Raw genomic sequence first — 51,972 nt, forward strand, 5'->3', positions numbered from 1 at the left:
CGAACCGTGGCCGGATCCTCACGCCGCGCCGTCCATGGTGGCAGCCCGGACGTTTTCCGTCCGCTCCCGCCGCGTGCCGGCCTGGGTCGGCCTCCTGGCGCTCCTCGAGGACTTCGTCCTCACCTGGGACCCGCCGCACCGTATCGCCCGCGCCCCGGCCGGCGCCTCGACAGACGAGCCGACACGCGCTCGGGCCGGCGCCCGGGCCCGAGTGTCGACCGGCGCCCCGAAGCGCCGCGGCGACCCGGTCTATTCCCGCGCTGGTTGGCGCTGCAGCGCCCCCGGCTGCACCTCGCGGAAGAACCTGGACGACCATCACGTCCTCTACCGCTCCCGGCGCGGCGGCAACGGGCTCGACAACCGAGTCTGCGCGTGCCGTTTCCACCACTACCTGGGAGAGCACGGCGAGCTGGCGTCCTGCTGCGGCAAGGCGCCGCTCGGCATCCTGTGGAGGCTCGGGAAGAAGGACCTCGGGGTCTGGTACCGTAACGAGCGGAGGGTTGACGCGCCAACGCCCGGGACTGAGGCCGGATCGCGCTCCGACGCAACGCGATCCTGATCGACGCCGGTGACAGGTCCGGGCCAGGTGGCCGGCCCGGGTGGCCGCCGGCCTGTCACCCTTGAATCGACCGGGGCATCCTGCTATCATCGCCCGCTGTCGAACGAAGACCAACTTCACCGGCTGGGTTCCATCCCCGAGTCGTTCCCCCAACAAACCAAGAGGATGACGCCGAGACGAGGGTATTGAAATTGATGAAAGTGGTGGTCAACGAGCTGGAAGGCTGCAAGCGCGGTCTCGAGGTCGAGATCCCGGGCGAGCAGGTCTCCGAGGAGCTCGAGAAATCGATCCGGGAGTACTCCCGGCACGCGCGGGTCCCCGGCTTCCGCCAGGGGAAGATCCCGCTCGATGTCGTGCGGCAGCGATTCGGGAAGGACGTCCGGGACGAGGTGGTCGGGCGGATGGTGCGCGAGTACTCGGCCCGGGCCCTCGAGGAGAAGAAGCTCCTGCCGGTGGACGCTCCGGTCCTCAACGAGGTCCACTACGAGGCGGGGCGGCCCCTGACGTTCAAGGCGACCTTCGAGGTCCGGCCGGTCGTGACCGTGGCGGATTATCGCGGCATGGCGATCTCGGTCGCGCGGCGCCAGGTCACCCCCGAGATGGTCGCGGCGTCGCTGGCCGAGCTGGCCGATCGCGCCGCCAAGCTGGAGGAGATCACCGGCCGCCCGGTGCAGAAGGGCGACTTCGTGGTCGGAACGCTGTCGTGCCGGTTCCTCAAGGGGAAGGGGAAGAACCTGGTCGACGAGCCGCTCTTCCTCGAGGCGGGCGCCGAGAACAACCATCCCGACTTCAACGCCGCGATCCTGGGGGCGCAGGCCGGGGATGCGCGCTCGTTCGAGACGACCTACCCCGACGAGGAACGGGCCGGCGCGCTGCGCGGATGCAGCGTCTCCTACACCATAAAAATCAAGGAATTAAAGAAGAAAGTGCTGCCGAATATCGACGACAATCTGGCCAAGGAACTGGGCGATTTTCAGAGTCTCGCCGAGCTCGAAAAGAAGGTGAAAAGCGAGCTGGAAAGACGGGCCAAAGCGTCGGAGGAGGCGGAGGCCAAGGACAAGATCCTGTCCTACCTGGTGGAACGGCACCCGATCGAGGTGCCGGTGGCCATGATCGATTCGGAAGTCGATCGGCGCCTGGAATCGATTGTCCGCGAGATGATCGCGGAGGGAAAGGATCCGTCCAGGGCGCAGGTGGATTGGAACGAGGAGCGGGCGAAGCTGGTCCCGGGGGCCACCAAGATGGTCCGGGCGATGCTGATCCTGGAAGCCATTGCCGAGCAGGAGGGGCTCCAGGCGACCGAAGACGACGTAAACGCCTGGCTGAAGGAGGAGGCGCGGCGGCGTCAGACGACCGTCGGTGCGCTGAAGGATCAACTGTCGCAAAGTGAGCGTCTGTCGGGGCTTAGGCGGCAGATCGTCAGGGAAAAGTCGCTTGACTTTGCGTTCAATGGTGCTAATATTACGCACGAGGTGAAGTAACCCATCATGCCACTCGTACCGATGGTGGTCGAACAGACCAACCGGGGTGAGCGTGCGTATGATATCTACTCCCGGCTTCTCAAAGACAACATTGTATTCATCGGGAGCGGGATCGACGACACGCTCAGCAATCTAGTCATTGCGCAGTTGCTGTACCTTGAGGCCGAAGACCCCGAGAAAGACATTTCCGTCTATATCAACAGCCCGGGTGGTTCCGTTACGGCGGGACTCGCCATCTACGACACGATGCAGTTCATACGCCCCGATGTCTCCACGATCTGCATCGGGCAGGCCGCCAGCATGGCCGCGGTGCTGCTCGCGGCGGGCTCACCGAAAAAGCGTTTTGCCCTTCCGAATTCTCGAGTCATTCTGCACCAGCCGATGGGCGATTTTTCCGGACAGGCGACGGACGTCGACATCCACGCCAAGGAGATTCTGAGGATTCGCGAGCGCCTGAACAGCATTCTGTCCCACCACACGGGGCAGCCGATGGAGAGGATGCAGCGCGACACGGACCGGGACTTCATCATGACGGCGATCGCTTCCAAGGAATACGGCATCATCGATCAGGTCATTTCCAAGCGCGAGTAGCAGCGGATCCCAGGCAACATCAGAAGTTCTTTCCAGGAGATAGGTCATGGCCGGCAAGCGTGGTGACGGCGAATCATTGAGATGCAGTTTCTGCAATAAGGACCAGCGGGACGTCAAGAAGCTGATCGCCGGCCCCACGGTATACATCTGCGACGAGTGCGTCGACATCTGCCTGGACATCATCGCCGAGGAGCGCGAGCCGGACGAGCCCAAGGCCAAGGTGAAGCTGCCCAAGCCGGTCGAGATCCGCGAGTTCCTCGACGAATACGTGATCGGCCAGGAAAAGGCCAAGAAGAAGCTCGCGGTCGCGGTGTACAACCACTACAAGCGCAACGAGCTGTCGAAGCGCCGCTCCGAGGTCGAGGTCCAGAAGAGCAACATCCTGCTCATCGGGCCGACCGGCACCGGCAAGACGCTCCTGGCCCAGACGCTGGCGAAGCTCCTGAGCGTGCCGTTCGCGATCGTCGACGCCACGACGCTCACCGAGGCGGGATACGTCGGGGAGGACGTCGAGAACATCCTCCTGAGGCTCCTGCAGGCCGCCGGGAACGACCTGGAGAAGGCCAAGCGGGGGATCATCTACATCGACGAGGTCGACAAGATCAGCCGCAAGAGCGACTCGCCGTCCATCACCCGCGACGTCTCCGGCGAGGGGGTGCAGCAGGCGCTCCTCAAGATTCTCGAAGGGACGGTCGCGAACGTGCCGCCGCAGGGCGGGCGCAAGCACCCGCACCAGGACTTCATCCCGATGGACACCACGAACATCCTGTTCCTGTGCGGCGGGGCGTTCGTCGGGCTCGACGGCATCATCGAGCAGCGCATCGGCAAGAAGGCGATGGGGTTCAAGGCGGAGGTCAAGACCAAGTCGCAGCGCAACATGCAGGAGATCCTCGACCAGGTGCAGCCCGGCGACCTGATCAAGTACGGCCTGATTCCCGAGTTCGTCGGCCGGCTCCCGGTGATCGGCGTCCTGGGCGACCTGGACAAGGACGCGCTGGTCAAGATCCTGACCGAGCCGCGCAACGCCCTGATCAAGCAGTACCAGAAGATTTTCGAGTACGAGAACGTCACGCTGACCTTCACCAAGGACGCGCTCGAAGCGATCGCCGAGCAGAGCCTGCAGCGCAAGATCGGGGCGCGGGGCCTGAGGCTGATCCTCGAAGACCTCATGCTGGACCTCATGTACCAGTTGCCGTCGCGCTCGGACATCACCGAGTGCGTGATCACCCGTGAGGTCGTGGAGAACAAGACGGCCCCCATCATCCTGATGGAGAAAGCAGGGTAAATGATCAACGCCTTCGAGGATCGGGGCCGGAAAATCGACACGCTGCCGCTCGTTCCGCTTCGGGACGTGGTGGTCTTCCCCTACACGATGATCCCGTTCGTGGTGGGGCGCAAGCCGTCGCTCGTGGCCGTCGAGAAGGCCCTGGCGTCGGACAAGCGGATTTTCCTGGCGACGCAGCGCGACGCCAAGACCGACGACCCTAAGGCCGACGAGATCAACTACATCGGCACCATCGCCAACATCGTCCAGAGCCTGAAGCTCCCGAACGGCAACATCAAGCTGCTGGTGGAGGGCGTGTCGCGCGGCAAGGTGTTCGAGATCCGCGAAGAGGAAGGCTACCTGGTCGCGCTGCTCGAGCCGATCGAAGGGAAGGTCGACCTGACTCCCGAGATCGAAGGCGAGATGGGCAAGGTCGTCTCGCTGTTCGAGAAGTACGTGAAGCTCTCGCCGAACCTGCCCTACGAGACGATGATCTCGACCATCCGCGTCTCCGAGCCGGGCCGCCTGACCGATACCATCGCGGCCCACGTGCAGGTCGGGATCGAAGAGAAGCAGAACCTGCTGGAGACCTTCGGCCCCGGCGAGCGGCTGACGATCCTGGCGAACCTGCTGGACGCCGAGATCGAGAAGCTGCGTGTCGATCGGCGCATCCATCAGCGCGTCAAGAAGCAGATGGAGAAGGCCCAGAAGGAGTACTACCTCAACGAGAAGATGAAGGCGATCCAGCAGGAGCTGGGGCGCAAGGACGACAAGCTCAACGAGATCGAGGAGCTGAAGGAGAAGATCGCGGCCGCCCGGATGTCGAAGGAGGGGCTCGAGAAGGCGATGCAGGAGCTGAAGCGCCTCGAGGTCATGCCCCCCGTGAGCGCCGAGGCGACGGTGTCGCGCAACTATCTCGACTGGCTGATCTCCGTTCCCTGGCACAAGCGGACCAAGGAGATCCGGGACCTCGACTTCGCCGAGAAGGTCCTGAACGAGGACCACTACGGCCTCGAGAAGATCAAAGAGCGCATCGTCGAGTTCCTGGCGGTGCGCCGCCTGGTGAACAACAAGAGCATGAAGGGGACGATCCTGTGCTTCGTCGGGCCGCCGGGCGTCGGCAAGACGTCGCTGGCGCAGTCGATCGCCAAGGCGACGGGGCGCAAGTTCGTGCGCGTCTCCCTGGGCGGCGTGCGCGACGAGGCGGAGATCCGCGGGCACCGCCGCACCTACATCGGCGCCTTCCCGGGACAGGTCATCCAGATGATGAAGAAGGCCGGGACGAAGAACCCGGTCTTCCTGCTCGACGAAGTGGACAAGATGAGCATGGATTTCCGGGGCGACCCGTCCTCGGCGCTCCTGGAGGTGCTCGACCCCGAGCAGAACTCCACGTTCCTGGACCACTATCTCGACACCGAGTTCGACCTGTCGCAGGTGATGTTCATCTGCACGGCGAACATCACCCACCCGATTCCGCCGGCGCTGCGCGATCGGATGGAGATCCTGCGGCTGGCGGGCTACACGATGTTCGAGAAGCTGAACATCGCGCAGCGCTTCCTGCTCCCGAAGCAGCTGAAGAACCATGGGCTCGACCCGAAGAAGTTCCCGTTCGAGGAGGCGACGATCCAGGAGATCATCGAGCGCTACACCCGTGAAGCGGGGGTGAGGAACCTGGAGCGCGAGATCGCCTCCATCTGCCGCAAGCTGGCCCGCCGGGTCGTGAGAGAGGGGAAGGACTACCAGTACACCGTGAAGCAGGAGCACCTCACCGACCTTCTCGGCGTGCCCCGCTACCGTCCCGCCACCAGCGACAAGAAGAGCGAGATCGGCATCGCTACCGGACTGGCCTGGACCGAGACCGGCGGCGAGATCCTGGTGACCGAGGCCACCCTGATGAAGGGGCGCGGCAAGCTGACGCTGACCGGCAAGCTGGGCGACGTCATGCAGGAATCGGCGCAGGCCGCGCTGTCGTGGATCCGCTCGCGCGGCCAGATGCTCGGCCTGGACGAGGATTTCTACCGCAAGTTCGACATCCACATCCACGTCCCCGAGGGGGCCATCCCCAAGGACGGGCCGTCCGCGGGCATCACCATGGCCACCGCCCTGGCGTCGCTCCTGACCAAGACCCCGGCGCGCGGCGACGTGGCGATGACCGGCGAGATCACCCTGCGCGGGAAGGTCCTGCCGATCGGCGGCGTCAAGGAGAAGGTCCTGGCGGCCCACCGGCTGGGAATCCGGACCATCATCCTGCCGCGCGATAACGAGAAGGACCTGGCGGATGTCCCGGAAGACATCCAGAAGACCCTCGAGTTCCGTCTGGTGGACACCATGGACGAGGTCCTCCAGATTGCCCTGGACCGGGGAGAACCGCACGGAGAGGTCGACAAGGAGTATAATAAGGACCTCGGCAAGGAAACCCCCGGTCCCATCGCTCATTAGCACGTCCTGAACGAAGGCCCGCGGGAAGGACCGGTCCCGCGGAGTTTCCCCGGCATCCCGGCTTGTTCGCGCCGCAGGCCGTTTCCGAAGCGATTTGGCCCAAGACCGCTTGGCCCATCCGGACATGAACATCATCGCCCGCCGCTTCCACATCAGCGCCACCCGGCCCGAGGACTTTCCCCGGGGGCCGCAGCCGCACATCGCCTTCATGGGGCGCTCGAACGTCGGCAAGTCGAGCCTCCTGAACCAGCTCCTGGGGGCGAAGGGGCTGGCCCGCACCAGCAAGGACCCGGGGCGCACGCGGGCGCTGAACTTCTTTCTCGTGAACGACCGGTTCTTCTTCGTGGATCTGCCGGGTTTCGGCTATGCCCGGGTCTCCGCCCGCGTGCGCGAGCAGTGGAAGGGACTCGTGGAGGCGTACCTGGTCCGGTCCGGGGGTCCGGACCTGGCCCTGCACCTGGTGGACGCGCGGCACGATCCGACCGACATGGACGACGAGCTGCGCGAGTGGCTGCAGGAGGCGGGTGTCCGGCACGAAGTGGTTCTCACCAAGATCGACAAGCTGTCCGGGAGAGACCGGGCGCGATCGCTGCAGCGCGCCGCCCGGTGGCTCGGCCTGCCGGAGGGCACGGGCCCCCTCGCCGTGTCCTCCACGACCGGCCAGGGCATCCCGGCGCTGTGGCGCGTGATCGGCGACGTCCTTACGAAGCAACAGACATTCCGTCCGGAGCGGGCCGACGGGCCCGCCTCCAGGGCGGCAACCCAAGGAGGAAGGTCCACCCCGTGAATGGAGACAAAATGGATCGCGAAGTGAAACCCTCGAGAGAGTCCAGGCCCCCGCGTCAGGGAGGCCGTGAAGGCGGCCGGCCGCCGCGCCGCCCGCCGGCAGAGGAGGCCGTGCAAGCGCCGGTCGCCACCGACGGCGGAGCGGCGGGCGGCGTCACCACCGCGGTCGAGGAAGAAGTCGACCGCCAGGACGTGCCGCGCGCCGAGCTGTCGGGCGAGAAGCTCGACATCCGGACGCTCAAGGAAAAGTCGATCGCCGAGCTGACCGGCATCGCCAAGGCGCTCGACGTGCCGAATGCCACCGCCCTGCGCAAGCAGGAGCTGATCTTCGAGATCCTGCGGGCCCAGACGGAGAAGAGCGGGCTGATCTTCGCCGAAGGCGTCCTCGAGACCCTGCCGGACGGCTTCGGGTTCCTGCGGGCGCCCGAGTACAACTACCTCCCCGGCCCGGACGACATCTACGTCTCGCCGTCGCAGATCCGCAAGTTCGATCTGCACACCGGCGACACGATCTCCGGGCAGGTGCGGCCGCCGAAGGAGGGGGAGCGCTATTTCGCCCTGATCAAGGTCGAGGCGGTCAACTTCGAGCATCCCGACCAGGCGCGCGAGAAGATCTTCTTCGACAACCTCACGCCCCTCTACCCGAACCAGAGGATCAAGCTCGAGACCACGCGCGACAGCGTGTCCTCGCGCGTCCTCGACATCCTCTGCCCGATCGGCAAGGGCCAGCGCGGCCTCATCGTCGCGGCGCCGCGCACCGGCAAGACCATGCTGCTGCAGGCCATCGCCAACAGCATCACCCAGAACCATCCGGAGATCGTCCTGATCGTCCTGCTGATCGACGAGCGCCCGGAAGAGGTGACCGACATGCAGCGCTCGGTCAACGGCGAGGTCATCTCCTCGACCTTCGACGAGCCGGCCACCCGCCACGTGCAGGTCGCCGAGATGGTCATCGAGAAGGCCAAGCGGCTGGTCGAGCACCGCAAGGACGTCGTCATCCTGCTCGACTCGATCACGCGCCTGGCCCGCGCCTACAACACCATCGTGCCGCCGTCGGGCAAGGTGCTGTCGGGCGGCGTGGACGCCAACGCGCTGCAGCGCCCCAAGCGCTTCTTCGGTGCCGCCCGCAACGTCGAGGAGGGGGGATCCCTGACCATCATCGCCACGGCCCTCATCGAGACGGGGAGCCGCATGGACGACGTGATCTTCGAGGAGTTCAAGGGCACCGGCAACATGGAGATCCACCTGGATCGCAAGCTGGCGGATCGCCGCATCTACCCGTCGATCGAGATCACCCGCTCCGGAACGCGCAAGGAGGAGCTGCTCCTCGCCAAGCTGGAGCTGGATCGCTCCTGGGTGCTCCGCAAGGTCCTCAACTCCCTGTCCCCCGTCGAGGCCATGGAGCTTTTGATCGAGCGGATGCAGAAGACCAAGAACAACGACGAATTCCTGTCCTCCATGAGCAACATGGGGTAGGCCCGGTGCGGGGGCCGGGCCGGCGGGGGCCGCGCCATCACCGCACTCGTCCCGGCCGTGGAACGGTGCTAGAATCCATGCCAGGTGCGGTGACTATGAAGGCGCGGTCGGTTGCATTTCTGCTCTGCGCGGGGCTGGTTCTGGGCGCCGCGGTGTTCGAGGTCGCGGCCGACCCGCGCGGCTCGCACGAACGCGGCTCACGCCCGCACGGCTCGCGCGTGGATCGACGGTACGCGGGGCGGCTCTACGCAGGGCGGCCTCACCCGGGCCGCCCGGGCTCGGGCCGCTCGCAGCTCCGCTTCGGTTTCTCCTACGGCTTCCCGATCTACGGCTATTCCTACTATGGCTTCTATCCGGCGTACGCGTATCCGTACTCTCCCTACTACTACGGCTATTATCCCTACGGCCCCGGGTATTACAACGACTATGTCCCTGACGCCGGGTTCGTCGATCTCGACGTATGGCCCGAGGAAGCCGAGGTCTGGGTGGGCGACCGGCTTCTCGGCACCGCGGACGACTTCGACGGCTATCCCGACCTGCTGCCCCTCCGCCCCGGAAGGCGCACCGTCACGCTGCGAAGTCCCGGCTACGAAGATCTGAGGCTCAGGCTGGAGATCGTGGCGGGCACCAGGATCCGCATCCGCCGCGACATGGTGCCCCTGGAATCCGAGTAGCGATCGACGGCCTCGGTCCTTCTTCGCGCCATCGACCCCGGTGCATCAGTCCACGCTCCCCCGGAAGACCACGGCGGCGACACGCGTCGACAGGCCCGGACTAACGCGAGCCCGCATATCATGGTCTTCGTTCCGGAACGTCCATTTCCCCGAGGCATGGCTTCATGCAGCGCTATGGCATCCCGCTTGTCGCGATCCTGGCCTCCTGGGGCACCTGCGCCGGGGCGGAGCCGACACCCGCTGAAGCGTCCGGCGGTCCGATCGCCAGGGCCGTCCGGTGCGAATCGGCCATCCGCGTCGACGGGGTGCTGGACGAACCGTGCTGGCAGGCGGCGGAGCCGCTCAAGGACTTCGTCCAGCACCTGCCGGCGGAGGGGGCGCCCGCCACCCAGCCCACGGAGGTGCGCCTCCTGTTCGACGCCGAGAACCTCTATGTCGGAGCCGATCTCGCGGACGCCGAGCCCGGCCGCATCATCGCTCTCGAGATGAAGGAGGACGGTGACCTCAGGAACGACGACCTGTTCGGCATCATGCTCGACACGTTCCACGACCGGCGCAACGCCTTCTACTTCGAGGCCAACCCGAACGGCGCGCGCGGCGACGCCTTGGTCTACGACGAAGGGCGCGTGCAGTCGTTCGACTGGGACGGAGTCTGGCAGGTGCAGAGCCGCATCACCGATCGCGGCTGGACGGTCGAGATGCAGATCCCCTTCAAGACCCTCCACTTCGAACCCGGCCGGACGAATCCGTGGGGGCTCCAGCTCTGGCGCTACATCAGGCGCAGCACGGAGGACGTGTTCTGGGGCCGCCTGTCGCGCAACGAGGACCTCTTCCGCGTCTCGCGGGCGGGGACGCTCACCGGCCTCGAGGACATCCGGCAGGGGAAGAGCCTGGCGCTCAAGCCTTATGCCCTGGGAGGCGCCGACAGACAGCCGAGCCTCGGAGCGTCAGGCACCGAGCGCGAGAACGAGATCGGGCTGGACGCGCGCTATGACCTGACCCCGAACCTGGCCGCCGTCCTGACGCTCAACACCGATTTCGCCGAGACGGAGGTGGACGACCAGCAGGTCAACACCTCGCGCTTTCCCCTGTTCTTCCCCGAGAAGCGCGAGTTCTTCCTGGAGTCGACCGGTTTCTTCGATTTCGGCTACAACCGCACGGGCCCCGGGGCGCCGCCCGGGCTGCAGCCGTTCTTCAGCCGGCGGATCGGCCTGTCCGCGTCCGCCCTGCCGATCCCGATTCTCGGCGGGGCGAAGATGGCGGGGCGCATCGGCCGGACGAACCTGGGCTTCCTGAGCATCCTGGCCGACGACGCCGAGGGGCAGCCGCACACGAACTTCAGCGTCCTGCGCCTCAGCCGTGACGTCCTGGCGCGCTCGAATTTCGGGCTCATCGCGATCGGCAAGGAACCGTCCGGCCCGGACGATCCGGTCGACCCCGCCGATCCGTCGGCCGGGACGCACTCGAATCGCACCTACGGCGTCGATCTGAACCTGTCGGTCCTGCAGAACCTCAAGTTCGGCGGGTCGATCCTGCAGACCCGCACGCCCGGGCTCGGCACGAGCCAGGGAGCGGGCCACGCGTACGCCAACTGGAGCGACGACACCTGGGACGTGCAGTTCTCCCATCGCGACATCGGCCCGGGGTTCAACCCCGAGGTCGGCTTCGTGCAGCGCACCGGAATCGAGGAGTCGGAGGGGTTCCTCGCCTGGTCCTGGCGCTCCCGCACGGCGCTCGTGCGCCGCGTCGAGCCGCACACGCGGCACATCTATACCTCGTGGCAGGACCACCACCTGGCGACACGGTTCCAGCACTGGGCGCTCTCTCTGGAGTTCCGCGACGGGTCCGGGATCGAAGTCGGCTACCAGCCGACGTTCGACAGCCTGCGCGAGACGTTCACCCTGGACGCGGGGGACGACGCCGACCCCGCCGACGACGTGGAGGTCCGTCCGGGCGCCTACCATCCGGCGTACTGGCTGCTGCGCTACGACGGGAACGCGAGCCGCCCGCTCTCCGCCTCGCTGGCGATGGAGGCGGGAGACTTCTTCGACGGCGAGTACCGCTTCGTCGACCTGGGGGCCACGGCCCGCATCTCGCGGCACGTGCGCTTCGGCACCGGAGTCAGGCGCACCGAGATCGACCTGCCGTCCCGCCCCGCCGACGCGACGTCGCCGGCCCTGCCCCCCTCGGAGTTCAACCCGACACTTCTCTACGCGCGGTGGGGTCTCTATGCCACGACCCGTCTTCTGGCCGACGTCTTCGTGCAGTACAACTCCGCTCTCGACGACCTCTCGACCAACCTGCGTTTCAACTACAAGTACCGCCCCGGGTCGGACCTCTACGTCGTGTACACGGAGCGCCGCGACCGCGAGGGGCTGCCGTCCGACGTGGTGGATCGCTCGCTGACTGTGAAGTGGACCTGCCTGTTCTCGTTCTGAGCGTTCCCGCGTCGATCCACGCCGTCCCTTTGCAACCGGGGCCGGTTTCTTCTATAATGCCCTCTCCCGCCACATCGCGCGGTGCTTCGGGGCTTCCGCCCCCAGGGGAGTCGTCACATGAAGACCGGGATCCATCCCGCGTACAAGCAGGTCACCGTCGTCTGCGCCTGCGGGGAGACCTTCGTCACCCGCTCGACCCGGGACGACCTGCGTCTCGAGATCTGCGCCAAGTGCCACCCCTTCTTCACCGGCAAGCAGAAGCTGATCGACTCGGCCGGCCGCGTGGAGCGCTTCCAGAAGCGCTACACCAAGACCCAGGACATGGCGGGGAAGGCGGCCGCGACCAAGGCCGCGGCAGGCAAGGTGGCGGCCGGCAAGGCGGCCGCGGCCAAGGCCGGAGCGGCCTCCGGCAAGTCCGCCTCCTAGATCCCGTGTCCCCGGCCCTTCCCAACAGCTAGGATCTGTTTTCTTTCCCACCGTGCGGGTGGCGTCCGTCCCCGCGCGGTGCTAGATTTTCGTCAAGGAGCGTCGTGACGTGGAGATTCTGAATCGTCTCGCGGCCATCGAGGACCGGTTCGAGCAGCTCGCGCACCAGATGAGCGATCCGTCGCTGGTCTCGGACCAGGACCGCTACCGTCAGGTCACCAAGAGCTACTCCGAGCTGGAGAAGACCGTCTCGAGGTACCGCGAGTACAAGGAGGTGGCGCGGCAGATCCAGGAGTCGCAGGCCCTCATGAACGACGAGGAGATGCGCGCCATGGCCCGCGAGGAGCTGCAGTCCCTGGAGCAGCGCCGGGAGGCCCTCCTGGCCGAGCTGCGCACCCTGCTCCTGCCGAAAGATCCGAACGACGAGAAGAACGTGATCGTCGAGATCCGGGCGGGGACCGGCGGCGAGGAGGCCTCGCTGTTCGCCGGCGAGCTGTTCCGCATGTACAGCCGCTACGCCGAGCGGCGCGGCTGGCAGGTCGAAGTGCTGACCATGAGCCAGACCGGCCTCGGGGGGCTCAAGGAGGCGATCGCGCTCATCTCCGGCAACAAGGTCTACAGCCGGCTGAAGCACGAGAGCGGCGTGCACCGCGTGCAGCGCGTGCCGGCCACCGAGTCGTCGGGACGCATCCACACGTCCACGGCCACCGTGGCCGTCCTGCCCGAGGCGGACGACGTGCAGATCGAGGTGAACGAGAAGGACCTCAGGGTCGACACCTTCTGCGCCACGGGGCCGGGCGGCCAGGGGGTCAACACGACCTACTCGGCGATCCGGATCACCCACCTGCCGACCGGGACCGTGGTGCAGTGCCAGGACGAGCGCTCGCAGCACAAGAACAAGGCGCGCGCCATGAAGGTCCTGCGCTCGCGCCTGCTCGACTTCGAGATCCAGAAGCAGCGCGACTCCATCGCGAAGGACCGCCGGAGCCAGGTCGGCACCGGCGAGCGCTCCGAGAAGATCCGCACCTACAACTTCCCGCAGAACCGGCTGACCGACCACCGCGTGAACCTCACGATCCACCGGCTGCCCGAGATCCTGGAAGGGGACCTCGACCCGGTCATCGAGCCGATCTCCGCCCACTTCCAGGCGGAGGCGTTGAAGGAAGAGGTGCGCGTCTGAGCAGCCGCAGCGCGTCCTCCCTGGTCGAGGAAGGGAGGACGGCCCTGCAGGCGGCCGGCGTCCCCGAGCCGCTCCGGGACGCCGAGGTCCTGCTGGCCTTCGTCCTGGGCGTCGAGACATCCGGCCTGCACGCCCGCCCCGACAGGCTGGTGGAGGCCCCGGTCGCATCGCGGTACCGCGATCTGGTCGCGAGGCGCGCCGCCCGCCAGCCCCTGCAGTACCTGACCGGCGTCCAGGAGTTCTGGTCGCTGGCGTTCAAGGTGACCCCGGCCGTCCTGATCCCGCGCCCCGAGACCGAGGGGCTCATCGAGGCCTTCCTGCGACTCTGCGAGTCGGCCGACCCGGTCGTCCTGGACATCGGCACCGGCAGTGGCTGTCTCGCGGTGACCGTCGCGCGGGAGATCCCCCGGGCGCGCGTCTTCGCGGGGGACCTCTCCGAGGAGGCGCTCGGCGTGGCCCGCGAGAACGCCGCCGCGCATGGAGTCGCCGCCCGGATCGAGTTCCGCCGCGGCGATCTGTTCGGGCCGTTCCGCGGGTCGGGCCCGGGCCCCGACCTGTCGGCACGCGCCGATTTCATCCTGACGAACCCGCCCTACCTCGGCGACGGCGAGTTCCCCGCCCTCATGCCGGAGGTGCGCGACCACGAGCCCCGGGCCGCCCTGTCGGCCGGCCCCGACCCCCTCGCCGTGCACCGCCGTCTCGCCCGCGAGTGCGGCGACTTCCTGAGGCCGGGCGGGTACCTGATCGCCGAGATGGGGCTCGGCCAGGAGGCGGCCCTGCGGGCCCTGTACGGCGGGCAGCCTCGCCTCGAGGTCACCGCCGTCCACGCGGACCTCGCCGGCATCCCGCGCGTCCTCGTCGTCCGCGCGCGCGGCTGACCGACCCGCTGCCGGCCAACCCCTCCCCGCTGCGGTCTGCCGCCGGGCGCCGCGATATACTTCAGCCATGAGTGAGCCCCTGCTCGTCGACCGGGCGCTGTCGATCGTCCTGGATGCCGCGCCCGTCCTGCCTTTCGAAGACGTGCCCATGGACGAGTCGCCGGGCCGCTACCTTCAGGAAGAGGTGCGCGCCGACCGCGACTACCCCGACTTCGACAAGTCGAGGATGGACGGATTCGCCGTCATCGCCGCCGACCTAAAGGACACGCTCCGGCCGCTGCGGATCCTGCAGGAGATCCCCGCCGGAATGGACCCGGCGGCCCTGAAGAAGGTGACCCCCGGCAGCGCGTCGCGCATCATGACCGGCGCCCCGGTCCCGCCGGGGGCCGACGCCGTCCTGATCGTGGAGGAGACCGAGCCGGTGCCGGGCGATCCGAGCACCGTCCGACCAAAGAGCGCCGTCCAGGCCGAGGCCAACCTCGCGCGTCGCGGCACAGACGTCCGCAAGGGGGAGGTCCTGCTCCGTCCCGGCGAGTTCATAGGGCCCGGCGAGATCGGCGTTTTGGCCTCCTGCGGCCGCACCCGCGTCCGTGTGGGCAGCCTGCCGCGCCTGGCGATTCTCGCCACCGGCGACGAGTTGGTCGAGCCCGACCGGCCCCCGGCCCCCGGCCGGATCCGAAACAGCAACGGCCCGCTCCTCCACGCGCTGGCGCGGCGCGCCGGAGTCCCGGCTCGCTACCTCGGCATCGCCCCCGACGACGAGGCCCCGCTCCGGCGGATGATCGAGGACGGTCTCTGCGACAACGTACTCGTCCTCTCGGGGGGTGTGTCCATGGGCGTCTACGACCTGGTCGGCAAGACGCTGCGCGCCGCCGGCGTCGAGATCCTCTTCGACAGGGTAGCGATCAGGCCCGGCAAACCGTTCACCTTCGGCCGTCGCGGCCGCACGCTCGTCTTCGGCTGCCCCGGCAATCCGGTCTCGACCTACGTCATCTTCCAGGTGTTCGCGCGGCCGGCGCTCCGACGGATGATGGGTTGCCCGGACCCCGTCCGGCCCCCCGTGCGCGGCGTCCTCAAGTCCTCCGTCCGCCAGCGTCCGGGCCGCGCCGGCTACGTCCAGGCCCGGACGCGGTGGAACGGGACGGCCTATGACGTCGAGGTCATCCCGAGCAGTGGGTCCGCCGATTTCGTCGCCTGCGCCCGCGGCAACGCCTTGGCCATCGTGCCCCCCGGCGTCTCCTCCATGGCGCCCGGCGACCCGATCGACGTGGTCCTGCTGGACGACCACGAGGCCCGCTGACCGTCCCGGTTGCAGCAAGCGCGCACCGCATCGAGTGGCCGAAGCCGTGCAGTACCGAACTTTCGACCGATACTCCCCCGGCGCGGGAAGCTGGGATTGGGGAATCAGCCTGTCGGATGGATCATCACAGGGGTTCCGCATCGGGGATAGCTGAACCCGGTCCGCGCCCAGTCGGGCCACGGAGTTAGCCCGGGATTCCCTTCCCGGAGGAAATTCGCGTTGACGAGAGCGAGGTTTTCGCTTGCATGTCTGATATATTAATGATATATCAGTCACGAGGAGGCCGGCATGCTCCCACGAACCGCCCTGCCCAAGGACCACCGCGCCCAGTATTCGAGGCTCCGGCTCCTGCTCAGGGAGCCCGGACTGATGCGCGGTACCCTCGTCGAGATGCGCCGCTCGTGTGGCAAGCCCTCCTGCCGGTGCCGCACCGATCCCGCGGCCCGCCATGGCGCGCTCTATCTGGCCCTCAGCCTCAACGGCAAGCACCGCACCGTCTACATCCCAGTTGAGTGGGAGACGCGGGTGCGGGAGTGGGTGGCACGTTATGCGGAGGTGCGACAGCTGCTCGAGCAGATCTCCCTGGGGTTTCTCGGGCGGCTGAAGAAGCGGGAGAGATAGCCCTGCTCCGGCGTTTCGCCGCCTACCTCGAGAGACGCTTCGGCTTTTCCCGTCTCCTGGAGGGACTGCACGACGGTCGGCTGCTGCCCCAGATCCCGACGCGCGCCGTTTGGCTGGCGGTCCTGGGGATGTATGTGCTGCGCGTGCGCAGCTTCAACGCGTTGGAGCAGGACCTGCGCCGTTCCCGGCGGTGGGAGGCGTGGGTCGGGGCTCGCAAACCGAGCGCCGACACCCTCGGCCGCGTCGTCGCCAGTATGTCAGCGGAGAAGACGCGCCAGATCCTGTCGGCCGTCCTGCACCGCGCGTGGCGCAGCAAGGCGATTCATCTCCGGCCGGGCGAGTCGTATCGGGTGGTGGCGGTCGATGGCCACGAGATCGGCGCCTCGCGGGCCCGCTGCTGCCCGCAATGCCTGGTGCGGGAGATCCCGTGCACCACCGGCACCGTGCGGGAGTACTACCACCGCTTCGTGGCCGCCCAGTGGGTCGGCGTCCTGCCCCCCGTCCTCCTCGACCTCGAGCTCATCCGTCCCGGCGAGGGCGAAGTCGCGGCGGCACGACGACTCCTTAAGCGCATCCTGCACCAGCACGCCCGCCTGATCGACGTGATCTCGGCCGACGCCCTGTATCTCGAGGCCCCCTTCCTCGAACCGATCCTGGACGCCGGCAAGCACGTGGTGATCGTCATGAAGCAAGAACGGCGGGAGCTGTTTCAGGACGCCGAGCAGCTGAAGTGTCTGGTCGCTCCCCAGGTCCTGGTGGAGGGACCCAAGACCACCCGCCTTTGGGACCTCTCCAACCTGTCGACCTTCACGACCCTCCGTCGGACCGTCCGGGTCGTCTGGGCGGAGGAACAGACGCGCCAACGCAAGATGGTCGGCGGGAGCCTCACCGACGTCCTGGAGGAGAAGACCTGGGTCTGGGTCACCGATCTCCTCGCCGCCACCGTGCTCCCCACCAAGATCCAACGCTGGGGTCACGACCGCTGGGTATCGAAGACCGGGGGTTCAACGAGCTCGTCACCCTGTGGCACCTGGACCACTACTTCATCCACGACCCCACCGCGATCGAGGTCCTCCTCCTCACCCTCGCCATCGCCTTCGCCACCACCTACCTCTTCTATGAACGCAATCTCAAGCCTCCCGTTCGCCGCCACCTCACGCGCCTGGCCCTGGCCGCCCGCATGGCCGATGACCTGACACTCCTTGACGGCGCCAGCGCCTGGTCGCGGCTTGAACCCTCGGGCTGAACCGGGGCCCGCCCCATCTGCCTGAAGCCCGCGCTCCCGCCGAGACCGCACCGGCGGCCCCGCGCCCAAACCTCCTTCCTACCCCGCGCGAGAGCGCCAGCCCTCTCCTCGCCCGCACCCCCCGAACTCTCCAAACGCCCTCCGCCCGAATCTCCATCCCTCCCAAACCCCATCCTGTCAGTCCGCAGCCGCAGGATGCGGAATCCTTGGGATCATCATTGGCTCCTTGACACTAGAACTAAAAGAGCGTAATAAGCCAGCCAAGCTTACTCTCTCGAGGAATCATTGGCCAAGCCACCCGTCGAACCTCCCAGTTCGCTGCGGCGCCCCCGTCTAGTCGAGCAGGGCAGAGAGGAATCACACAATGCATTCACCAAGATGGATCGCAACGCTCTTGATCCTGAGTTCTCTGAGCTTGGCCAGCACGTTTGCCGCAGACATCACGATCGACGCTCGCGCCTTGACTGAAAGGTACTTCAATCTCCAACCTGGTACTGGCTGTCTCGACGCTACGCAAGTGCAACAGCTCACGGTCGTTCCGGGGACCTATACGTTTGTGGGATGCTACACCGGTGGCGCACTCGATTTCGCTGTAGGTCAAGATGGAAACATCACCTACGATACTTCGTTGCAAGGCAAAATGGAGGGGGCGGGAACGCCCGCGCTCGTCGTGAACGGATTCAGTATCACGCTCGATTCCACCCCGTTGAGTGAGCCCGGCTATACATTTTATGGTCTCTCTCTTTCCTGTGTGACTGGGACGGAACCGCAAACGTGGAATCTCCTTCCTACCACGAGCTATCGCTATAGTTATCAGGTATGCCCCCGTGCGTCAGCAACCAGTTTTGTCGCGTTCTCTTTTGGAGTCGGGCTCGATGGAAACATTACCTACGATCCCTCTGATTACCTTGAAGGGGTCGGGACGAATAGACTCCTCGTAAAGGGATTCGAGATCCTAATTGACGCCCGCGCTCTGACGGAGAAACTCTTCGAGCTTTATGGTGTGCTGCAGCCAATGGATGGGAGCAGGGTGCAGCCGCTGAGGCTACTGCCGTCAACCTACCTCTTTCTCAACAGACCGAGTATCTCCCAATTCTATTTCGGTGTGGATGCGACCACGGGGTTCGTCACCTACGATCCCTCCTTGGAAGGGGTCGTGCACGGGGAGGGGAGCCGGCTCACCGTGAAAGGTTTCCCTATCACCTTGGATGCCACGAATCTCACGGAACCACGATTCCGGGTCGCTGGTGTGACCAGCTGTCTGAACGGGTGGCGGCCGCAGACAATGCAGCTACTCCCAGGCGGCACATTCACCTTCGTGGGATGCAGCAGCGGAGCAAGTTTCTCATTCTCCGTGGGAACGAACGGTCGTGTCGACTATTCTCCCGCGCTGGATCTTGTGGTAAAGGGCAGAGCCGTCGACAAGACCTTGAGAGTCGTCGGTGCCCACGTCATCGTCGCGCCAGATGTCGGTTTCGATAAGGATGTGTGGACTCCCCTAGACCCACATATCTCGTGTGCCGGGAGGCTCCATTTCACCGTGCTTCCGGAACAATACTCCGTGTGTGTGTCGGAGGACACATGCTATGCCTTCGTGGTCGCGCAGGATCGCAATCTCACACCCACGGAAATCACCACCCCCTACGGCAGATTTCAATTGCTCCTCGGACCGGATCCCTCCAAACCCGGCGATTTCTCATATCGACTCAAGTGTGACACAGTCGAACCGGCGTATATCAGCGGACGGGTGATCGTTGACCTCGACGAGAACTGCCGCGAGAACAGACCGGACGAGGTCGCTGTGGCCGCCGCGAAGGTCCGCATTACCAGCATTCCCAAACCAGGACAACCACGACCGACGTGGTACGCCTGGACCGGAGCCAACGGTCAGTACGTGGCACCGCTCCAGAGCGGGGATTACCTGGTTGAACTGGTCCCTACGAGCACGATCGGACCGGTGTGCCTGCAGCCCCACGTCGTGAGCGTGTCCCCGGGAGCTCCCTCGTCGGGCAACGACTTCTACGTTCGATATCGGTGCGCAGCTGTGGCGACCCTCACAGCCACATATGGCAACCCGGCGGTCTGCAACGGAAGACCGATCCAGTCCGCCTGCCCGACGGCTCGACAGCTCTATTGCGCCGATTTCAGGAATGCGGGTACCGTGCCTATTCTGGAGGCCGGTCCTCAACATCCCGTAGGACGCCTGACGGTCGATCTGGCTGATACAGCCGAATTCTCTGGCGAGACGGTCGTGAGCAACACGTGCCCGACGACCACGTCTGATTCACTCACCGCGGCACCGAACCTCTCCTGGGATCTCCAGAGCGCCCTTGCACCCCCGGGAATCAGCTGCAAGATCTGCGTCGAGTTGGAAGTCGTGGCGTGCGACAACTCATACCAGCCGGCGCGCCTCGTGACAAGGGCAGGCCTCGATGCGTTTTGCCCGCCCGAACCGCAATCAGGCACCACAAACTTCATAGCAGTTCGGCCGACGACGACATTGGTCGATCCCAGATCGGGCCTGCCCTATGAAGAGTGCAAATGCTCGTGCGACCCAAACGACAAAACGGTGCAGCCCTCGGGATGCGGTCCGGAGGGCTTCATTGGTCAGGACGAAGCGCTCACGTACATGATCCGCTTTCAGAACCTTGGGCTGACGCCCGCCCTCGACGTCGTCGTTCTGGATGCCATCGACCCGAATCTCGATCCCGACACCCTGGAAATCGTCACAACAAGCCATCCGTACACGTCGATCGCGATCCTTCCGAATAACGTGCTCGAATGGTCCTTCACGGGAATCAATCTACCTCACAGTACGCAAGACGAGCTGGGGAGCCAGGGGTTTATCATCTTCCGGATCAGGCCGAGAGCGGGGGTCCCGGACGGGACGGAATTCATCAACGGCGCGGCCATCTTCTTCGACCAGAACGCTCCTGAGATCACCAACGTGACGCTCAACACAGTCGGCCCGGCACAGATCGCCGATCTGGATGGCGATGGCCTCAGCCCCTGCCAGGGCGACTGCAACGATCTGGACCCCTCTGTGCATCCCGGTGCGCCGGAAATCTGCGACGGCAAGGACAACGACTGCGACGGTATCGTGGACGGACCGCAGGCCGCACCTGGAGAGGTCACGGGACTGAGCCTCGGCTCCGACAAGGCGACCGTCGCCTGGGATGCGGGCGCCGCCGCCTACGATGTGGTTCACGGGGCGCTCAACGAGCTGCCCGTGGGAGGCGGCGCGTCCGAATCCTGCCTGGCCTCGGGAACGGCGGCGACCACAGCTGTCGACAACAGCACCCCGAGCATGGGCAGGGGTTTCTGGTATCTGGTGCGGGCCACGAACGCATGCGGAGTTGGGTCGTATGGGCTGGCGAGTAATGGCTCAGAGAGATCGAGCGCTGCCTGTCCTTGAAGAGGCGGCGAAGAGTCCGCAATCCTTGACCCCAGGGCAGATGGATGCGGTGCCGTGCCACGCGGGTCGTGGGCCGCTCGCGTTGACACCCGCCGAATGCGTGTAGTAACGTCCGCGCCCGCGCTGGCTACGGGCGGCGGGACGGCGTGCCGGACGGTCGATTCAAGAACGGGGAGGCCGCGCCGGGCGACGCCCTGGGAGGAGCGCTTGGCGAAAGTCACGGTCCTGATCGCGGACGATCTCAAGCTGTTCCTCGAAATCGAGAAATCCTACCTTCAACGCGGCGGGTTCGAGGTCCTCACGGCGATGTCCGGAGTGGACGCGGTGAGCCTCGCTCTGAGCCGGCAGCCGAACCTGATCCTGCTCGACCTGGAGATGCCGAAGATGGACGGCGCCACGGCCTGCGCGGAGATGCGGAAGAACCCGGCCCTGGCGGCGACCCCGATCATCATCATGAGCGCCACCGGCTCGACCCAGAACCGCGATCGCTGCGTGAGCGCGGGGTGCACCGAGTTCGTCACCAAGCCGCAGAAGCCGGACGAGCTCCTGGGAATGGTGGCGCGGATCCTGTCGCTGAAGAAACGGGAATCCGAGCGCATCACGGTGGTGTTCAACATCACCGGGAAGGATGCCACGCGTCAGGTCATCGGCCAGGCGAAGGACCTCAGCGAATCGGGGCTCCTGATGGTGACGCACTCGCCGATCACGGTGGGGGCCGTCCTGCAGATCGAGTTCTTCCTGCCGGGCACGCGGTCGCAGATCAAGGTGCAGGGGAAGGTGGTGCGCCAGTCGCCGGGGTCCGATGGGACGCACGAGGTCGCCGTCCGGTTCACCGACCTGAGCCAGGACGACCGGGCCCTCATCCTGGACTACGCGCCCTCCTGATCAGATCGTCCTGGAGCGAGCGCAGCGCCGGGTCGCCGGGGTGGCGGTCGAGCCCCTGGCGCACGAGGTCGAGCGCCTCCGGCAGCCGGTTCATCTCCGCCTTCGCCAGCGCCATCCCGAGGTACGGCCCGCTCCCCTGATCCCCCAGGTCGCGCGCCCGCCGGAACGCGGCCAGCGCCCGCTCCGGCTCCGCCAGCCGGCGATAGACCGATCCCATCTTCATGTACAGGCCGGCTTCAGGCGCCAGGGTCGAGGCGCGCTCGTACGCCGCCGCGGCCTCGTCCCAGCGACCGAGCTGGGCGTACGCGCCGGCGAGATTGGCCAGAAAGCGCGGATTCTCGGGATCGAGCTCCTCCGCTCGCCGGAACGACTCCAGGGCCTCCTCGGATCGCCCGGCCCCCGCCAGCAGCACGCCCAGGAGGTTCTGGTACTCGTCGATGCGCGGATCGCGCGCCAGGGCGCGCCGCACGTAGGGCTCGAGCGCGGCGTGCCTGTCCTGGGGGAGGAGCGCCATCAGCCGCTGGGCCGCCACGACGCGCGCCGGGTCGGCCTGGAGCGATTTCCAGTAGAGGCCGACGGCCCCCTCCCGGTCGCCGGCGTCCTCGCGAAGGAGTCCCGCGATCGCGTCGTCGAGGCCGGGCCGCTTCTCCGTGCGCGTGGCCCAGCGTTTCACGGCGTCGAGGGCCGCCGGCCGGCCGCCGTCGCTCGAGAGGCAGACCTGCACGATCCACAGGACCGACTCGGGATCCATCGAGTCGATCGTGCGCAGCCCCTCTTCGAGGGCGGCGATCGCCTGCCGGGGCTGCCCCATGCCGAGATACGCCTCGGACAGCAGCTGGTAGTTCTTGGGGAGCTTCTGCCGGTCGTTCGCGAGACGCAGCTGCTTCGCCGCCCCGGCGTAGTCCTTCCGCTTCATGAAATACGTCGCCAGGTTGCGATGGTAGAAGACCTGCGTGTCCGCTCCCGGCCCCGAAGCGGGAGCGGCGGGGGGGGTGGCGGAGGGCGCGTGCACGCCCGCCACGACGGGCGCGCCGGCCTCCGGCGGGCCGCCGTCGCGGGGGGCGTTGCCGGCATCGCCGCCGATGTAGCCGAGGGCGCGCAGGTTGTCGAGGAGCTCCTCTTCCGCCTCGCGCACCCCGGGGCCCGTGGCGACGAGCGTGTCGCGGGGGGCGCCGAAGCGCTCGTAGGAGGGGATGGTGCGCACCGGGAACGAGGCGGCGAACTTCGGGTCGATGGCCTCGAGCAGGACCCGCCCCGGCATCTCCTCGGAGGCGGGCAGCCCGAGGAGGTACAGGAGCGTCGGCGCGATGTCGAACAGGGTGGCGCGCGGCCCCAGGCGGGCGCGGCGCGCCCCGGGGCCGCTCAGGATCAGGATGCCGTCTTCGCGATGCCATTCGACCGGCTGCTGGGTCGTGAAGGGGAGCACGTCCAGCGGGCGGTCCGCTCCGGTCTTGAACCCGTGGTCCGACACGACCATCACGGTCGTCTCCGGTCCGGCGGCGCGCAGGATCGTGCCCAGGAGCTCGTCCTGCCTGACGTAGAAGCCGGTGACCGCGTCCCGGTAGCGCCGGAAATCCTGCTCGGGGCAGATCGCCATGCGAGGCGGCATGCAGTGCTGGAAACGGTGCCCCATCATGTCGATCCCCTCGAAATACACGGCCGTCAGGTCCAGACGGCGGGCGGCGAGGTCCGCCGCGATCGCGGCGTAGTTCTTCGATCCGGCCAGAATCGAGATCGCCAGCGGCACCGGCTGCTGGGCCATCTTGCGGTTCTCGGACTCGTCGTCGGACGTCCTGGGCTTGAGGACCGTCGCGAGCCCTTCGGCGAATTCGGCCCGGCTGATGTGAAGGATCGGGCTGATCTCCTCGAAGGTCAGGTCGGCCGCGGTCCCGAGCGAGGGCCGGATCTCCTCGAAATACTGCTGGGGATAGGTGATCCCGGCAGGCGCCACCGCGCCGGGGGCCCGGGGCCGGAGCGTCTGGAAGATCACGAGGTTCGAGACCTGCACTCCCCTGACGGCCTCCGCCGGATAGGAGGCCCACCACGCCACGAAGGCGCTCGAGCGGGAGGCGTCGCTCAGGATGTTCCACAGCGCCTTGACGCGCCGGAAGCGGCTGGTGATCGGCATGCGCCTTCCGGTCGCGGGGTCGATCGCCTGGAAATCGGCGACGCCGTGCACGTCCGGCCCGACGCCGGTCACCATGGTCGTCCACAGGAGGGGGGAAATCATCGGGTCGTACGACCGCAGCGGGCCGCGCGCCCCGTTCTCGATCAGGCGCGCCAGGTTCGACAGGCGGCCGGCTCGCAGCAGCGGATCGATCGTGCTCCAGTCGGCCCCGTCGAGGCCGATCAGAAGGACGCGCAGGCCGGTGGCTTCGGGCCGGGGCGCCTCGGACGACACCGCGAACGACGCCGGCGGGCCGATGCGGGCCACGAGGGATGCCGGCTCGATTCCGCCGGCGCGCAGCGCGCGCGCGATCGCCTCCGCGGCGGGGCGAGAGAGGGGCGCGTTGGCGGCCCCGATCGCGACCGAGGCGCCGGCCGCGCTCCCCGAATCGGGGCCGCCGGGATGGGCCGGCAGAAGGGCGGCCACGGGAACCGGCTCGAGCGCCTCGCGCGCGAGCAGGGACGCCATGCCGCGCAGGCCGGACTCCTGAATCGCGCGCATTCGTTCAGCCGGCGTGGCCGCGGCCTCCGCGAGCCGGTCCGGCGCGAGCTCGTAGGCGAACGACAGGCGGATCCTGAGGGAGGCCCCCTCGTCGGTCCGGCGCTCCACCTCCACGCCCTCGAGGCGCCCGGCGAGCGGGATGAACGGGACGTGCGCGAACGGCCGCCGCAGGCGCCAGCCCGCAGGGCGCAGCGCGCCGTGGATGGCGGCGATCGAGCCCTCCGGGACGTGCACGAACAGGGACACGGTCCCCAGCGCCAGCAGGATCGCGACACCGATCCCGCAGAGAACGATGAGCCGGAGCGAGGACCCGGGGCCGGGATCTCCGCCCGGGGGCCGCGTCGCGGGATGCCGAGGGGCGGGATGCCGGGGAGGATGCGGCTGGTTCACGCGGGCGAGTATATAAAAAAAGCGGCCCCCTTGCGGGGGCCGCCTGGATCAGGAGGCTGCGAGATGAGGCGCGACTCTAGAAGTCCCACCGGGCCGCCAGGCGCCATTGCCGGGGGGCCTGGTACTGGATCGGCTTCAGGAAGTCCGGGTCGGTGACGCCGGCCGTCAGCTCGATGTTGTCGTCGAACGCGGTCGGCTCCTGCGTCCTGAAGATGTTGAAGACGTCCAGCATGACGGACAGCTTCGTCTTGCCGATGGTGATCGGGTAGTCGCCGTGCAGGTCCAGGGTCACCAGGTCCGGCGTCCTGCCGAGATTGCCGCGCTTGACCGCCGTGTAGCTGAACAGGAACGGGTTGCTGGCGGAGTTCGGGTCGGCCAGGGCGGAGGAGAGGCTGCTCGTCTTTGTCAGCGTCCCCCCCGTGTTCCAGTACGCGTAGACCGGGTTGATTCCGGGAATCTCCCCGCTGTTCTGGTAGATCGGGTGCGCCAGCATGGAGGTGCGCGGCACGCCCGAGGCCCAGGAGAAGTTGGCCCCGACGCGCAGCTTGTTGCCGAAGCTGTACGACGGGAAGACGTGCAGCACGTGGCTGACGTCCGCCGGGAGCGGTCCACGGGCGAACTGCCCGGACATCAGCGGCGAGTTCGGGAAGTCGTAGAGCGACGTGACGTTCGGATCGCTCTGGCCGTTGTCGTTGCGGAACAGCCCCTCGTAGTTTCCGATCAGGCGCGCGAAGCGATAGTTGGCGATGAGCGACCAGCTGTCGGAGAACCGCTTCGTGAAGACCATTTCCAGCGCCTTGTACCGGCGCGACGCGCTGGGGAAGCTGAACAGTCCGCCTGTCGGCACGTTCTTCGTGCCGGGGTTGGCCAGCTCGTAGGCGCCGAACAGGGCCGCCGGGAACGTCGTGCTCTGCGGCGTTCCGGTGCTCCCGCCGAACGGGTCGTACGGGTAGCCGTACGAGTAGCCGTAGTAGTAGTTCTGGATCTGCTCGATGGCGTTGACCTGCACGTCCTCCAGGGCGCGCCCCTGCGTGCGGTAGATGGCGCGCACCTCGAACGAGGTGTTGGGCGACACCTCGAAGGCGAAGCCGCCCGACAGCTCGTCCTCGAAGGGGAGCTTGGTCCCCTTCACGACGGTCGTCGGCTGGATCCCCTGCACGAAGGTAGGCCCGGACTGGGTCGTCAGGTCCCGATCGCTGAACTCCGCCCTGCTGATCCCGACCTCGTTGCTGAAGGCGCGGATCGCCAGATCGTTCGGGACCCTCTCGTAGTAGCGGCCCCAGTTGGCGTACAGGCGGCTCTTGCCGTTGCCGAGCACGTCCCAGGTCACGCCCAGGCGGGGGGCCAGGTTGCCGTCGAAGGTGTAGTCGCTCGGCTTGTAGTCGGTCGTGACGCCGCCCAGCGTGAGCGAGAACTCGCCGGCGCCGTTGACCGTCTCCTCGGTCAGCCGCACGCCGCCCTTGACCGTCCAGCGCGGGGTGACCTGCCAGGTGTCCTGGACGAAGAAGCTCCTCTCCGTCGCGGTCGTGGCGGGGGCCTCGGGCGACAGACGGGCGCGGGTCACGCGGAACACGTTGTTCGTGTCGTAGGCATCGCTCACGGTTCCCGCCGTGTTTCGGACGTCGACGAGGGCGCCGCCCCGCGTGGGGGTCGCAAATCCCCCGATGTCGACGTTGAACGACGGGCCGGTGTAGTTGGCGGTGTCCTTGTAGGAGATGTCGTCGTACTGCATCCCGTACTTGATCTCGTGCGTGCCGAGCACGTTGGTGAACTTCATCGAGTACTGGGTGTTCGAGTCATCCTGGTTCGAGATGAAGCCGATGCCTCCGCGGCGCGTGTTCACCGGGGACAGCGTGAAGGGGACCGCGCCGGTGCCGGGATCGTAGGTCGTCGCGCCGCGGAAGAACTCCAGCGTGTTGCGCAGATCCCTGTAGTTGTACTGGTCCAGCGCGGAGGTCTCGCGGAACGTCCCGTCATGGTGCGCGATCTGGGCTTCCATGAAGAAGCGCGGCCCGAACACGGCGTTCCACTTCAGGGCCTGGTTGTCCGAGCCGAACTTGATATCGCTGTAGCCGCCGCCGACGTTGAAGTCGGTGAAGCGGGGGGAGTTGTCCCGCTGCGGCCCGTTCTTGCCGTCGGCCGGGTCGCCGAAGAAGCTCAGCTCCACCTGGTGCTTCGGAGACACCTGCCAGTTGAACTTCAGGGCGTAGTTGTTGGCGGTGCGCTGGCGCTCCAGCTCCCGTCCGGCCGACGGGAAGGCCAGCGCCGACGGGGCGGCGAACGCGTTCGTCGAAGCCGTCTCGTCGAACACCGTTTCGCACTGGCTGCCGCCCGTGCAGGTGCTGGCGGCGGCGAACTCCGGATTGATCTTGGACTGGGCCTCCAGCCTTGTCGTGGTGATGACCGGGTTGTAGGCGACGAAGAAGAACACCTTGTCCTTGACGATCGGGCCGCCCAGCGAGAAGGCGAAATCGTTCACGTTCTGGTTGATGGTGTTGGCGAAGCCGGCGTCGAGGGCGACGAGCGTCCTGGAGGACATCAGGGAGGACGGCGTGGCGAACCACTTGACGCTTCCCTTGAAATCGTTGGTCCCCGAGCGGACGATGGTGTTGATGATGCCGCCGAGGGCCTGGCCGTACTCGGCCTCGAACCCGCCGGTCTTGATCTGCACCTCGTCCAGGAAATCGCTGGTGACCCCGGTGCCGAGCGAGCCGTAGTTGATGTTGTAGGCGCCGATGCCGCCGTAGCCGGTGTTCGTGACGTTCACGCCGTCGATCAGGTAGACGTTTTCCAGCCCCGAGGCTCCGCCGATCGAATAGTTGCCCTGACCGGTGAGCAGCCCGCTCACGACTCCGGGCGCGATCGCGTACGTATCCGTGAACGAGCGCCCGATTGGCACGGCGTCGGCGAAGTCGCCGTACTTGATGTTGGTGCCGGTGGCGGTCGAGCGGACATCGACGAGCGGCGCGTCGCCGGTGACCGTGATCGTCTCGGTCTTGCCGGGCTCCAGGGTGAAGTCGAGGGAGGATCTCTGGTTCAGTCCGATCTGCACGTCGTTGCGGATGACCGTCGTGAACCCGCCCGGGGCCTCCGCGCGAATCGTGTAGGCGGCCGGACGCATGAACGGCAGGATGTAGCTGCCGTTTGCGTCCGTCTCCGCGGTGCGCGTGCCGAACTGCGACGTGGCGATGATCACCGCGCCCGCGATTCCCCGGCCGGTCGGGTCCATGACCTTGCCCGCCAGGGTCCCGGTCGTGAGCTCTTGGGCTGACGCCGGGGTTGCCGTGATCAGCACTGCGAGCAGCAGCACCACCCACGTCATCCCGATCTTCATCGCTCCACTCCTCTCGAAGTCAATCAGCGTCGCCCCTCCGGCGCCCGCGGTCGGATCCAAAATCACGCAATCGCAATATAAGGCCCGCACTTCCGAACGCAAGGGAGGCGGGAAAATTGCCGGCGGGGGATTACGGTTCGGTAATCGGCCCGCTTGCGGGAGGGGTCCGGGGGCTCAGAACTGCAGGAGGGCGCCCAGATCGCGCGCCAGGGAGGCGTCGAGGAGCCTCAGGCGCTCGTATTCGCCGCGGGCCTGATCGCGGTGCTTTGCGGCGGCAAGGGCCACCGCGAGCTGGTAGCGCGCAGGGGCGTTGTAGGGGTCGATCGACAGGGCCCGCTTGAACGCGTCGGCCGCCTCCGGGTATCGCCCCGTCGTCCCGAGCGCGACACCGAGGTTGAGGTGGGCCAGGAAAAGGCGCGGGTTCAGGACGGCCGCGCGCGCGAAATCGAGGATGGCGGCTTCGGTTCGGCCGATGCGGAAGCGCCAGGCCCCGCGCTCCATCAGCAGGACGTCGGAATCGCCGGACAGGCTCACCGCCTCGTCGAGAAGGGCCAGCACCCGATCGGCCTGGTCGTCGCGGGTCAGGAGCAGGGCCTGCGCCAGGAGCCCGGCGGCGGTGCGCGCCGGCTGGGCCTGGACGAGCGGGGCGGGCGGCGCCTCGAGAAGGGGACGTCCGGTCCGGGTGGCGGCGGCGTCGAGAGCAGGGCGATCGATCGGCACGGCGCAGGCGAAGAGCCGGTCGCCCCCGGCCGGAGGGGGGAGCACCGATCCGATCAGCCGGCGCCGGCCGTCCAGAAGAAAGCCCGACCCCGCTCCGCCGCCGTCGGGGACGCGCAGGCGCAGCAGGTCGGGCCCGCCCCGCACCGGGAGCGAGCGGTCCAGCACGGCGCGGTAGACGCGGCTGCGATAGCCGTCGCGGTTCCGGATGCCGATCAGCGCGTCCCCCGCTGCGGCGGGCGGCACGGCCGCCGAATCGCCGGCCTCGCACGCGCCCAATCCCGGCGCGCGCAGGAGCATGAGATCGCGGCCGGGATCCTCGAGCAGGATCTCCGTCACGTCGACCGCGCCGGCGGACGAGGACGCCAGCGCATCGGGAGCGACCACGAGGGTGCGCCAGCGGGCCGCACCGTGCGCCGTGGCGGACAGAGGCGCCAGCACCAGCCCCGGTCGATCGAGCGCGTAGCCCACCGTCTGCAGGACGGTGTTGCCGGAGGCGTCGCGTCCGGAGACCTCGAGGACGCACGACAGCGGGCCGGGTCCGGGGATGGCGGAGGGGATCGCCGCATCGGACGCGCGGCTCCCCGGCGAGGACAGGTCCAGCGCCGCCCCGACGGCGAGCGCGCACGCCACCACGCAGGAAGACCGAATGGAACCCTCCCCCGGAAGACAACGGGCTCCGCGATGGGGGGCGCGGCCGAACCATTCAACTCAGGCTGTCGGTGCTTGATCGCGTGGACTCATCTACGACACGGCGCGCTCTTCGTCAAGGCGTTTTTTCCGCCTGGGTGAGAGGCACGGCGATCGAGGGGCCCGATCGCGGCCGGACGGCCTGCGCGAGGGCGAGTATCGGGCGTGCAAGGTAGCCCGCCAGGAACATGAGGAATAACGGCAGGGAGGCGAAATGACCTGCGAGGATGGCCCAGGTCGCGGCCCCCGCAAAATAGATTCCGAAGAGCAGCTCGACGGCCGCCCAGGCGCGTCCGGCGGCCGATCGCTCGATCGGAGGCTGCCAGTCGCCCGAGCGTCCGATCAGCCGACGCTTCGGCGTGCGGGCGAAATCCCGGCGGAGACCGAGGAGCGCGGCGCAGACCGCCCGGGCATTGGTCAGGCTCAGGCCGATGCCGACGCACATCAGGACCGGAAGATCGGGGAGCGTGCCCGGCCAGTCGTCGCGCACCCGGCGCTGGGCGCCGACGTAGAAGGCCATGACCGAGAGCGTCGTCAGGAGAAAAAGCGGCAGGTCGAGGGCCAGCATGATGCCCTGACCGGCTCCACTGCGGACCGCGGTGGCCGGGACGATCAGGAGCGCCAGGAGGACCATCAGCGGATAGGAGAGGTTTCCGGTCAGGTGAAAGAGCGCCTCGATCCTGACCGGCGCAGGCAGGCGGGCGCGCAGGAGCCGCGGCAGGATCTTCCTCGCGGTCTGGATCGATCCCATCGTCCAGCGGTGCTGCTGCGCCTGGAACGAATCGATGTCCGCCGGAAGCTCGGCCGGAACGACGACCTCCGGCACGAAGACGAACTCCCAGCCCTGGAGCTGGGCCCGATACGACAGATCGAGGTCCTCGGTCAGGGTGTCGGACTGCCACCCACCGGCCGATTCGATGCAGGCGCGCCGCCACAGGCCTGCCGTGCCGTTGAAATTGAAGAACCGCCCCGCGCGATGGCGGGCGGCGTGCTCGATGACGAAGTGGCCGTCGAGGAAAATCGCCTGGCTGCGCGTCAGGGCCGAGTAGTCGCGATTGAGGTGCCCCCAGCGCGCCTGCACCATGCCGGTGCGCGGATCGGAGAAGAACGGCGCGAGATCGAGGAGGAACGAGGGCCCGGGCAGGAAATCGGCGTCGAACACCGCGACCAGCTCCCCCCGGGCCTGGTCGAGCCCCGCCGCCAGGGCCCCGGCCTTGAATCCGTCCCGGAACGGACGCCTGAGGTGCCTGATGTCGCGACCCTGCCGGCGCATCTCGTCCACGGCGGCGGCGGCGATGGCCGAGGTGTCGTCGGTCGAATCGTCCAGCACCTGGATCTCCAGCCGTCCGGACGGGTAGTCCAGATCGCAGGCCGCGCGGATGAGGCGATCGACGACCAGGCGCTCGTTGTAGATTGGCAGCTGCACCGTGATCACCGGAAGCGCGCCGCAGGGGAGGGCCGGTCGCGGCCTCCCTGGCGGGTGGCGGCGATAGAGACGAAGCAGGTGGTAGCGGTGCCAGCCGTAGGCAGCCAGAAGGGCCAGCGTGGCGTAGTAGGCCGTGACGATCGACGCGCCGAGGATTCCCACGACAGTCCCCCGATGCTAGGCTCCTAGCGTGCAGCTCAACCGGCCGCCAGCGCTCGAATCCCTGTCCCGTCTCGCCGTCCTGGGTGCCGCGATCGAGTGCGGTTTCGCCCTGATGCTCCTGAATCCTCCCGGACCGGGGAGGGTCTCCGCCTGGCTCGTCCTGTTCTTCGCGGTGTTCGCCTGCTATGCGCTGGCGGCACGCGCCGTGCTCCTTGAGCGCCCCGGCGCCTCACGGCCTGTCCTGCGCGTCGTTCTGGGCTTCGCGATCCTGTTCCGCGTCACCTTCCTGTTCGCCAGTCCGGCCTTGAGCGACGACCTGTACCGCTACCTCTGGGATGGCCGCGCGATCCTGGCCGGCTCGAATCCGTACTCCGAGGCCCCGGCCGAGTACTCGGACAGGCACCCGGGCGCCGCCGCGACGCAGGACGCCGACTTCGCGCGCCTGGACCATGCGGACGTGCCGACCGTCTACCCGCCGGCCGCGCAGCTGCTGTTTGCCGCAGGCGCCGCCTTCGGGCGGGGAATCTACGGCATCAAGGCCCTGGTCGTCCTGGCGGACCTGCTCCTGATCGGCGTCCTCCTGGCGCTCCTGCGGCGGCGGGCGATCCCGGACTCCCGGGTGCTGATCTACGCCTGGAGCCCTCTCGCCGTGACCGAAGCGGCGTGGAGCGGCCACATCGAACCCGCGGGAGTCCTGTGCGTGCTGCTGGCCGGCGCCGCGATTATACAAAAGCGGGAGGCGCGGGCCGCGCTCTCCCTGGCGCTGGGGGGGCTCGTCAAGGTGCTCCCGCTGGTCCTCCTGGCGCCCCTCCTCCGATCGATCCGGGCGCGCTTCGCGGGGCTCGCGCTCCTGGCCTTCCTTCTCGCCTGGTGGCCGTTCCGCGCCGCCGGCCGGGGCCTCGTCGCCGGGCTGCGCGAGTATGCGGCGCGATGGCTGGGGAACGAATCGTTGTTCGCGGTCGTCCACGCAGCGCTCGTCTGGATCGACCCGGCCCCGCGCCTGAAGGCCGCCATCGCCTTCGCTCGCCGGCTCGTCCCGCACACCGGCGCGCTCGATCACCTTTACGGCTGGGTCTACCCGATCGACCTCGCGAAGGGGACCTGCGCCCTGGCGGCCCTGGGCTTCGCCGCCTGGCTCGTGCGCCGCCGCCTCGAGCCCTTGCGCGGTCTCTACCTCATGACCGGGGCGGTCCTGCTTCTGTCGCCCACGGCCCACCCGTGGTACGTCCTCTGGATCCTGCCGTGGCTCTGCCTGTTCCCGTCGGCCCCGTGGATTCTCCTGAGCGGCCTGGTCCCCCTGGCGTACGTCAATCTGGGCGCTCCGGGCCGGGAGCTCGAGCCGCATCCCTGGGTCCGCCTGGTCGAATACGCTCCGTTCTTCGCGCTGCTCGCCCTGGAGCGCCTCCGCAGAGCGCCCCGCGCGGGCGGGGCGCAGGAGCGCGGAAGAGAGGCGGAGGACCGGGCAGGCGGGACGCCGGCCCCCGTCGCCGGCCCGCCTGCCGGATGATAGACTCGCTGTCGATGTCTGCCGTGGTGACCGGCCTGGGCGTCGTGTCTCCCTTCGGCGTGGGAGTGGAGGCGTTTCGCGCCGGACTGCGCCGGGGACGGAGCGCGACGCGCCGCATCGGCCTCTTCGATCCCGGCGACCTGCCGTGCCAGGTCGCGGCCGAGGTCCCCGGCTTCGACGCGCGGGCCTTCCTCGATCCGGACGACCTGACGCGCGTCGGCCGCGTCGTGCCCCTGGCGTTCGCGGCGGCGCGGGAGGCGATCGAGGACGCGGGCCTGCGCGACGGCCTCTCCGAGGACGGGTACCGGGCGATCGGCGTCGTCCTCGGGACCGGCGCCGGGGCGATCGATTTCGCGGAGCGTCAGTACGAGGCCTACTACCGCTCCGGGATCCACCGCGTCAATCCGTTCGCCATCTCGTCGTCGGTGGTCGGGATGCTCAGCAGCGAGATGAGCATCCGCTTCGGCTTCGCCGGTCCGTCGCACGTTCTCAGCAACGGCTGCACCAGCTCCACCGACGCCATCGGCTACGCCATGCACGCCATCCGCCGCGGCGAGCACGCCGTGCTCCTGACCGGCGGCGCGGAGGCCTGCATCACCCGTGGGATGATGGAGGGGTTCTGCCGCATGCGGGCCGCGGCCGTCGGGTGGAACGACCGGCCCGAGAAGGCGTCACGACCCTTCAATCTCAACCGCAGCGGCTTCGTCCTGGGGGAGGGGGCCTTCCTGATGGTCCTCGAGGACGAGGAGCATGCGCGGCGCCGGGGAGCGCGGATCTACGGCGAGGTCGCCGGATACGCCTCGACCTGCGACGCGCATCACCGCGTGCACATGAGCCACGACGGCGCCGAGTCGACCCGGGCCATGGAGCTGGCGCTGTCCTCGGCCGGTGAGAGCCGGGACTCGATCGACTACATCAGCCTGCACGGCACCTCCACGAAACAGAACGACCGGGTCGAGTCCCTGGCGGTCCGGGCGCTCCTGGGCCGCCGCGCGCACTCGGTGCCGGCGTCGTCGATCAAATCGATGATCGGCCACGCCCAGGGAGCCTGCGGTGCCGCGGCGGTGCTGGCGACCCTCCTCGGCATGCGCGATGGCTTCCTGCCGCCGACCATCAACTACGAAGTCCCGGACCCGGAGTGCGATCTCGACTACGTGCCGAACGAGGCGCGGCCCGGGGCTCCCCGCCTCGCGCTGGGCAACTGCATCGGGTTCGGCTCGAAGAACTCCGCCCTGGTCCTGCGGGCGGTATGAGCGGCGGCCCGGTCCTGGACGCCGTGGTGGTGGGAGGCGGCCCCGCGGGATCGACGATGGCCACGCTCCTGCGCCGCGCCGGCGCCGCCGTGGCCCTGTGCGACGCGGCGCGCTTCCCGCGCCACAAGATCTGCGGCGAGTACGTGCCGCCCGCGGCGATCGAGACGTTCGCCCGCCTGGGGGTGCTGACGCAGGTGGAGGCCGCCTCCCCGCTCCGGCACGTCGGGATGGCGGTCATCTCCCCGGGCGGCACGAAGGTTCTGGGCCGCTATGGCGGAGAGTCGCGCGGATTCGCGCTGCGCCGCTACGACCTCGACCGCGTCCTCCTGGACGGCGCGCGCCGCGCCGGCGCCACCGTCCTGGAGGAGACGCGCGTCACGGACCTTTCGCGCGAGGCCGACGGTGTTCTCGCGGTGCGGCTCCAGGCCGGCGGCACCCTCCGCGCCCGCGCGGTCGTCGGGGCCGACGGCCGCAACTCGGTCGTGGCGCGCCGGCTGGATCTGCGGCGACGGGAGCCGCGGCATCGCAAATGGGCGGTCATGGGCCACTTTCGCGACGTCGAGACTCCGGGTGACCACGGCGAGATGATCGTGACTCCGTACGGCTACTGCGGCATCAACCCGCTGCCGCAAGGGCTGGCGAACGTCTGCATCGTGGTCGACCGCGCCGATCTCCGCGCGTCCGCCCCGGGCCGCGAGCGGCTGGCGGCGTTCTTCAGTCGGCGCATCGCCGCGCATCCCCTGACCCGGAGGCGGATGGCGCGCGCCTCCCTCGCGGCGGGGCTCTGGGCCACCGGGCCCATGGCGTGCAGGGCGTCGGCCTGCATCGCCGACGGGGTCCTCCTGGTCGGGGACGCCGCGGGGTTCTACGATCCGTTCACGGGGGAGGGGATCGGCATGGCCCTGCGCGGCGCGGAGCTGGCGGCCGGCGTGCTCGTCCGGGCCCTCGAGCGGGGGGACGTGACGCGCCGGACCCTCGCGCCGTACGCGGCCGCGAGACGGGCGGCGTTCCGGGATCGACTCCGCCTCGACCGCGTCCTTCAATCCGTGCTCAGGCGTCCGCGCCTCGCCGACTGGGCGGCGCGCCGGCTCGATCGGGATCGGGATCTCGCGGATCTCCTGGCGCGCGTGGCGGGCGACACCGTCGAGGCCCGGGCGGTGCTCGGTCCGGGCTTCGTGACAAGGCTGCTCCTGGCCTGAGGGCTCCCAGGTGGAAACCGGGATGGATCGGGCCTCTGCGCTCTACATCGCCTTCGTGGCGGCCGCCGCGCTTCTGGCCGCCGGCGAGCGCCTGTGGGCGCGGCGCAACGAGATCCGCCTCCTGCGAGACGGCGCGGAGGAGCTGGCGCCGGGACTGTTCCGGCTCATGGCGCCCGCCTACGCGCTCGTCTTTCCCGCGGCGATCGCCGAGCGCCTCCTGGCCGGCCGGCGGCCCGCCGCCTGGCTCGCGGCGTCGATGGTCGTCCTGTTCGCGGCCGCCAAGGGTCTGAAGCTCTGGGCCGTGAAGTCCCTCGGCGATCAGTGGACCATGCGCGTCATCCTGCCGCGTGCCTTTCGCGTGGCGACCGGCGGGCCGTACCGCTTCATCCGGCATCCCAACTACCTCGCGGTGATCGGCGAGCACCTGGCGCTGCCCCTGGCGGGCGGGGCCTGGATGACGGCGATCGGCTTCGCCGTCCTGTTCGGCGCCATCCTCAGGGTGCGCCTCGTCACCGAGGAGGCGGCGCTCCTGGCGCGTCCCGGGTATGCGGCCGCCATGGCCGGCAAGAGGCGTTTCCTCCCGTGACGCTCCCCGCGCCGGTCTCCTGGTCCCTGCGTCGATCCGGTATGATAACGGGATCCTGCGGCCGCACGGTGAAGGCGGGGCGCCCGCGCGAGGGAGCGGATGATGGTGCACGTCCGGGAACGGCACTGGGCCGATGAGATCGCCGACGAGATCCTGAAGCTGGGCCCGGGACCCCACGAGATCTCCACCGGCATCTCGCCGTCCGGCGAGATCCACATCGGCAACCTGCGCGAGGTGATCACCGCGGACGTCGTCTACCGCGTCTTGAAGGAACGCGGCGTCGAGGTGACCCTCGACTACGTCGCCGACAACTTCGATCCGCTGCGCAAGGTCTACCCGTTTCTCGACGCGTCCGTCTACTCGAACCACATCGGCAAGCCGCTGTCGGAGTTCCCCTGTCCCTGCGGACGGCATCCCTCGTATGCGGCGCACTTCGTCGAGCCGTTCCTGGCCTCGCTCGAGCGGCTGAGGATCGGGGTCAAGGTGATCTACGCCGACCAGATGTACAAGTCGGGGCTCCTGGTGCCGCAGATCCTCCAGGCGCTCAAGGGGCGCGACGCCATCGCCCGCATCCTGCACGAGTGCACCGGGCGCAACATGGAGCCCGAGTGGAGCCCCTTCAATCCCATCTGCGGGACCTGCTTCCGGATGACCGACACCCTGGTCACGGGCTTTTCCGAGAAGGAGGAGACGGTCGACTACACCTGCGCCTGCGGAGGACGCGGGACGGTGTCGATGCGCGGGGGCGGCAAGCTGACCTGGCGGGTCGACTGGCCGGCCCGCTGGGCCCGCATCCCGGTCACCATCGAGCCGTTCGGCAAGGACCACGCCACGCGCGGCGGCTCGTACGACACCGGCGCGCTCATCTGCCGGGAGATCTTCAAGTCGCCTCCGCCGTTTCCCGTGACCTACGAGTGGATCTCCTTCAAGGGGAAGGGGGAGCTCAAGAAGAGCAAGGGGAACGTCCTGTCGGTGCACCGGATGCTCGAGGTCCTGCCTCCCGAGGTGCTGCGCTACCTCGTGGTGAAGACGCGCCCGATGCGCTCGATCGCATTCGATCCCGGGCTGCCGCTCCTGTCGCTCATCGACGAGTTCGACGACGCCGCGTCCCGCGGCCGCGACCCGCGCGCCCTGCAGCTCGCGGGGGCCGACCAGTTCACGCCGGTCAGCGTGCCGTTCCGCCACCTGGTGAACGTCGTGCAGATGGCCGATTTCGATCTCGACCAGGCGGTCGTCATCCTGAAGCGCAACAACTACCCGGTCGCCGATCCGGCCGCCCTCAAGGAGCGCGCCGGCTACGCCATCCGCTGGCTCAAGGAGTTCGCGCCGCCCGAGGTGAAATTCTCGATCGAGCGCTCCCTGCCGGCCGTCGCCGCCCGGCTGGACGAGCGGCAGCGGGCCTTCCTGTCGCGGCTCGCCGCGGGGCTGCGCCCCGGTCTGGACGGCGAGGCGATCCACGCGCTGGTGTACGACCTGGCGAAGGAGGTCGGGCTCGAACCGGCGACGGCCGCCTTCGAGGCGATCTACCTTGCGGTTCTCGGCCAGGCGAAAGGGCCGAGGGCCGGCTGGTTCCTGGCGTTCCTCGATCGGGAGTTCGTGATCTCCCGCCTGCGCGAGGCGGGGCGTGCGGCGGCATGATGCGGCGGACGCCCGGGGTCCCGCTCGCCTGCGCGTCTGCCCTGGTCGCGGCCGGCCTGCTCCTCCTGGCCGCGCCGGCGGCGGCCGAATCGCCGACGCCGCTCAAGGACGCGTACCTCAAACGCTTCCTCGGCAAGCCCGCGCCGCCGTTCTCGCTCAAGGACATGGCCGGGCGGACCACCAGCCTCTCGGGCTACCGCGGCAAGGTCGTCCTGCTGAATTTCTGGTACTCCGCGTGCTTCCCGTGCCGGCAGGAGACCCCCGACCTGATCGCCCTCTACAACGCCCGGAAGGACCGCGGGCTCGTCATCCTGGGAATCAACACCGACACCATCCTGATGCCGGGCGATCCGGGCGCCATGCTGCGGAAGTTCGTCGAGACCTATCAGATCCCGTACCCGGTGTTGATCGCCGATCGCCAGATGTACGACGACTACGGCAGGATCCCGATCGCCCCGGTGACGCTCCTCATCGACCGCGCGGGGACGATCGCCCAGATCTTCTGGGGCGCCTTCCCCGGCTCCGTCTACGAGAGCGCTTCCGGGCCCTACCTCGAAGCCGCCCGGCCGTAGACCGCCCTCTCCCACGCCACGTAGCGCTCCTCCGCCTCGGCCCTCGAGAGGCGCGGCCGGACGATCACATCCCCCGGACGTCGCCTCGGGGAGCCGGTCCCGCGCGCGCCTGGCCACCACGAGGACGGGGAGCGGGTGAGAAGCGCCGCCCCGAGGCAGCCGGCGTCCGGAGACTCGCGGACGATGACGGGCCGCTGCAGCAGATCGGCCTGCGCCTGCAGAAGCGTGCGGCAGCGGGTGAGACCTCCCGCGGCCAGCACCGGTCCCTTGCCCTGATGCCGCGGCGCGGCCCGGACGATCTCGGCGCAGCGGCAGGCGATCGATTCGACCACCGCGCGCAGCAGGTCGCGCGTCGAGGCGCGCTTCACGTCTCCGGCGAAGCGCGGCCGTGCGGCCGGGTCCCAGCGCGGCGCCCCGAGCCCGGAGACCGCGGGCAGGAAATGGACCGTGCGCTCCCGGCCCGGGTCCTTCCCCAGCTGGCGGTCCAGGTCGGAGGCGCGCAGGCGCAGCCGCAACCGGGCGGCCGCCCAGTCGATCGCAGTCCCCGCCGCGTTCACGGTCCCCTCGACCGCGTAGCGCGCCTCGCTTCGTGATCCCGCCGCCGCCGTCCCCCGCCAGGAGGCGACCATCGTCGTCAGGAGGCCGGGGACCCGCGCGAGCCGTGCGCCCGTGCCGATCAGGACGAAGGCCCCGGAGCCGTAGTTGATCGCGATGGATCCGTCGTCCCGGCACCCCAGGCCGATGAGCGCCCCCTGCTGGTCCCCGGTCATCGCCCCGAGGCGGACGGGACGACCGGCCGCCTCGAGGCGCGCGCCATTCGCGAAGGACGTCGGCACGAGCGCCGGGAGCGCCGGGGCGTCCAGGAGCGGAGCCAGGCCGAACGTTTCGAACAGCCCCGGCTCCCAGGCCTGGGACGCGAGATCGAACAGGAGGGTGCGCTGCGCGTTGGCGTGATCGATGGCGTAGACCGCGCCGCCGCTCATCCGCCAGGCCAGGAAGGTGCCGAGCGTGCCCCACAGGGCCCTGCCCGCGGCCACCCTGCGACCCAGGCCGCGGACGTGCCGGAGCGCCCACGCCAGCTTCGCGGCCGCGTAGTGCGGGCTCAGGCGGAGGCCCGTGCGCTCGCGGACGGCCTCCTCGAGAGCGCCGCGGCCCGGACCGGCCGGGCCGCGGCGGGAGGCTCCCCGCAGCCGGTCGCACAACGCCGCGCCGCGCAGGTCCTGCCAGGAGTAGGCGGGAGTCAGCGGGCGCCCCGAGTCCCGGTCCCAGAAAAGAACGGTCGAGCGCTGCGTGGCGATCCCGAGGGTCTCCGGCTCGCCGCCGCGCCCGGGGAGGACCGCGTGCAGCGACGCCATGGCCGCGGCCAGGACCTCCTCGGCATCGTGCTCGACCCGTCCGCCCGGCCGTCGGCGTGTCGCGATGCCGCGGCGCGCCGCCCTGCCGTCGCGTCCGTCGCGCCGCACCAGGATGGCCTTGATGCTCGACGATCCGAGATCGAGCCCCGCCGGCATGAAGCGCATTGTAACGCGCCGCGTTGACCGAGGGGCTGCGGGCGTGCGATTCTGCGGCACCATGCCGGGCCTCGCGAATGTCCTGACGGTCGACCTGGAGGAGTGGTTCCACATTGACGAGGCGCTGATTCCCGCCGGGGACTGGGACCGGCTGCCGAGCCGCGTCGAGGAGAACACCCGGGCGCTGCTCGCTCTCCTCGACGAGTGCCGGGTGCGCGCGACCTTCTTCACCGTCGGCTGGACGGCGGCGAGGCACCAGGGTCTCATCCACGAGATCCACGAGCGCGGGCACGAGATCGCGACGCACGGCTACCTGCACGCTTCGGTCGCGGCGATGTCGGAGGAGGAATTCGCCGCCGATCTGAAGGCGGCCCGCGCGGCCGTCGAAGGCTGCACCGGGGGGCCGGTCGTGGGATACCGCGCGCCACGCTGGACCCTCGGGGGCGTTCCCGGCGCGGGACGGAGAGGCAAGGCGTCGGGCATGGTCGCGCCGGCCGTGGACGCCCTCATCCGCGAGGGATTCCAGTACGACTCCAGCCTGGCGCCGATCGTCCATATCGGCGACCCGGACTGGCCACGCCACCCCTACCGTATCGATCGACCCGGCGGGTCGCTCGTGGAGCTGCCGCCCCTGGTCGGGAGGCGCTTCGGCGTCCGGCTCCTGTTCGCCGGGGGATGGGCGCTCCGGAGCGTGCCGAACCGGCTGCTCCTGCGGGAGATCGAGGCGCGCAATCGGGAGGGGGTCCCGGCCGTCATCGACGTGCACACCTGGGAGCTCGATCCGGACCCGCCCCGCGTCCGCCTGCCGTATCTGTACCGTCTCGCGCACTACGGCGGCCTGCGCGGCTTCCGGGCCAAGCTGAAGGACCTGCTCCGGAGCGCGACCTGGTCCCCGGCGCGCGACTACGTCGTCGGCCGGGGCCGGGGCGAGGAGGGCGGCCGTCCCTCGGGAGGAACCTCGGGACGGCCGCGGCGCCTCGGGTTGGCGCCATGACGAGAACGGCAGGCTTCTAGGAGGATTTCGGGGCGGCGGCGCGAGCCGCCGCCCCCTGGAAGGAACGACCCGAAGCTCCCGGAACGCCCGCCCCCAGGCGCTGCCGCGTTTCCGGATCGTCCCCCCAGATGACGCATCTCAGGATCTGGCCCATCCGCTCCGTCCTTTCCGTCGCATGGCGATCGAGTTCGATCGGCAGCAATGGCAATCCGGGTGCCATCGGCCCGCGCGGCGCGGCCCCGTCCGGGCGGTCTCACGCAACTGCGCCAGGCACGATGGTTCGGCGGTCAGGGCGGAAGAGAGGCCCGGCGGTTCGAACGATCCGATGCCGCGCGCGGCGTCCGCCTCCGAACACGCGCGACCGCCGCCGCTCGGGGTTTGACAGGTCCGGAGCCCGCGTGCTACAGAGTTCCTGATGATCGCCAAGGTCGCCCGGAGCATCCGCAAGCGTGCCGGCCGGCTGCTGGGCGCGCCTTTGAAGCCCGAGGAGCTCCTGCGCCGCAAGACAATCGCCCGCGTCTTTCTGCGCGGCGAAGGGATCGAAATCGGGGCCCTGCACAATCCGCTGAAGGTGCCGCCGGCGGCGCGCGTCCGGTACGTCGACCGGATGGGCCTGGACGGCCTGCACCGGGAGTACCCGGAGCTGGCGGGCAAGAGGCTCGTCCCCGTCGACATCGAGGACGACGGGGAGACCCTGCGGACGCTGAAGGACGGCTCCCAGGATTTCGTCATCGCGAACCACTTCGTCGAGCATTGCGAGGATCCGATCCGCGCCCTGGGCAACATGCTGCGGGTCCTCCGGCCCGGCGGCATCCTGTACGTGGCGATACCGGACAAGCGCTACACCTTCGACCGGGACCGCCCGGTCACGCCGATCGAGCACCTGCTGCGCGACTATCGGGAGGGCCCGGCCTGGTCGCGGCGGCAGCACTTCGAGGAATGGACGCGGCTGGTGAGCAAGATCAGCGATGCCTCGAAGGCGGCGCGCGAGGCGGACGAGCTGATGACCAAGGGGGCGCCGATCCATTTCCACGTCTGGACCCAGGCGGAGATGCTCGAGATGCTGGCGGCGCTGCGGGCGATCCGGGCGTTCGACATCGAGCTCATGTTCCGCAGGGACAACGAGGTGATCTTCGTCCTGAGGATGGAGCCGGTGGAGAGGGCCGATGCCTGAGGCACGCACGCTCGTTCTCGGCGGCGGCATGACCGGCCTGGCGGCCGGGATCGCCTCCGGCTTCCCGGTCCTGGAGGCCACGGAGGAGCCGGGAGGCATCTGCTCGTCCTACTACGTCCGTCCCCAGACCTCGAAGCGCCTGCCGCGCGTCCCGGACGACGGCCGCGCCTATCGCTTCGAGCTTGGCGGCGGGCACTGGATCTTCGGCGGCGACCCGGCGGTCCTGCGGTTCATCCGGTCGCTGGCCGAGGTGCGCACGTACGAGCGAGTGTCGTCGGTCTACTTTCCGGACACCCGGCTGTACGTGCCGTACCCGCTGCAGAACCACCTCGGGCATCTCGAGCGGAATCTGGCCATGAAGGCGCTGGCCGAGATGGCGGCCCCGCAGCGTCCCTGCCGGACCATGGAAGAGTGGCTGGTGAACAGTTTCGGGGAATCGCTGTGCGAGCGGTTCTTCTTCCCGTTCCACGAGCTGTACACCGCGGGGCTGTATACGGACATCGCCCCCCAGGATCCCTACAAGTCGCCGAGCGGCTTCGCCGCGGCCATCAAGGGGGCGTTCGAGAAGGCGCAGCCCGTCGGCTACAACATCACCTACGTCTATCCGATCGAGGGACTGAACAGCCTGGCGCAGCGGATGGCGGCGCGCGGCGAGGTCCGCTACGGAAAAAAGGTGACCGGCATCGACGTGAAGCGAAAGGCCGTCGCCTGCGAGGACGGCAGCGAGGCGCGGTACGAGCGCCTGATCTCGACGCTGCCGCTCAACGTCATGATCGAGCTGTGCGGGATGACCCTGGACGAGCGGCCCGACCCGTACACCTCGGTGCTGGCCCTGAACCTCGGGGCGGCGCGCGGGGCGCGCTGCCCGGACGATCACTGGCTCTACGTGCCGCGCTCGCGCTCCGGCTTCCACCGCGTCGGCATCTACAGCAACGTCGATCGCTCCTTCCTGCCGGAGCCGTCGCGGGCGAGCGGGGACCGCGTGAGCCTCTACATCGAGCGGGCCTACGCGCGTCGCCGGCCGCCGGCGGATGAAGTGGAGACCTACGCGCGCTCGACCGTGGAGGAGCTCCGCGACTGGGGCTTCATCAAGGAGGCCGAGGTCATCGACCCGACCTGGATCGAGGTCGCCCGCACCTGGTCCTGGCCGGGGTCGCGCTGGCGGTCGAAGGCGCTGCAGGCGCTCGCCGACCAGGAGATCTACCAGGTCGGCCGCAACGGCCGCTGGATCTTTCAGGGCATCGCCGACTCGATACGCGACGGCTTCTACGTGGGGCAGGCGCTGCGCTGAGGGGCGCGCCCGACCGCGTCGGGTGGAGGAGACGGGTGCGCATCAACGATGTCCTCCCGGCCGTCCACCTGACCGGCGGGGTGCGGGTCATCGTCGAGATGGCCGAGGGGCCCGCCCGGTGCGGACATCAGGTGACCCTGACCGCGTTCGGCAGAGACGGCGATCTCGGCTTCGTCCTGAGGAAAGCGATCCCACGGGAGGACGCCTGAATGTGTGGAATCGCGGGGGTGGTCTGGAGCGATCCGCATCGCCCCGCGGACGGCGATTTGCTGGAGCGCATGTGCGCCCGGATCCACCACCGCGGTCCGGACGATTCCGGGACTCTGGTCCACGGCCCAGCCGCGCTCGGCGTGAAGCGTCTTTCGATCATCGACGTAGCGGGCGGGCACCAGCCGATATGGAACGAGGACCGAACCCGGGCGATCGTGTTCAACGGCGAGATCTACAACTACCGGGAGCTGCGGCCAGGGCTCGTCGCACGCGGTCATCGGTTCACGACCGAGTCCGACACCGAAGTGATCTTGCACCTCTACGAAGAAGAAGGGGCGGCCTGTGTCGAGCGCCTCAGGGGCATGTTCGCCTTCGCCATCTATGATCGGGAGACGCGTTCCATCCTGCTGGCGCGCGATCAGGTCGGCATCAAGCCGCTGTATTACATCGTCGAGCCTGACCGGCTGCTGTTCGCCTCGGAGGTCAAGGCGCTGCTCGCGGCCGGCATCGATCGCGCGATCGATCCGCTTGCGCTGGACCTCTTCCTCTGCTACCGCTACATCCCCGGAGAACGCACAATCTTTTCGACGGTGCACAAGCTGCCCCCCGGCCACGTGGCCCACTACCGCGGCGGATCCCTGGAGACGCGGAGATACTGGCGCCTTGAAATCGATGGCGGCGTGCAGGTCAGCGACCCGGCGGAGGCGACGCACCGGTTGCTGGATCAATCGGTCCGCCTGCACCTGCGATCGGACGTCCCGGTCGGTGCCTTTCTCAGCGGCGGCATCGACTCGAGCGCGCTGGTGGCGCTCATGATGAGGTACCGGCCTCAGGGCGAACCGGTCAGGACATTCAGCGTCGGCTTCGAAGACCCGAAGTTCCAGGAGTTCGAGTACTCTCGTGAGGTTGCCAGGGCGCTCGGCACGGAGCACACCGAGCTGCTGCTGACGGATGATGATTACGCCGCGGCCCTGGACGATTTCATCTGGTTCGTCGACCAGCCGATGGCGGACCCTGCCTCGCTGCCGGTCATGCTGTTGTCGCGTAAGGCGAAGGAGTCGGTGACCGTTGTCCTGTCGGGCGAAGGCGGGGACGAGGTCTTCCTGGGTTACTCGCAATACGCCAGGGCGCTCCAGGCCCTGGAATCGCGCGGCCAGGAGGCCGCGATCGACGCCTTCATTGCAGGCAGCCGATACTTCGGTGCCGTCAACAGGACGCTGCTACGAGGCGACCTGCAAGAGGATCTCCGGAAGCACGACCCGTTGCGGAGGATTCGCGACGCCCTGGGCGCCACGGAAGGGACACTCCTGAGACGGATGCTGCGAGCCGATCTCGAAACCTGGATGCCGGACAATCTTCTGGTGAAGGCGGACACGATGAGCATGGCCGCGTCGATCGAGACGCGGGTGCCCTATCTGGACATCGATCTCGTCGGCTTCACCCTGGCGCTGCCCGACCGGGTGCAGACGCCCCGAACCGCGCGCAGTCTGTTCCACCGCCCCCGCCTCCTGACCAAGCCGCTTTTGCGAGCGATCGCGAAGGGCCTCGTACCGCGTCGGATCCTGGGGCGCGAGAAGGTGGGGTTCCCGGTCCCCTTTGCCCGAATCCTCGCGGGCCCGCTACGCGGACGCGCCGAAGAAACCTTCGCGAGCGGGGCCTTTGCCGAGCGCGGCCTCTTCGACCCGGAGGCGGTGCGGGAGCGTTTCCGTCGCCTGCTGGCCGGCGACCGGAAGGAGGCCTTTCCGGTCTGGATGGCGTTTTGCTTCGAGCGCTTCTGCACGGCATTCGTGGACGAGTCGCATGAGGAGCGCGGCTCGGCTATGGCAGGACATCTCAGTCCGCTGGCCTGATGCGCCTCAAGATCCTGAATTACGCCTGGCACATCGGTCATCAGTACGAGCTGCATCGCCTGCCGCATGATTTCTTTCTTCTGACCGGTGAAGGATTCCGCCGATGGAACTTCAAGTCGAGGCCGCTCCGGCCCAACGTCAAGTTCGTTCCGGTCGGAGGGCTGAGAGATGGACATGGCTTCGACCTTGCGATCCTGCATTTCGACGAGGACATCCTCGAGCCGTCGCCCTCCCTGCCTTATCCGTTCCGGACGCTTCTCGAATGCCTCCGAATCCCGATCATCGCCATCTGCCACGGGCCGGCGCCCTTCAGGCCGGGCGCCGAGGGGGACGCGGGCGCAGCGGTGACTGTCGACGAGTCAAAACGACGCGCCGTCATCGAGCTCATAGGGGAGAGGGCGCTGGTCATCACGAATTCCCACCAGGCCGCCCGGGAGTGGCGGTTTCCCCGCTCACGCACCATCTGGCATGGGCTGGATCCGGACGAATACCCCCGGACCACCTACGAGCGGAAGGTTCTGACCATCATCAACTCCCTGGCACGGAAGCCCCTGTACCAGGGCCACGACCTCTACAGGCAGGCGATGACCGCTCTGCCGTGCGATTACCTGGGGAAGGACCCTGGAAGGGAATTTCGACGGCTGCCGCCCCCGCGGCCAAGCTGGAGCCCCTGGCGAATGCTTTGGAACGCGGCAGACTTCCTGGGCGGCAAGAGCGATGAGGCCCGCAGCGCCCGCGGGTGGCGGCGATGGATCTCCGACGGCTACTCGCGGGCTTACTTCGGCGCCTACCGCGGCCTAATCGCACGATACTCGATCTATTTGAATCCCACCCTTCGCAGCCCGATGCCGCGCAGCCGCCTGGAGGCTCTATTCTGCGGGCTGGCCCTCGTGACCACGCGTCACCACGACGTGGACCTGTGGCTGGAGGACGGTGTGACCGGGTTCTGCGCCGACGATGCCCCCACGCTCCGCGACCGCCTGCGGATCTTGTGCGACGATCCGGCCCTCTGTCGTAAATTGGGGCGTGCCGGGCGGGAGATGGCCCAGGAACGGTTCCACATCAGCCACTTTCTCGCGAAATGGCAGGACACGATCGAAGAGGTGCAGGGCTCGCGACGATGACGACGGAAACGCGCGGACGATTCGAGCCGCATGCGTACAAGAACCATTATCTCAGCAGGCACTCGGGCGCAAGCATCCTCAGCGCCACCCGGTTCTCGCAGGAGCGCCGGCGTCGGCCTCTTCGCCGGTTGAAGCACCCGGTGCGCCGGCTGTTCGCCAGGGCTCGCGCACCTGGTCGCACTCCCCATCTTATTATCTACATCGGCCGCAGGCGCTGAATGGAACGCGTGGACCTCTCGGTGCTCGTGGTCTCCTGGAACACGCGCGATCTCCTGCACGGCTGCCTGCGGGCGACGCTTGAAGCGGCGTCGGGGCTGTCCTTCGAGATCATCGTCGTGGACAACGCCTCCGGCGACGACAGCGCCGCGATGGTGCGGCGGGAGTTCGCGGCGGAGCCGCGCGTGCGGCTCATCGCGAACGCCCGCAACGAGAACTTCGCGCGCGGCAACAACCAGGCGTACGCCGCCTCGCGCGGCTCATGCGTCCTGGTCATGAACCCGGACGTCGTCCTGAACGGCGCCGCGCTCAGGGGGATGATCGACCACCTGCGCGCCCGCCCCCAGGCGGGGATCGTGTCGTGCAACCTGGTCGGGACGGACGGCGTGCCGCAGTCGCTGCATCGGGCCTTCCCGACGCTGCCGATCGTGTTCGCCGTCTGGACGCGGATCGGCCGGTCTCTCGACCGCTGGCTGCTCTTCGGCCTGAACGGGCGGCGGTACCGGCTGCGATCGCGGCTGCGCTGGGGACTCGCGGTCATCGACCAGGCGGCCGCCGCCTGCCTCCTGATCCGCCGGTCGACGGTCGAGGCCATCGGCGGGCTGTTCGACGAGCGGTTTCCGCTGTTCTTCAACGACGTCGATCTGTCGCGGCGGGTGCGCGACGCCGGCTTCGAAGTGCACGTGCGTTACGATCTCTCGGTCATCCACCACGGCCGGGCGAGCATCAGGCAGCTTCCCGAGGGGGCGCGCCGGCTCGAGCTGTACGAGGGGCTCGCCCGGTACTACGAAATCCACCGGCCGGGCTGGAGGGCGCGCCTCGTCCGCCTCATGGTCTCGGGGAACCGCCGCCGGGCGGCGCGCGCCGCCGCGTCGGCCAACGTCTGATGGACCCCGTGGCTCCTCAGAACGCCTGCCCCGCGGTGAACGACAGCACCCCTCGCGGGTTCTCTTCCTGTCCGACGCGGCTGACGGGATAGGCGTAGTCGAGGCGGATGACCGTCCCGCTCCCGCCGCGGGTCACGTCGAACCGGAGGCCGATCCCGACGTCCCCCACGACGTCCCCCAGGTCCTCCCCCTTGCCGGCGCGCCAGACGAACCCGGCGTCGGAAAAACCGGCGAGGGCGATCGAGACCAGGTGCAGCCAGTCGTAGACCAGGTAGACCCGGTCCTCGACATTGAGCAGGAGGCGCTTGTTGCCGTCGAAGCGCCGGTTGTCGTACCCGCGCAACCCCGACTCTCCCCCCAGCAGGAACTGCTTCTCGCCGTCCAGGTTGTGGCCCCAGGTCTGCTCGGCGTGGACGACGAGCGTCTGGCGCGGCAGGCCGAGGTAATAATGCCGGAGGTCGATCTGGGACACGAGGTTCTGCCCCGTCCCTGCCGCGACCCGGCCGGACGCGCCCGCTTCCAGGCGCGAGAAGGTGCTCGGAGACAGGTGGAGCCAGCGGCTGAACTGTCCGGAGAAGAACAGGCGGGTCCGATCGTCCCCCAGGAAGGTCGGGGACACGCCGAGCGAGACCGACCACTCGTTCCCCAGGTTCACGTCCTGGAAGCGATCGAACCGATCGAGATGGCTGGCCCGTTCGAAGCGCACGTCGCTGCTCTGGTACTCCGCCTCCAGGACACGAAAGCGGTGGTCCTCCGGAAGCGCGGGATAATCCGACCCGCCGATCGGCGGCTTGAGGACAAGCGGCCCTTCTCCTGGCTCGAGGTCGAATAGGTCGTCCTCGAACCTGAATCGGTAGATGAGCCGGCGCACCGTGTCGTACCCCGTGCGCAGGGCCCGGCCGTACCGCACGGTCAGGTCGCTGTGACGCTGGCGGAACCCGGGGGCGTCCTCGCCGTCCAGCTGCAGGGTGGTGATCTGCGAGAAATGGGATCCTCCGCCTCCGCCCGCCTGCGTGGTCAGAAGGGAGTAGAACGGCCGCCCGGCATCCGCCGAGTAGAGCATGCCGTCCGAACGATCGAAATAGTTCGCGGCAAACGTCCAGCGCGTCCCCAGGAGCCTCGAATCGGAGTACTCGACTCCGCCCGAATCGCGGTCCAGGTCCCGGCGGTACGACGCCCCGAGCCGTTTGCCGAGCCCCATGACATTGTCCTCGATGAAGGAGAAGCGGCCGGTCGTCTGGTTCCCCTCGCGCCTCAGGGACACGCTCGGCCGGGTCGTCCAGACGTCGCGCGTGCGCACCACGACGTCCACCCGGCCGTCGTCGCGCGGCAGCGTCACGATGCGCGTGTTGTCGTGCAGGAAGCTCAGCCGCCTCAGATTGCGCTCCGATTCGTAGAGCACGGCCGGGTCGGCCGGGTCCCCCTCGGCGAACAGGAGCTCCCTCCGGATGATGCGCTCGCGCGTCTCGACGTGCAGCTTGTTGGCCAGGATGTAGGGGGCGTGGCGCTCGTCCGGGTCGTCCAGGTTGAAGACGTCGGTCCGCTCGATCTTGATCGAGGCGATCGCGGGGAAGGACCGTCCGGATGCTGCCGGGATGGAGGTCCTATCTTCGCCCGACGCCTGGGCCAGGGCGGCGGAGCATGAAAAAAGGACGGGGAGCAGAAGGGGGACCGGGAGTCCCGAGAGAGATGCCGGTCGCAATCTTTTCCGTCCACCCATCGCGTCAACAACTCCTTGCTGAATCGATTGATCCGTCGTAATTTCCCGCCAGCCATCTTATTATGCGCGGGCCGGCAGAACGGCGCAGGGGCAATCGGACGGCCGGCTCGATCGGACAGTCTTTCAGGCGCATCCCGCGTCCGTGCAGCAATTTAGATGCCGGACACGCGGACCGCAACCACGACGGGGTGGCGTATCCATGCGAACCATAGCGTTCGGAGCGGGGATCCTTCTGCTGGGGCTGGCGTTCCCGGGCGAGGCCGGGGCGCAGTACGTCAATTTCGAGTCGTCGCAGGTCCATCCGATCGCGCTAACCCCTTCCGGGGGAAGGCTCCTGGTCGTCAACACCCCCGGAGCGCTCCTGGAGGTGTTCACGGTCCTGCCCGGAGGGGACCTTACCCCCCTGGCCCAGATTCCGGTCGGTCTCGAGCCGATCACGGTCGTCCCCCGCACCGAGTCGGAGGCCTGGGTGGTCAATCACCTGTCCGACACAATCAGCATCGTCGACCTGGGCCTGGGGACCGTGGTGCGGACGCTGCCGGTCGGCGACGAGCCGACCGACGTCGTGTTCGCCTCGGGCCGCGCCTTCGTCGCGGTGTCCCAGGAAGATGCGGTCAAGGCCTTCAACCTCGCGGATCTCTCGCTCCCGCCGGCCCGGATCGACATGTTCGGCAGCGACACGCGCGCCCTGGCCGTCTCCCGGGACGCCACCCGGGTGTACGCGATTGTCCTCAACTCCGGCAATCAGACGACCGGAATCAACGCCAACGTCATCTTCGGGAACAATTCGGGGCTCAATCAGACCCGCCTGACGGCCCTCGGCCTGAACCCAATCGAATGCAGCGCGCCGCATCCACCGTATCCGCCGCTGCCGGCCGGCATCGCGCGCAACACGCTCCTGCCCGATCCTCCGAACGGCGGCGTGCCCCCCGTCGGCCTCATCGTCGGGTGGGACCAGGGGACCCAGAGCTGGCGTGACGACGCCGGCCAGGACTGGAGCATGTGCCTGCCGGTCAGGCTGCCGGACCACGACCTGTTCATCATCGACGCGACCACGCTCGGCGTCACGACCGTGGATCACCTAGGGACGACCTTGTTCGAGGTCTCGGTGAATCCGGCGAACGGCCGGATCTACGTGCCGAACACCGAGGCCCGCAACCGCGTGCGCTTCGAGCATCCCCTGGGGGTGGGGGGACACGTCGTGGACAACCGGCTGACGATCGTCGATCCCGCCCAGGGGAACGCCGTGCGCATCGTCGACCTCAATGCCCACATCGACCGTCTGAGCGACCCGGCGACCAACCTGTCGGAGCGGCAGGCCAGCATCTCCCAGCCGGGGATGATGATCTGGAACCGGGCCGGGACGGCCGGCTACCTGACCGCCATCGGCTCGCGCCGGCTGTTCCGCGTCAGCCAGGGCTGCCTGGACGGTCCCGGGAACTACCCGGCCTGCGTCTTCGGACCATCGCGCGCCGCCCCGGATGCGGTCGAAGTGGGGGAGGGACCGACCGGCGTCGCCCTGAGGGAAGACCTGAACCGCCTCTACGTTCTCAATCGCTTCACGAACTCCATCGCGCTGGTCGACGCGCTGACCCTGTCCAAGGTCGGAGAGCTCGCGCTTCACGACCCCTCCTCGCCGACGATCCGGAACGGCCGGCGCTTCCTGTACGACGGCATCGACACGTCGGGCCATGGCGACAACTCCTGCGCCTCCTGCCACATCTCGGGGAACATGGACGAGCTGGGCTGGGACCTGGGGAACCCCGAAGGGAGTTTCGTGGCATACGGGACGCCCGGCGACAATATCCGGTTCATCGTGCCGCAGAACAACCAGCCGACGACGGTGCCGGCGCAGCCGCCGTTCTCGGCGCACACCGGGTTCGACCCGCAGAAGGGGCCGATGACGACACAGACCCTGCGCGGCATGCTCGAGCCCCTGCACTGGCGCGGCGACCGCGGCACGCTCAACGCCTTCAACAAGGCGTTCGTCGGGCTCCTGGGCTCGCGCGACATCGGCCCGATCAACGGCGAGCCGGCCGGCCTGAGCGCCGCCCAGATGGAGCTGTTCCGCCAGTTCTCTCTCGGCATCGCCTTCCCGCCGAACCCGTTCCGGAACGTGGACGACACGCTCCCGAACGCCCCGGTGACGATCCCCAACAACCCGTTCACCGGCAATCCGACCGAGGGGCTGAGGCTCTTCACGTCCGGCAGCACCGACGCGGGGCAGTCGTGCTCGGCCTGCCACGCCCTGCCGTTCGGAGCGGCCGGCGGCAAGCTCGGAGGATTGAGCCCGGGCGACCCGGATACCGCCAAGGCGGGACTGTTCAACGGCAACCTCGACGGCAGCCCGCACAGCGACCTGAAGGTGCCGCACAATCGCAACATGTACGAGAAGCTCGGCCCGCGGTTCGGTCCGCCGGGGACCGCCATGCCGCCCGAATCCAAGGGGGGCTTCGGGTTCACGCATGACGGGTCGATACCCGACCTGGGAACTTTCCTGTCGGCGGGGGTGTTCAACCTCACGGCCCAGGAGGCGCGCGACCTCACCGTGTTCCTGATGCACTTCCCGACCGGCATCCGGCCGTCCGTCGGGAAGAACCTGACGGTCCCGGCGGGCGCCCCGCCGACCGGGACGCCGCCGCAGGAGCAGCTGCTCTCGACTCTCCTGCTTCTCGGGAACCTCGCCGACGCCTCTCGCCACTGCGAGCTGGTGGCCTATGCGAGAGGCGCGTCCGGCCGCCTGCGGAGCTATTACCTGAACGGCGGGATCGGGTCGGGAGGGCTCTGGACAACCGACGTCGCCGGGGAGGCGCAGGTGAGCACTCTGAACCTGCGCCAGGGCGCCACCGGGCCGGTGAGCTTCCTGTGCGCGACCCTCGGTTCGGGGTTGAGGCTCGGGGCCGATCGGGACCTGGACGGCCACCTGAACGGCGAGGACTGCTCCCCCGGCGACGCGGCGGCTCCGTACCTGACGCCCGTCGAGGTGACCGGCCTCGCAGTCGGCGCGGCCTCCCCCGCGCACCTGACCTGGGACGCCAACCAGCCGGCGGGGGCCGGCCCCGGAGTGACCTACGAGATCGCGGGCGGCGGCCTCCTGGCCCTCGGCGCTTCGGGCCTCGGGTCGGCGACCTCGTGCCTCGCCTCCGGTCTCGTGACGACGGCCTACGACGACACGCGCGTCTCGCCCTCCGCGG

General features: G+C 68.5%; 38 protein-coding genes. 31 read left to right on the forward strand and 7 right to left on the reverse strand.

What is annotated here, in order from left to right; genetic code table 11:
- The 17 genes from VGV60_02035 to VGV60_02115 form a co-directional block, all read left to right on the forward strand.
- A partial coding sequence (locus tag VGV60_02035; GenBank protein ID HEV8700032.1) for an HNH endonuclease signature motif containing protein occupies positions 1–559 on the forward strand: 559 nt, incomplete at its 5' end.
- A gap of 194 nt (positions 560–753) precedes the next feature.
- Complete coding sequence (gene tig, locus VGV60_02040) at positions 754–2,040, forward strand: trigger factor (GenBank protein ID HEV8700033.1); 1,287 nt, start codon at positions 754–756, stop codon at positions 2,038–2,040.
- A 6-nt stretch (positions 2,041–2,046) separates the two neighbouring features.
- Positions 2,047–2,631, forward strand: coding sequence for an ATP-dependent Clp endopeptidase proteolytic subunit ClpP (clpP, locus tag VGV60_02045; GenBank protein ID HEV8700034.1), 585 nt, complete (start codon positions 2,047–2,049; stop codon positions 2,629–2,631).
- 46 nt (positions 2,632–2,677) lie between these two features.
- Complete coding sequence (gene clpX / locus VGV60_02050) at positions 2,678–3,916, forward strand: ATP-dependent Clp protease ATP-binding subunit ClpX (GenBank protein HEV8700035.1); 1,239 nt, start codon at positions 2,678–2,680, stop codon at positions 3,914–3,916.
- Positions 3,917–6,334 (forward strand): endopeptidase La, encoded by a 2,418-nt coding sequence (gene lon, locus VGV60_02055; protein HEV8700036.1) that lies wholly within the window; start codon positions 3,917–3,919, stop codon positions 6,332–6,334.
- Between the two features lie 109 nt (positions 6,335–6,443).
- Positions 6,444–7,121, forward strand: a complete 678-nt coding sequence (yihA, locus tag VGV60_02060) for a ribosome biogenesis GTP-binding protein YihA/YsxC (protein HEV8700037.1) — start codon at positions 6,444–6,446, stop codon at positions 7,119–7,121.
- A gap of 206 nt (positions 7,122–7,327) precedes the next feature.
- Positions 7,328–8,596: a transcription termination factor Rho gene (gene rho / locus VGV60_02065; protein HEV8700038.1), complete on the forward strand. Its 1,269-nt coding sequence runs from the start codon at positions 7,328–7,330 to the stop codon at positions 8,594–8,596.
- 95 nt (positions 8,597–8,691) lie between these two features.
- Entirely contained in the window at positions 8,692–9,270 is a 579-nt protein-coding gene (locus VGV60_02070) for a hypothetical protein (protein HEV8700039.1), read from the forward strand.
- 164 nt (positions 9,271–9,434) lie between these two features.
- On the forward strand, positions 9,435–11,708 hold the full coding sequence (locus tag VGV60_02075) for a DUF5916 domain-containing protein (GenBank protein ID HEV8700040.1): 2,274 nt from the start codon (positions 9,435–9,437) through the stop codon (positions 11,706–11,708).
- Between the two features lie 117 nt (positions 11,709–11,825).
- Positions 11,826–12,134: a 50S ribosomal protein L31 gene (gene rpmE / locus VGV60_02080; GenBank protein ID HEV8700041.1), complete on the forward strand. Its 309-nt coding sequence runs from the start codon at positions 11,826–11,828 to the stop codon at positions 12,132–12,134.
- A gap of 115 nt (positions 12,135–12,249) precedes the next feature.
- Positions 12,250–13,314, forward strand: a complete 1,065-nt coding sequence (gene prfA / locus VGV60_02085; GenBank protein HEV8700042.1) for a peptide chain release factor 1 — start codon at positions 12,250–12,252, stop codon at positions 13,312–13,314.
- 20 nt (positions 13,315–13,334) lie between these two features.
- A complete protein-coding gene (gene prmC / locus VGV60_02090) occupies positions 13,335–14,192 on the forward strand; it encodes a peptide chain release factor N(5)-glutamine methyltransferase (GenBank protein HEV8700043.1) in 858 nt (285 codons plus the stop codon).
- A gap of 67 nt (positions 14,193–14,259) precedes the next feature.
- Positions 14,260–15,492, forward strand: a complete 1,233-nt coding sequence (gene glp / locus VGV60_02095) for a gephyrin-like molybdotransferase Glp (GenBank protein HEV8700044.1) — start codon at positions 14,260–14,262, stop codon at positions 15,490–15,492.
- Positions 15,493–15,780: 288 nt separating this feature from the next.
- On the forward strand, positions 15,781–16,113 hold the full coding sequence (locus VGV60_02100) for a DUF6788 family protein (GenBank protein HEV8700045.1): 333 nt from the start codon (positions 15,781–15,783) through the stop codon (positions 16,111–16,113).
- Between the two features lie 134 nt (positions 16,114–16,247).
- Positions 16,248–17,309 (forward strand): hypothetical protein, encoded by a 1,062-nt coding sequence (locus tag VGV60_02105; GenBank protein ID HEV8700046.1) that lies wholly within the window; start codon positions 16,248–16,250, stop codon positions 17,307–17,309.
- Between the two features lie 444 nt (positions 17,310–17,753).
- Entirely contained in the window at positions 17,754–20,774 is a 3,021-nt protein-coding gene (locus tag VGV60_02110) for a putative metal-binding motif-containing protein (GenBank protein ID HEV8700047.1), read from the forward strand.
- Between the two features lie 207 nt (positions 20,775–20,981).
- On the forward strand, positions 20,982–21,659 hold the full coding sequence (locus tag VGV60_02115) for a response regulator (protein HEV8700048.1): 678 nt from the start codon (positions 20,982–20,984) through the stop codon (positions 21,657–21,659).
- Here VGV60_02115 and VGV60_02120 read toward each other — a convergent pair.
- The 4 genes from VGV60_02120 to VGV60_02135 all read right to left on the reverse strand — a co-directional run bounded on the left by VGV60_02120 (position 21,634) and on the right by VGV60_02135 (position 31,046).
- Positions 21,634–24,717, reverse strand: a complete 3,084-nt coding sequence (locus VGV60_02120) for an alkaline phosphatase family protein (GenBank protein HEV8700049.1) — start codon at positions 24,715–24,717, stop codon at positions 21,634–21,636. The genes VGV60_02115 and VGV60_02120 overlap by 26 nt on opposite strands.
- A 76-nt stretch (positions 24,718–24,793) precedes the next feature.
- On the reverse strand, positions 24,794–28,051 hold the full coding sequence (locus VGV60_02125) for a carboxypeptidase regulatory-like domain-containing protein (GenBank protein ID HEV8700050.1): 3,258 nt from the start codon (positions 28,049–28,051) through the stop codon (positions 24,794–24,796).
- 174 nt (positions 28,052–28,225) lie between these two features.
- Positions 28,226–29,404 (reverse strand): tetratricopeptide repeat protein, encoded by a 1,179-nt coding sequence (locus tag VGV60_02130; protein ID HEV8700051.1) that lies wholly within the window; start codon positions 29,402–29,404, stop codon positions 28,226–28,228.
- A 130-nt stretch (positions 29,405–29,534) separates the two neighbouring features.
- On the reverse strand, positions 29,535–31,046 hold the full coding sequence (locus VGV60_02135) for a glycosyltransferase (GenBank protein ID HEV8700052.1): 1,512 nt from the start codon (positions 31,044–31,046) through the stop codon (positions 29,535–29,537).
- A 28-nt stretch (positions 31,047–31,074) separates the two neighbouring features.
- Between VGV60_02135 and VGV60_02140 the strand changes: the two genes are divergently transcribed.
- The 6 genes from VGV60_02140 to VGV60_02165 all read left to right on the forward strand — a co-directional run bounded on the left by VGV60_02140 (position 31,075) and on the right by VGV60_02165 (position 37,801).
- Complete coding sequence (locus VGV60_02140) at positions 31,075–32,553, forward strand: hypothetical protein (protein HEV8700053.1); 1,479 nt, start codon at positions 31,075–31,077, stop codon at positions 32,551–32,553.
- 14 nt (positions 32,554–32,567) lie between these two features.
- On the forward strand, positions 32,568–33,806 hold the full coding sequence (locus tag VGV60_02145; GenBank protein ID HEV8700054.1) for a beta-ketoacyl-[acyl-carrier-protein] synthase family protein: 1,239 nt from the start codon (positions 32,568–32,570) through the stop codon (positions 33,804–33,806).
- Entirely contained in the window at positions 33,803–35,005 is a 1,203-nt protein-coding gene (locus VGV60_02150) for a geranylgeranyl reductase family protein (protein HEV8700055.1), read from the forward strand. The genes VGV60_02145 and VGV60_02150 overlap by 4 nt, the downstream gene beginning before the upstream one ends.
- A gap of 10 nt (positions 35,006–35,015) precedes the next feature.
- Positions 35,016–35,591 (forward strand): isoprenylcysteine carboxylmethyltransferase family protein, encoded by a 576-nt coding sequence (locus tag VGV60_02155; GenBank protein HEV8700056.1) that lies wholly within the window; start codon positions 35,016–35,018, stop codon positions 35,589–35,591.
- 99 nt (positions 35,592–35,690) lie between these two features.
- Positions 35,691–37,229 (forward strand): lysine--tRNA ligase, encoded by a 1,539-nt coding sequence (gene lysS, locus VGV60_02160; protein ID HEV8700057.1) that lies wholly within the window; start codon positions 35,691–35,693, stop codon positions 37,227–37,229.
- Positions 37,226–37,801, forward strand: a complete 576-nt coding sequence (locus tag VGV60_02165) for a TlpA disulfide reductase family protein (protein HEV8700058.1) — start codon at positions 37,226–37,228, stop codon at positions 37,799–37,801. The genes lysS and VGV60_02165 overlap by 4 nt, the downstream gene beginning before the upstream one ends.
- On the opposite strand, the gene VGV60_02170 is transcribed toward VGV60_02165, so the two are convergent.
- Positions 37,777–39,312, reverse strand: coding sequence for an FGGY family carbohydrate kinase (locus tag VGV60_02170; protein ID HEV8700059.1), 1,536 nt, complete (start codon positions 39,310–39,312; stop codon positions 37,777–37,779). The genes VGV60_02165 and VGV60_02170 overlap by 25 nt on opposite strands.
- Before the next feature lie 43 nt (positions 39,313–39,355).
- Between VGV60_02170 and VGV60_02175 the strand changes: the two genes are divergently transcribed.
- Positions 39,356–40,306: a DUF3473 domain-containing protein gene (locus tag VGV60_02175; protein ID HEV8700060.1), complete on the forward strand. Its 951-nt coding sequence runs from the start codon at positions 39,356–39,358 to the stop codon at positions 40,304–40,306.
- 16 nt (positions 40,307–40,322) lie between these two features.
- On the opposite strand, the gene VGV60_02180 is transcribed toward VGV60_02175, so the two are convergent.
- Complete coding sequence (locus VGV60_02180; protein ID HEV8700061.1) at positions 40,323–40,460, reverse strand: hypothetical protein; 138 nt, start codon at positions 40,458–40,460, stop codon at positions 40,323–40,325.
- Positions 40,461–40,721: 261 nt separating this feature from the next.
- On the opposite strand from VGV60_02180, the gene VGV60_02185 reads away from it, so the two are divergent.
- From VGV60_02185 to VGV60_02210, 6 genes are all read left to right on the forward strand, one after another.
- Positions 40,722–41,480 (forward strand): methyltransferase domain-containing protein, encoded by a 759-nt coding sequence (locus VGV60_02185; protein ID HEV8700062.1) that lies wholly within the window; start codon positions 40,722–40,724, stop codon positions 41,478–41,480.
- Positions 41,473–42,771, forward strand: coding sequence for an FAD-dependent oxidoreductase (locus VGV60_02190; protein HEV8700063.1), 1,299 nt, complete (start codon positions 41,473–41,475; stop codon positions 42,769–42,771). Before VGV60_02185 ends, VGV60_02190 begins: the two co-directional genes overlap by 8 nt.
- 35 nt (positions 42,772–42,806) lie before the next feature.
- On the forward strand, positions 42,807–42,980 hold the full coding sequence (locus VGV60_02195; GenBank protein ID HEV8700064.1) for a hypothetical protein: 174 nt from the start codon (positions 42,807–42,809) through the stop codon (positions 42,978–42,980).
- Positions 42,981–44,831 (forward strand): asparagine synthase (glutamine-hydrolyzing), encoded by a 1,851-nt coding sequence (gene asnB / locus VGV60_02200; GenBank protein ID HEV8700065.1) that lies wholly within the window; start codon positions 42,981–42,983, stop codon positions 44,829–44,831.
- Complete coding sequence (locus VGV60_02205) at positions 44,831–45,955, forward strand: glycosyltransferase (protein HEV8700066.1); 1,125 nt, start codon at positions 44,831–44,833, stop codon at positions 45,953–45,955. Before asnB ends, VGV60_02205 begins: the two co-directional genes overlap by 1 nt.
- 218 nt (positions 45,956–46,173) lie before the next feature.
- Complete coding sequence (locus VGV60_02210; protein ID HEV8700067.1) at positions 46,174–47,058, forward strand: glycosyltransferase family 2 protein; 885 nt, start codon at positions 46,174–46,176, stop codon at positions 47,056–47,058.
- Between the two features lie 16 nt (positions 47,059–47,074).
- Here VGV60_02210 and VGV60_02215 read toward each other — a convergent pair whose 3' ends face one another.
- Positions 47,075–48,760 (reverse strand): BamA/TamA family outer membrane protein, encoded by a 1,686-nt coding sequence (locus tag VGV60_02215; protein HEV8700068.1) that lies wholly within the window; start codon positions 48,758–48,760, stop codon positions 47,075–47,077.
- A 217-nt stretch (positions 48,761–48,977) separates the two neighbouring features.
- On the opposite strand from VGV60_02215, the gene VGV60_02220 reads away from it, so the two are divergent.
- A partial coding sequence (locus tag VGV60_02220; GenBank protein HEV8700069.1) for a hypothetical protein occupies positions 48,978–51,972 on the forward strand: 2,995 nt, incomplete at its 3' end.

This window comes from Candidatus Polarisedimenticolia bacterium (genome assembly GCA_036001465.1).
GTDB lineage: Bacteria > Acidobacteriota > Polarisedimenticolia > Gp22-AA2 > Gp22-AA2 > Gp22-AA3.

Coding starts and splice junctions, on each gene's coding strand:
- tig (HEV8700033.1), top strand. CDS start 754: ATGAAAGTGGTGGTCAACGAGCTGGAAGGCTGCAAGCGCGGTCTCGAG.
- clpP (HEV8700034.1), top strand. CDS start 2,047: ATGCCACTCGTACCGATGGTGGTCGAACAGACCAACCGGGGTGAGCGT.
- clpX (HEV8700035.1), top strand. CDS start 2,678: ATGGCCGGCAAGCGTGGTGACGGCGAATCATTGAGATGCAGTTTCTGC.
- lon (HEV8700036.1), top strand. CDS start 3,917: ATGATCAACGCCTTCGAGGATCGGGGCCGGAAAATCGACACGCTGCCG.
- VGV60_02070 (HEV8700039.1), top strand. CDS start 8,692: ATGAAGGCGCGGTCGGTTGCATTTCTGCTCTGCGCGGGGCTGGTTCTG.
- VGV60_02075 (HEV8700040.1), top strand. CDS start 9,435: ATGCAGCGCTATGGCATCCCGCTTGTCGCGATCCTGGCCTCCTGGGGC.
- rpmE (HEV8700041.1), top strand. CDS start 11,826: ATGAAGACCGGGATCCATCCCGCGTACAAGCAGGTCACCGTCGTCTGC.
- glp (HEV8700044.1), top strand. CDS start 14,260: ATGAGTGAGCCCCTGCTCGTCGACCGGGCGCTGTCGATCGTCCTGGAT.
- VGV60_02100 (HEV8700045.1), top strand. CDS start 15,781: ATGCTCCCACGAACCGCCCTGCCCAAGGACCACCGCGCCCAGTATTCG.
- VGV60_02125 (HEV8700050.1), bottom strand. CDS start 28,051: ATGAAGATCGGGATGACGTGGGTGGTGCTGCTGCTCGCAGTGCTGATC.
- VGV60_02145 (HEV8700054.1), top strand. CDS start 32,568: ATGTCTGCCGTGGTGACCGGCCTGGGCGTCGTGTCTCCCTTCGGCGTG.
- VGV60_02150 (HEV8700055.1), top strand. CDS start 33,803: ATGAGCGGCGGCCCGGTCCTGGACGCCGTGGTGGTGGGAGGCGGCCCC.
- lysS (HEV8700057.1), top strand. CDS start 35,691: ATGATGGTGCACGTCCGGGAACGGCACTGGGCCGATGAGATCGCCGAC.
- VGV60_02165 (HEV8700058.1), top strand. CDS start 37,226: ATGATGCGGCGGACGCCCGGGGTCCCGCTCGCCTGCGCGTCTGCCCTG.
- VGV60_02170 (HEV8700059.1), bottom strand. CDS start 39,312: ATGCCGGCGGGGCTCGATCTCGGATCGTCGAGCATCAAGGCCATCCTG.
- VGV60_02180 (HEV8700061.1), bottom strand. CDS start 40,460: ATGGGCCAGATCCTGAGATGCGTCATCTGGGGGGACGATCCGGAAACG.
- VGV60_02185 (HEV8700062.1), top strand. CDS start 40,722: ATGATCGCCAAGGTCGCCCGGAGCATCCGCAAGCGTGCCGGCCGGCTG.
- VGV60_02190 (HEV8700063.1), top strand. CDS start 41,473: ATGCCTGAGGCACGCACGCTCGTTCTCGGCGGCGGCATGACCGGCCTG.
- asnB (HEV8700065.1), top strand. CDS start 42,981: ATGTGTGGAATCGCGGGGGTGGTCTGGAGCGATCCGCATCGCCCCGCG.
- VGV60_02205 (HEV8700066.1), top strand. CDS start 44,831: ATGCGCCTCAAGATCCTGAATTACGCCTGGCACATCGGTCATCAGTAC.
- VGV60_02210 (HEV8700067.1), top strand. CDS start 46,174: ATGGAACGCGTGGACCTCTCGGTGCTCGTGGTCTCCTGGAACACGCGC.